The organism is Clostridium sp. Cult3 (assembly GCF_021655115.1).
In the GTDB taxonomy this organism is placed as follows: Bacteria; Bacillota; Clostridia; order Tissierellales; family Tepidimicrobiaceae; genus PPXY01.
Genome location: NZ_PPXY01000018.1, coordinates 1 through 52,023, shown reverse-complemented (window position 1 = coordinate 52,023; position 52,023 = coordinate 1). Strand labels below are relative to the sequence as shown.

Sequence of the window (52,023 nt, the reverse complement as noted above, 5' to 3'; positions counted from 1 at the left end):
AGCCCCTAATGAATCTAGCTTGTCTGCATCAAATAGTATTTTAGCTTCTATTGTCCTTGGCTCATTTCCACTTCTAAATCGATGTGATGCAATACAATGCTTTATTTCTTCAATTTTGTCCTCTGCGTATTCTAAATCTCTTAAAATCTTTTCTGCAATTTCACTGCCTAAAATAGCATGATCAGTCTTTCCAGTATTATCATTGTTTTCTTTTACTCTAGCAATATCGTGTAACAGCGCTGCAGGAATAAGAACATGTAAATCAACATTTTCCTCATGTTCTGCTAATAGTAAACATAAATTATACACTCTCATTACATGGTCTAAATTATGTGCTGAACATGATAACTCTTTTTGAACAATTTCTTTTATCTTCCCATGTTTTTTATCTATTATCATGCTTACTTCCTTTCTAATGGTTATTATGGACAGAATGTTAATATAGTTCGCTTCAGTAATTTCTTGTTTCTTGCACCTTCAATAATTTCACCAACAAGCCTATTAAAACATATGGAATTTGTTTGCTATTTATATATTTAATACTTCTTCCAATTTCCTAGAAACATCCTTCTTGATCTCTTCATTGAACATAACAGGATTTCTTTTTGTTCCAAAATAACTTTCTTCTATTACTACTTCTATTCCATGATCAATCATTACTCTTTTTATTGAATCAATTGTAAATCCCATGCTGAATGTATCCGGACCTGCACATACACCAATTATAATTGCTTTTATTCCTCTTGAATCCAGTTCACTACTGAAAGTACCATTTTTATAAGTGAATAAAGGATATAGTCTGTCAAGGAACACCTTCATATATGGTGTTACATTGTAATTATAAGATGGTGAACCTAAAATCACTCCTTCTGCAACTTTTATCTTATTAATTGTTCGAGAGATTTCATCATCATAACAACACATCTTGTCTTCAGCACAATGTCCACAACCATCACAAGCATTTAATTCAATTTCACTTCATATTACTTTTTCAACCTTTCTTCCATGTCTTTCTAACTCATCCATGTAATAATTCATTAATGTTTCAGTATTTTTATGCCGTCTTGGACTACCTGATATGGCAATCCAGTTTTTGGTCATATTAGTCATAATATCCCCCCATTTAATATAAGTTCATATGAAACAGATAGATTGTCGCAAATTCATTATTGTCTACCATGACTATTAGCTCATCTGTGGATTTCTTCAACTAAAGTCTCATACTTCCGGATATTGTTCTGACTTTTACGGACATTTTTTATTGCATTTTCATTCAAGCTTTCAAACCCAATAAATAAACTTTCACATCCTAAAATAGCCATTTCATCTAATAAATCAGACATATCGACTTCTTTGCCATGAAGACAAAAGAATATATCTACTATTCTACATTGCCTTGTGGATCCCTTCTTTTATATTAAATATTTTCAAAATAAAATAGATAGGTAAATTAATTACCTAATGCCACATCCCATTTAAAAACGCCTTTTTAGTTTTCATATTCTATACCCTCCTTTACAAGTTTTTCAGTTTTTTTCTTGATCTATATATGGGAATTTTTGTTTATGGCAAATATCTATCCATAATTTCGCCAATTTCCCTATAACTAAATCAATCTACTTCATATAGATAAAAAGCAGTACGATAGTCTTCATTTCCCCTCAATAAGCTTACACGAAAAAACCTTGAAAAGGTTACACTTTTCAAGGTTAATTTTTATTTCGTACTTATATTATATGGTTCTATTATCTTGTTTTTTATAAATACTTACTTCCCTCCTTAACACTCAAGGGTTGTAATGGGTTTTGCTGTATAAAGTTTTTAACCCATTCCCTATTTGTTTTAGAATATTGTCTTAATGCCCAGCCAATTGCCTTATTGATGAAAAATTCCTCAGTTTGTGAATTATGTAAAATTGCCTTACTTAGAAATTCAGTATCCGTTTTTTCCTTGTATTTTAGTTGGAATATTATGGATACCCTATTGAGCCAAATATTCTCCGACTCAATCCATTCCAATAGGACATCTTCCTTTACCTCTGGATATTTCATAGCAATATAGCCCACTGTTTTATTTATAGCATCTACACTATCCCACCAGGATTTTGTAATCAATAGTTTCTCAATGTTTTTCATATCATCTGGTGTAAATAATTTTTTAACTTTATCCATATAATCTATAGCTAAATATTGAAACTCCCTTTCTGGCATATCATAACATTTAAAAATAAAATCCCAATCTATTTCAGTGTCCTTTCTTTTTGCCTTTAAAAACTCCTTTGATAATGCTGCCCTTTCTGGCTTTTTAAGACCAAGGAAAGGAAACTTGTTTCTCATATATTTTGCCATGGGCTTTGCTTGTTCTTCATTTTTATTATTATAAAATATAGCAAAAATATCCACCTTATCTCTCCTTCTATTTTGATAACCATCTAAACTAGATGTTACCATATTATCTTTTCTGAATTTCATCTTATACCTTTATTCTATAGCAATTGTAATCATCAATTTGCTTAAAACCAATCTGATAAGCTGCTTCTAATTCATCCTTTGCACTTTTGTCAATGAAATAAAGAACCCTTTCTACACCCTTGTCAAATATATTCCTAAGGGATTCAGATAACAAAGCTAATTCCAATCCTCCATGTTGAAATTTATTATCTACAGTTACTGCAAAAATTTCAGCTTCCTTTTTGCCTAATATTTCATAAGAACTTATTACTATAGAACCTACAATCTTGTTCTCCTTTATTATAACAAAGATATCAAATAAATTAATTTTTTCCAATAGCCTTTGACTATTCCAATACATGTCTGGGTTATAAAGGTCATGGAATTTTGAAAATTCTTGATAATAATCTGGTATTAACTTAACTACTAAATTATCCTTCAATTGATTTGTATAGATAAAGTATGTATTCTTCAATTCCATTGTATAACTAGCTTCAACTAATTCTGCCTTAATTTTTTCCATATAGTTAATCCCTTCATCATTATCTGATGAGTAACCAAAAAATAACTCATAGTCAGTATAGTTGTTTTTAATATAATCAATAAATTGTGTAGCTACATTAGAAAAATTATCTTTGGCATAAATTCCTCCATTTCCCTGCATATAAGCATCTTCTGGTTTAATGAGTAAGTTCAATACCCCACACAGATTCCCATTTTCATAGAAAGCCAAAACTTTATCATTTTCATCATTTACAGACTTTTTAAATACATCGTACATATCCTCATAGCTTTCAAATTTAGGAAAGCTGTTCTTAGCTTTATTCTTAGATAGTTCCCATGCAAATTTTACCACATCTTGTAAATTCTCTTCTCCAATTTCCTTTATCACAAACATATCCCCCTCAACTATTTGTTTTTTGAATTATGATGTGTTTTCTAAGTCCCTTAATTTACTTGAACGTAAAGCCTAATTCTAGAAAACCATATATTATTTCTCGGCAACAAATAACAAATGATTATTTAGTGCTATAAAAGATGCAAAAAGATCCGTCCCTCTTGCATATGTTATATCTCATCAGGAAATTCACCCATTCTTGATGCAATAATAATCTGCAAATAATCCTGTATCATTTCTCTAGTTACACCCATTTCCATAAGGTATGAATCTGCTAATGCTTTTCTAAGTTTTAAAAGCTTTTCTTTTTCTTTCACTTCTGCTGGTATAGGGGTATATTCAACTAGAAATACGGCTCTAGCTATATCATATAAAAAGTGTCCATGACATATATTCATAAAATCTATGATAATTGCTTGTCCGTTATGAATAAATATATTACCAGGATGAAAATCCCCATGACAAAGGGTGTTTCCATTTGGTAGTTTATCAAGCATATATAACATTTCTTCTTTTTCTTTTAAGCTTTGGACCTTTTGTATATTATTCCTTAAAAAGTCCTTGTAATTTGGTACACCATTAATTTTATTTTGGAGTATTTGTTTATGCAGTTTTGACATATATACTGCACATTCCTCTATATTGCCTGTCCTTACAAACCAATCCAACAAGGATTCACCCTTTAATTTATCGTATATTATACCTGTTTGTCTATTATACGTAATAATTTTGTAGGCTTTAGGCTTTGGAAAGTCCATATTCCATATTAATCTTGCACTTTTGAATTCTTTTTCTATGGATTCTATTGGATAATCCCGATGAAAAAGCTTAAGTACTTTATTATCTTTCCACTCATATACAGTGGCAGTATTACCTATGCCAACTATTTTCCCAAGTTTCATATGCTAACCTCCAATATATAATATCCTCATCTTCAGCTCAATTAATTCTCCGAGCAGAGTAAATATATCCCATACTCATCCTTCTACCAAATTTAGTATAATAAACACTATTTGGTTTTCCCACTTAAGTACCTCCTTATAGATTATTTTAATTATTCTAAACATATATTCCACAATTCCTGTAAAACTCCTTCTTTTTTACCAAATCTTTTAAATACTAAAAGAACATCTAATTAGATGTTCTTTTTATCAATAATCTTCTTATATATTTTAGGCTTAACTTTTCCAATTGGTTTTACATCTAGTTCAACTTCTAGATCCTCATCCCCTGTCACCAATATCCAGAACTTATTGTTTGATAACTTTATAGCTTGGATTCTATCATCGATAATATCAATATCTTTACTAGATATTTCACTGATTTGGGAAGTTCTAATATCTATCTTATCACAACCTTCTATAAAGATAATATATGCCTTTTCTATCTTTTCTTCTTGGACATGGCTTACTATTGGCTTTTCTAGAATAGAAGATAAATAATCCTTGGACCTATATAGTATATCCGTATGATTTCCCTCTAACACAATATTTTCTCCACCTAAATGTCCTAAAGTACTAAAGGTAGTTACTGTCCCATCTCCATAATTGGTCCTATAGGCTTTTATAGGTTTTCCATCTTTCCATTTGATCTTTCCTCTATTCTTTATATCCACTAAATACTCCTTATTGGTAAAAACCCCTTTTCCACCTATGATATACAACTTACCTGGATGGATGGTTTTCCTATCTAGTTCATTTAAAAATTCATTTTTCATGGACATATTTCCTATAGAAATCTCCTTTCTTATTCCAGCTTCTTCATAGAATAGATAATTACCATATCCATAACTAGGCAATAAATCTTTCACTATGGGAAAGATACCCCTTAAAGCCTCTATATGATTTATGTCTTTAAATAGATGATAATAAAGCATAAACCCCAGCTTTAGTCCATTATAGAGAATATTGTCCTCTATTTTTGAGTAGGGAAGTTTCCCTCCACTCCAGAAATAGTAGGCATTTACTGCACCTAAATTTGGGGTACCTATCATTATCAACTTATCTACTGAAGATGGGCTAAAATAGCTGATATAAGCTCTTCCTAGTAATCCACCTAAACTATGACCTATAAGTATTATCCTATCTCTTTTGGTTTTTTCTTTAATCTTTTCTATATATGGAAACAGATATTTATCTACGGCTTCTAATACTGGTTTTTTCCAATCGTAATAGGATATGAATAGATCTACATCTTCCTCATATCCCATAGCGTTTAGTATTTCAATAAAAGGTCTATAGATTCTTTCGGCAAATCCAAAGGAAAAATCTCCAGTTCCCTTTATCACATCATCACCTAGTGAACCAAAAAGTCCTGGTATAAAAACAATAGGATAATCCATCGTATATTCCTCCTTATTGCTTTTATACCAGGATATTCGATTACTTATGAATTGCCCATATCAACATCACTTTCTAGTTTGTTTTCACGGGTGGTAAGGAAGGCTACGATTATTAGTGAAAACAGGTTTCCTGTAAATATATTGATTACACCAGCTATTACCCCAATTATAATATACAAAAATGAGTTCATACCTTTTTTAATATAAACGGTAAAATACAATATTAAGGCGTATATTGTTCCAGCAATTGAGCCAGCTCTTACCGATGCCTCAAAAGCATTTGTAGGATTAATTACTCCTACTAGACCTCCTACTAAAAAGCCAATTAATAGTCCTAACAATAAATAGGCTATATAAAAAGCAATTGCTTCCTTCCAGTTTCTTTTCATACCAAAATTACTTAGATTTTTAAACATTTCATCCTCCTTTAATAATTAATATTTTCCAGTTTTGATAATTATTACCCTTATACTTATATAACTAATCACATATTTCCTTAATTTTTAAATAAACATCTCCCCCTTTTATTAAAAATCCCTCCTCTACTAGTCTATGATAGGATTTGAAAATATGTACTTTGGATTCAGAATCAAGTTAAAAAAGCACCTGACTTAGTACTGTCAGATGCTTTTTATGGTTGGCTATTCCATTATGAGTTTTTGATTGCGGCCTGGGCTGCGGCAAGTCGAGCTACTGGGACTAGATAAGGGGAACAGGATACATAGTCAATGCCTATCTTATCGCAGAATACTATAGAGTCTGGATCTCCTGCGTGCTCTCCACATATGCCAATATGGAGTTTAGGGTTCGTCTTTCTTCCTAGTTTCACTGCCATATCCATTAACTTCCCTACTCCCTTAGTATCTATACTTTCAAAGGGGCTTACATTGAAAACACCTTGTTTGATATAGCTCTTTAAATACATATCTGCATCATCCCTGGAAAATCCAAAGGTCATCTGGGTTAAATCGTTAGTCCCAAAGGAAAAGAAATCTGCATATTTGGCAATGTCATCTGCTAGAAGTGCAGCCCTAGGTATTTCTATCATAGTGCCTACTTCATAATGTAGATTACTTCTTTCTTCTTGGATAATCCTATCTGCTACTTGGGTAATATTTTCCCTTATGGTTTTTATCTCTTCTTCTATTCCTACTAAGGGAAGCATTATTTGAGGGGTTATGGAAATATTTAGTTCTCTTTCTACTTCTATGGCAGCGGTGATTATAGCTCTAGTCTGCATTTGATATATTTCTGGATTTGTCATACCCAATCTACAACCTCTATGGCCAAGCATTGGATTATATTCTTTAAGGCTATTTACTATATATTTTATATCTTTAAATTCCATGTCCATCTTTTCAGCTAGGGCTTTTATATCCTTTTCATTGCTAGGTAGGAATTCATGGAGAGGTAAATCCAATAGTCGAATTATTATGGATCTATCATCCATGTCTTTAAATAGATGATAAAAATCTTCCTTCTGGAACTCAAACAGGATATCTAAAACCTGTTGGATTTTTTCTTCATCTCCTTCTATAACCAATCTTCTAACGTAATCTATCCTATCTTCCCCAAAGAACATATGCTCAGTTCTACAAAGGCCTATGCCTTCTGCACCAAATTTTAGGGCTTTGGTTAAATCTTCTGATTTATCTACATTTGTCCAAATCTCCAATCTTCTAAATTCATCTGCCCACTTTAATAATTCCTTAAAATTCCCTATTATCTCTGCTTCTTTAGTTTTTACCTTACCTTCATATACTTTTCCCGTATTTCCATCTAGAGAGATATAATCTCCTTCCCTATACTCTTTTCCATCTATAGTAAATATCTTTTCTTTTTCATCCACATCTATATCCTTGCAGCCAGATACACAGCTTTTTCCCATCTGCCTTGCTACCACTGCTGCATGGGAGGTCATGCCCCCTTTAGCTGTTAAAAAGCCTTTGGCTTTAAACATACCGTTTATATCTTCAGCAGAGGTTTCACTTCTCACCAGTATAGCTTCTTCGCCCTTTTCTGCAGCTTCCACTACGTCTTCAGAAGTAAAATATATCTTTCCAAATACTGCCCCTGGGGAAGCAGCTAAACCTTCTGCTATTTCCTTTGCCTTCTTTAATTCATCTTCGTCAAAGGTAGGATGTAATAACTGTTTCACACTTAAAGGCTCCACTCTCATTAAAGCTGTCTTTTTGTCTATTAATCCTTCTTCTACCATATCTACTGCAATATTTACAGCAGCCATGCCTGTCCTTTTACCATCCCTAGTTTGGAGCATATATAGTTTTCCCTTTTCTATGGTAAACTCTACATCTTGCATTTCCTTGTAGTGTTCTTCAAGCTTTTCTGCTATCTTTTTCAACTCATCATAGTTTTCTGGAAATACATCTTGTAATTCATCAATATTTTGAGGAGTTCTTATTCCTGCTACCACATCTTCTCCTTGGGCATTTACCAAAAATTCACCATACATATGGTTGTCCCCTGTAGCTGGATTTCTAGTAAACATTACCCCTGTAGCAGAGTCCTGTCCCATATTGCCAAATACCATAGTTTGAACATTTACTGCAGTTCCCATATCATGGGGTATATTATTTATGTTCCTATAGGCTATGGCTCTATCATTGTGCCATGATTTAAATACTGCACTTATAGACATTAGCAACTGTATTTTTGGATCCTGGGGAAATGGTTCACCAATTATTTCTTGGTATAGCTTTTTGTATTCTTCTACCACTGCTTTTAGATCATCAGAATCCAGCTCTAAATCGTTTTCATAACCCTTTTTATCCTTTATTTCATCTAAAATTTCTTCAAACTTCCCTATTGGTATACCCATGACCACATCTCCAAACATCTGTATAAGTCGCCTATAGCTATCATAGGCTGTTCGTTCGTTGGATATGGTTTTAGCAAATGTTTTTACCGTTTCATCATTTAATCCTATATTCAATACGGTATCCATCATGCCTGGCATGGATATTGGTGCTCCTGATCTTACCGATAGCAATAATGGGTTTTTATCATCTCCTAATCTTTTACCTACCTTTTTTTCAAGTTTTGATAGATTATCTAGTATTTCCTCCTCTAGATCTTTGTCTATTTTTTCACCTTTTTCATAAAATCTTTCACATACCTGTGTTGTAACGGTAAAGCCTAGGGGTACTGGCAATCCAATATTGGTCATCTCCGCCAAATTAGCCCCTTTACCTCCTAATAGATTTTTCATATTCTTGTTGCCTTCATGGAATTGATAAACATACCTGGTCATAAAATGTCCCTCCTAGGATATAATTAACCCGGGCATATTGATTGTTAAATAAAAATTATCAGTTGGCAATAGTGGGATTGGTACTGAATTCCTTGTTTGTGGTACTATTTGAAAGGATAATTAGATTTGACAGGTTTGTATTGTTGAAGGATTTCTATAAGATATATTATTATATTTTGTAAGTTTAATATCTTTTAAAATGGATTAATATATATATTATATCACAGATTTAACAAAGTTGAACTCCATTGAGTAAACTTTAAGATAGTTCCTTTATCTTTCCCATATTACAGATAATAACTCCATAGATGGACAAGATTAATAGAGATAAGTATAAAAGAAAAAACTTGGGTATATAAGTATTAGGAAAGGAGTGTGTATATGACTAAATTATTTTCAAACATAAAGATTAAAAATTTAGAGCTAAAAAACCGTATTGTAATGGCACCTATGTGTATGGTTACCTCTGATGATGAGGGATATGCTAAGGATTGGCATGTGATCCACTATGGTTCTCGGGCTATTGGAGGTACTGGGCTTATCATCTTAGAGGCAACGGCTGTGGAAAGCAGGGGTAGAATTAAAAATGGAGATTTAGGGATTTGGAATGACTCCCATATAGAGGGATTAGCCAAGATAGTGGAAACTTCTAAGTCTCTAGGGGCTAAAGTTGGAATCCAACTGGCCCATGCAGGAAGAAAATGTGAGGTAAAATCGGAAAAAATAATTGCACCATCTCCCCTAGCCTTTGATAGCAGCTATCCTACTCCAGCGGAGATGACCGAAGAAGATATTAGAGTTGTCATAAATACCTTCAAAGATGGAGCACGAAGGGCTGATGAGGCTGGATTCGATGTTATCGAAATCCATGGCGCTCACGGCTATTTAATCAATGAATTCTTATCTCCCCTAACCAATAAAAGGGAAGATAAATATGGTGGCAATTTAGAAAATAGAACTAGGTTCTTAAAGGATATAATAAGGGAGATAAAAACAGTATGGCCTGATAACAAACCTATAATCCTAAGGGTTTCTGCTGAAGAATATGTAGAGAATGGGAATCATCCAGAGGATTTAGTAGATATTATAAATCTAGTAAAGGATGAAGGTATAGATATAATAAATGTAAGTTCTGGCGGAGTAGTTCCTGCTAATATAGATGCGTACCCTGGGTATCAAATTCCCTTTGCAGAAGTAATTAAAGAAGGAACTGGCTTGCCTGTAATTGCTGGAGGATTGATTACTGAACCAGATATGGCTGAAGAAATTCTTAAAAATAATAGGGCTGATTTTATATTCTTAGGAAGGGAACTGTTAAGAAATCCTTATTGGCCACTAGAAGCTGCTAATAAATTGAATGAAGATGTAGATTGGCCTTATCCCTATAGAAGAGCCAAGATTTAATATCAATTAAACCCCCAGCCTTCTGGGGGTTATCTTCTATCCTAAATCCTATATTTCCTTACCACAGGATTTGCAGAACTTAGCATCTTCATCATTAAGAGTGCCACATTCCTTACATCTTATCTTTATTACTTCTTTAGATTGATTTTCTTCTTTCCTATTAGCTATGTCCTTAACCATATCGATATTTTCTAAAGTATCGTTTATCATTCCACCTCTAGCAGAACTGTATGGTTTTAGATCTTCTCTAGCTTTTTCCGGATCCAATATCAATCCTGAACCTGCTGCTCCTTTAGACCCAATGCTCATCAATACATTACCAACAGTCATACAAATCATTCCAATTACTGGTCTTACTATGAAACTTGAATGTCCTCCAAAAAAATCAGGTGTCATCATATCTATGAAAAAAACAGACATAAATAATATAACTCCAAAAATCGTTAAGACTAATCCTATATAATAAATAGCTTTTCTTTCCTTGGAAATCTTATTGGACATTTCTACCCTCCTATGATTAATTTTTTGCTGCTCTATTATATTATCATTATATAACATCTCCATTGAATATTGAACCTTTAATAAACATGTGAAATTTTTATAACAATTTTTCTGAAAAATAATCAATCCCCATAGCTCCTATAGGCGCTGTTATAAGTATGGATAATACTGAAATAGCTAAAATAGTCTCTCCTGACTCTACCCCTAAGGATAATGGAACTGCACCCATAGCAGCCTGTACTGTAGCCTTGGGTATATAGGAGATAACACAAAAAAACCTTTCTTTCCAATTCAAATCTGTTCCCCAAAGAGAAATCAATACCCCTAAACTTCTACCTAAAAGACCAATTAATATAATTATGACTCCAACTTTTCCTGCATCAAAAGCTACATGGATATTAACCTGGGCTCCTACTAATATAAATAGCAGTAATTCTGCAAACACCCACACTTTGTTGAGTTTTGTCGATAATCTTTCCCCTACATCAGGTAGCTTATCCATTATTATAAACCCTATGGTCATTACTCCTAATAGAGAAGCTATTTGAATCTTTAATTCTAATAGACTTTCTATTTCAGTTAATAAAATTGCAAAACCTAAGATTAATAGTAGTTTTTTAGTATCCCTTATATGATAATTATCGAATATCTTAATTAATATTAATCCGATAATAATACCTGCTACAACACCTAACAATATGGAAATAGGAATGCTTAATAGCTTTATTCCAATATTAATATGTGTACCACTATAAAAACCTAGAAAAACACTAAATATAGTTATAGCGAAAACATCATCAATGGAAGCCCCTGCTAATATTAAAGTAGGTATGCCTTTATCCTCTCCTATGTTTTTTTCAATCAATTTTAACATAGAAGGAACTACTACAGCAGGAGAAACTGCTGCAATGATAAATCCTAATATTCCCCCTTCTATAAAGGAGAAGTTTAAAAGTTTCACAGCTGTTAAAGAAATGAAAAATCCTTCAATTAAACCTGGTATACAACTTAATTTTAATGCACTACTTCCATTTTTTATTAAATCATCCTTATGGATCCCAAGGCCTGCTCTTAATAAAATAATGATTAGAGCAATCTTCCTTAGGTCATTAGACACATTAATAATATCCTGTTGAAGTAAATTAAGGCCATAAGGTCCTATAATAATTCCTAATATGAGTATTCCCAATAATCCAGGCATCTTTAACTTTTCAAATAGTTTATTTGCTGGTAATCCTAGTAAAATAATTATAGCTAAACTTGCCGCCACACCATCATCTCCTTTTTAAGTTTAAAAAATAAAACTCCTACAGGCATAACTATAGTATTCCTGTAGGAGTCATTAGCATTAAGCAGTTAAGGTGAACTCCATCACCGTTTTTTAATTTTTCAATAAAAATTATATCATCTTTCAATAACCATGTCAAAATTCATGTTTCCAATCTATGTAATTAATTATACTATATCCTTTTAATATCACCAAACTATTTCATCCTATTCTTTTATTAAATGAACAAATTCCTTTACTGTAGTATTTAATTCTTCAATAAATCCTTCATTTTTTCATACAGGTTTAAGCCTTGTATTATTAGAATATATTGTTTCTCATGTCTCTTAATATCTAAACTCGTGTTTATCTACTTTTATCTTTTGATTATTTATTTCACCTTTCCAAGGTTTGCGTACTTCAATTAGGTTTAAAACATTGTATCCTCTTTTGTCCAAAAACTTAATCATCCTATCATTATTTGGGTGAACCCAATTATATACCGTATCGGCTCCAAGTTTTTCCGCTAATTTTTCTGCTTCATTAAATAATAATGAAGCTATCCCCCTTCTTCTATGCTCTGGTAATACATAAAGGGACTCTGCCCAAACAATATCTCCTTCCACCTTACAAACCAAATATCCTACTATCATGTTTCCTTTATCTTCTGCAATAAATATAGGATATTTATTATCTATGTAATCTCTCAATTCTTCCTTTGCCATATCTATATTTGGCTCTTTTTTAATCCCTTTTAATCCCGCTAAATCTACTCTAAAGTTTGCAATTAATTCTATAATAGCTTCTTTATCTTTCTCTTGGAAAGTGCGTATATTTGTTTTAATTTTAGACATTAATATTCGCTCCTTTTGACTTTACAAAAATTACACAATTTATATTATCCTTTTGTTTTTTTAGCCATATTGAGATTTAAACTTTCTCTTTCATATAATTTGTATAGACCCCATGTATCCTAAATAGGATAGGAATGATGGAAAATCTTCTCAATGTATCTATCTCAAAAGTCCATTCTGGGGTTTTCAATTTTTCTTTATCTTTTAGTGAATACCAAGGACTCATGTTTTCATCATTAGGATTGATAAGTATTTGGGTTTGTTGGGCTGGCATATAGGGCTGTAAAACCTGATACAAAATTGAATTTTATATCATCATAGTCTCCAATTGAATATAGGTACTCTGCCCGTAAAAGCATGATGGCATCAGCACATTGATGAAGATTTCTATCTCCAATATCTACATCTATTACACTATCATATACTCCTCTTGAAGGTTTTTCCCTGCCATTGTAATACAATACCTTTTCTCCATATGGCTTTAACTTTTGATTTCTCAAAAATTCTTCAAAGCTACCTTTGTCTACCTCAACCCTTGTAAACCCTTCTGGAGTTGAATACCTGGTTCCAATTGTACTACCTCTAGGAATGACATGACTAGTATTTTTATTTACCTCATTCTTTTCTGTTAAACTATGGCGAGAAGACGGTTCTGAGTTGTTATCAATTGATCTACAGCTGGTAAACAAAACTAGAATAATAATAATTAAAAAAATTCTAAGCTTCCTCTTCATTAATTCACACCTTCTATACTAATGTAATTTCTTATCATTACAGAGCAAAAATAATCTATTGTATTGTTCATGTTTAGGATAGTAAATATCTTTATACTTTACAATACTAAAATAATTTTCTAATAACTTAGTCCATTCTTCAGTAGTCCGATTCCACAAAAACAGTCCATCGTCTAAAAAATTTTTCTCAATAATCTTAATATCCCATTCCTTAATTTGTTCATCTGTAAGAAAAGGATTTAATTTTATTAACACTTTTCCATCTATTTTAAGAATACGTTTTACCTCTGATAATGCTTTAATAGTATCTGATGGGATTAAATTATCAATTATATTTGAAAGTATTACACCATCAAAGGAATTCTCGGGAATAGATTCTAATGTTTTCACACCGCCTACAGTAAAAGTAAAATTCTCTTTTTCACTCTCTTTTTGAATTTTTCGAGCAATTCTAATACCTTCCTGGGAAATATCAATACCTCTATGAAATTCTGTTCCTCTCAAATGACACTTAAACAACCAGGTTCCATTACCACAGCCAAAATCAAGTATAGAATTTGAATCGTGACAAAACCAATCTAAAGCCTTATCTAAATCATCATGTCCCATGCTTTTAGATGTAATAGGCTTTGTATCTGCCTTGCTAAATACATCATTCCAATAATTTATATTTCTTTCATATGTTAGCATTGAATCCCTCCTTTAGAAAATTTCTACATGCTTTTAAACAATCCTCTATAAATCCATAAAAATTATCTAATCCTTTCCAATTAAAGAAAAATTGCTCTAGAATAATTGGAACATAAATAAAACCATAATCTTTATGTAAATTTGCATTTGTCTGTGCATTATTAATATCATCATGAAAAATAATCCAAATGGAAGCAGCTCTCATAAAATTTTCTTCAAAAACTCTATTCCAGCAATCTTCACTATAATTCCAGGCATACTGATAGCGAATCATTTCATCTAAAATTGGTTTTAGTAGAAATATATTCTCATTTATTAATTCTCTACACTCTTCCAATCTAATATCTAAAATATAATGTAATAATTCATGAACAATTGATTCTTTATCTAATTTGGATGTTATTATATAAATTTCATCTTCTAAATTAACAAAATCTGTAGCCTCAGATGCTTGTAAATAGTTTGGAATAATTATTAGTTCAGGAAGCTCATATTCGGATATATCTAAAACTTCTCTTATTAATAAATAAGATTGATTAGCAATTAAATCATAACTCTCTATACTTTTATTTACCAATGAAATATATTTCAACCATATTTCCTCAATCATAATATTATTTTGAAGTTTAGTAATTTTAACAGGAAGTTCCTTTAGCCAATCAATTAGCTCTTTATTTTTTTCATTTGGGTCAATCTGTTGAAGATTCTCTATATAGTCTAACATTTTCTGACAATCTATATACTCATAGGGCGTTTTTTCAGTTATAAACAAACTTGCTAAAGATAATAAAAAAACCCTTGGCCAGTATGGATTTACTTCACAATTTGAAGTTCTGGCTTTTTTAAAATAATCAATAATATCTCCATCATACTCCACTTCTCTTATTGAATTTATTATATCCCTGTCACAACTACCCTCTGCAAGATTATATCCAGAAGCTGTTAAACCAGCAAAAACAATAAATATATTTTTATTTGGCTCTACTGAATAATGCTTCATATAATTGTCCCCCTGTTTTACTTGATACATTCAATATCATAAACCTGAGATATAGTTTCACTATCAGCTAAATTGAATATATAGCTTCTTCTATAAACATAAAGCTCTTTAAATGATTTAAATAGCTCCATTATTTCATTTTCATCTGTATAATGATGTGGTATACCTGCCTCCCCTTTTCTTCCACCGACAAATGTATTTATTTCAATCATTTCTCCTATACCAAAGGATTCATCCTCTACTGAAAGAAGATCTGTTATTAGTATCCCATTAGGTTTTAGCACCCTATGTATTTCATCAATAATCATCTTTATTTCCCTAAGTGTACCATGGTTTAAGGTAGAGGTACATATTACTGCATCAAATCTATTGTCCTCATAGGGTATATTTTTCATATCAAGCTGTTTATAATTAATATTTTTAAGATTCATTTTACTAGTTTTATCTCTTAATGTATCAATATATTCTTTGCATATATCTCCTGCCCATATATTGAAACCCTCCCTAGCTAAAAATATAGTATTCCACCCAAGACCACAGCCTAAATCTAAAATATCTTTTACATCACGAGATTTAAACAGTTCAACAGCATTTTTGACTTTAGGAAGTATTTCAAATTGAACTTGCCCCAATTCCCCTACTAATCCTATGTGAACATTTTCTTTATTGCTATTTATTTTAATTTTAGTCACTCATACCCGCTCCTTTTTTGCTTCTACCCTTTATAATTACTACCCTAATGGAAATGAAATTATTTCTTAATTTTCTGTATATTTTATAACATTATAACATAAGCAAAACATTTCTCCTATCTTAATTATTAATACTTAAATAAATTTACTCACAAAGATAAGAAAAAACTATGGTTTGCCATAAAATATAGTATAATTATTCAATATTTCAATTTTTTTGCAAAAGCTAATAAGTTAGTGCCAGGCTCAAATATTTACAAATATTTATTAATAAATAGGAAATACTTTTATTAATGGAAAGGGGTTTTTTGATGGTTAATGGAATGGAATATAGGGAATTGTTCAAAAAGCTAGTAAAAGCTTATTATGAAGATGTGTTTGAAGAAACTATTGAAGAAATCTTTTCAAATAGTAAAGTAAGCAAGGAAAGCTTTGCTAAAGTCATATCTGCCCTATGTGGAGTGGAAGTAGATTATTCTAATAAATTCTCTATAGATTTGGTAAGAGCTATAGAAAATTATAGAGAAAGCAATAGAGTTGTAATAAATACCCATTCCTGTGTGAAAAATTGCATACAAATTGATGGCAAGACTATATGCCAAAATGCTTGTCCCTTTGATGCTATTCTCATAGGGAAAGATAAGGCTGATATAGATATAAATATGGATACTTGTGTTAATTGCGGCATTTGTGTAGATACCTGTGATAATAAAAACTTCATTGATAAAATAGAGTTTATGCCTTTAATCGAAGATTTAAGAAAAGAGAAAAGGATTATCGCAGCTGTGGCACCAGCAATAGTAGGACAATTTGGTGAAGATGTATCTATGGGACAGATAAGGGCAGGACTTAAGAGAATAGGCTTTGTCGATATGGTGGAAGTAGCTTTTTTTGCAGATATGCTTACCATTAAAGAAGCAGTAGAGTTTAATAGGCTTATAGTGGAAAAAGAGGATTTTATGTTATCCTCCTGTTGTTGCCCTATATGGGTTGGAATGATCAAAGCTAAATTTCATGAACTAATAAAATACACCTCCCCTTCTATTTCTCCAATGATTGCCTCTGGAAAAGTTATTAAAGCATTAGACCCGGAATGTAAAGTTGTATTTGTAGGTCCTTGTATAGCAAAAAAAGCTGAGGCAAAAATGGAGGATTTAAAAGGGGCTATAGACTATGTTTTAACCTTTGATGAGTTGGAAGATATATTTGATGTTTTTGATATAAAATTAGAAGGCCTTCATGAAGTATTATCTACACAATATTCTTCTAAAAGTGGTAGAATTTATGGAAGGATAGGTGGAGTATCTACAGCTGTAAAAGACGCCCTAAGAGAAATGTTCCCTGATAAATTAAATATATTCTCTAGTGAACAAGCCAGTGGAATAAAAGAATGTAAGGAAATGCTTAAAAACGCCCTCGAAGGTAATACCAAAGCAAAGTTTTTAGAGGGAATGGGCTGTGATGGGGGATGTGTGGGAGGACCAAAAGCTATTATATCAAAGGAAAAAGGTAAAGAAATGGTTGATAGATTTGGAGATGAATCTAAAGTGCATATCTCTACAAACAACAGAATAATGAGTGATTTTCTATTGGCATTGGGAATAAAAGGTCTAGAGGATTTTAAAAACAAGGAAAAAGTAAAAATATTTGAAAGGGATTTTTAGAAACTATAATTAATTTTGCATATATTTTTAAATAAAAAACTTATTAAACCCTTTGATATTTTCTAGGGATTAATAAGTTTTTGTATTGCTCATCTTTAACGTATAGCTTTTAGTTTAGCTATATCATAAGCATTTTTAGTTGTTAACATCTCCATTGTACTTAAGTCATTTCGTAGTTCTACTAATTCATCATATACAGTCTGAATTTCTGCATGGAGCTCATCTGCGAGCATATTTATATCATCCTTAGTGGCAAGATTCTTTATGTCATCCTTGGTTGCAAAGTCCTTTAGGTCATCCTTAGTGGCAAAGTCCTTCAAGTCATCCTTGGTTGCAAAGTCCTTCAAGTCATCCTTAGTTGCAAAGTCCTTCAAGTCATCCTTAGTAGCAAAGTCCTTCAAGTCGTCCTTAGTTGCAAAGTCCTTTAAGTCGTCCTTAGTTGCAAAGTCCTTTAAGTCGTCCTTAGTGGCAAAGTCCTTCAAGTCGTCCTTAGTTGCAAAGTCCTTTAAGTCGTCCTTGGTTGCAAAGTCCTTTAGGTCATCCTTGGTTGTCATAGTTTCTTTTATGTCTCTAACTTCCGTCTGCATACCTTGAACTTCTACATATAGCTTCTCTAGTAGATCATACACCTTCCCATCCATCCTAAGGCCCACCTCCGATATAATCCTATTTAGATTATATCATTTATGTGCCATATAATTCAATAATAGTCTTTTACATAATTTTTCACAAAATCTATTCCAGTAACATCAATAATTCTCCCGTTTTTACATTTTGCCCTTCTTTAACAACTATAGATTTTACAGTACCTGCAACCGATGCAGATACATTGGTTTCCATTTTCATAGCTTCTATTATGGCTATCGATTGGTTTTCTTCTACTTGATCGCCAGGTTTTACTAAAACTTTTGCTACTACTCCTGGAATACTCGCTCCAATCTGAAACTTGTCATCCTTGTCTGCCATCTGGGTATAGACTTCTTCTTTTACTATATTACTTGCCTTATCAAAAACTTTTATGGCTCTTCTACTATCATTGACTTCAAAGTAAAGGGTTCTATATCCTTCATCATCTAATCTGCCAATTTCCAAAAGTTTTATTACTAAAGTTTTCCCTTCTACAAATTCTACCTCCCCAGTTTCACCTTCTCTTAATCCATAGAAGAATATATCGCTACTCATTCTACTGAAATCCCCTTGTTCTTCTATATATTTTAAATAGTCCTCAAACACCTTAGGATATAATGCAAAAGATAATACATCCTTTCTCTCTGGAATCATATTATAGTTTTCTATTAAATACTTCTCTATATTTTCAAAATCTTCTGGTTCAAGTAGTTCTCCTGGTCTACAGGTTATAGGTTCTTCGCCTTTTAATACTAATCTTTGAAGTTTTTTAGGAAAACCTCCCATAGGTTGGCCCATCATTCCCTTAAAATATGATACTACTGAATCTGGAAAAGCCATATCCTTTGCCTTATCGTAGATATTTTCTGGTGTTAGATCGTTTTGGACCATAAATATAGCTAGATCCCCTACTACCTTTGAAGTAGGCGTTACCTTTACAATATCTCCAAGCATTTCGTTTACAGCTTTATACATTTCTTTTACCTCTTCAAACCTATGGCCTAATCCAAAGCTTTCCACCTGTGGCCTAAGATTAGAATATTGGCCTCCTGGAATTTCATACTTATATATTTCTGTAGTTCCTGATTTCAGCTCCGATTCAAATTTACTATATATTGGCCTTATATCACCCCAATAATCTGAAAGTAGCTGTAACTCATCTAAATTAAGCCCCGTACTTCTATCCGTATGTTCTAAAGCTGCAACTACTGAGTTTAATGCTGGTTGACTTGTTAATCCTGCCATACTATTAAAAGCAGTATCCACTATATCTACACCAGCATGAGCTGCCATTAATACAGTTGCTATACCATTCCCACTAGTATCATGAGTATGAAGATGGATTGGTATGCTAATCTCATTCTTCAATGCTTTGATAAGCTTATATGCTGCATGGGGTTTTAGAAGAGAAGACATATCTTTAATTCCCAGTATATGGGCTCCAGTCTTCTCTATTTCCTTTGCAGTCTTTACATAATAGTCTAGGGAATACTTATCCCTACTATCATCTAAAATATCTCCAGTATAACATATGCAAGCTTCGGCTACTTTACCTGCTTTTAGTACTTCATCTATAGCAACTTCCATTCCTTTTAGCCAATTTAATGAATCGAATATCCTAAAAACATCTACTCCCCTATCTGCCGACTCCCTTACAAATTCCCTTATAACATTATCTGGATAATTTCTATATCCAACTCCATTGGAGCCTCTTAACAACATTTGGAACAATATATTAGGTATCTTTTTCCTTAGGAGTTCCAATCTAGTCCATGGGGATTCTTTTAAAAACCTGTAGGATACATCAAAGGTGGCTCCACCCCACATTTCTAATGAAAACAAATCTTTTCCCAATACAGAAGTTGCCTTTGCAATTCTCAACATATCAGTAGTTCTCATTCTAGTAGCCATTAAGGACTGATGAGCATCCCTCATAGTGGTATCCGTCAATAATAGGCCTTCCCTATTATTAATCCATTCAATTAGTCCATCAGGTCCATATTCATCTAATATTTGTTTGGTGCCATAAAGTTCTCCAGGTATTTCTACCTTTGGCACTCTTGGTATATTGAAATCCGGTTTATGTCCTTTTGTTTCATTTATTACTTTTTCTCCTATATAATTAAGTACCTTAAGCTCTATATCAGCCTTAGTACTTATTTCAAATAGCTCTGGATTATAGTTAATAAATCCAGTATCACATTTACCACTTAAAAATTCTTCATGGTTTAATACATTTATTAAAAATGGGATATTTGTTTTTACCCCTCTAATCTTTACTTCTCTTAATGTCCTATTAACTTTTCTTACCGCATCTTCAAAAGTTCTAGACCAGGCAGTAACTTTTACTAATAGACTATCATAATAGGGGCTTATAGTTGCACCAGTAAATCCAGTACCTCCATCAAGCCTTATTCCAAATCCAGAGCCAGTCCTGTATATATCAATAGTACCTGTATCTGGAGAAAAGTTGTTTAATGGATCTTCTGTAGTTACCCTACATTGGATAGCATATCCCCTAGGTTCCACATCCTCCTGCCCTTTAATTCCTATCTCCTTAGAATCAAGAGGGTATCCTTCAGCTATTAAAATCTGTGATTGTACTATATCTATTCCAGTAACCATTTCAGAAACGGTATGTTCCACCTGTATCCTAGGATTAACTTCGATGAAATAATGGTTGCCATACTTATCCAATAGGAATTCCACAGTTCCTGCTCCTCTATAGTTAACAGCCTTTGCAATTTTCACCGCATCATCACATATTTTCTGTCTCTGCTCTTCTGTAATAGAGAATGCCGGAGTATATTCAATAACTTTTTGGTGTCTCCTTTGTATGGAACAATCCCTTTCATATAGGTGAACTATATTCCCATATTTATCTCCTAAAATTTGAACTTCTATATGTTTGGGTTTCTCAAGATATTTTTCAATAAATATATCGTCAATGCCAAAAGCCTTCTTAGCTTCATTTTTGGCGCTATAATACTCTCTTATTAAATCCTTCTCATCCTTTACTACCCTCATACCTCTTCCGCCACCACCAGCCGCAGCCTTTAGCATAACTGGGTAGCCACAATAATCTGCAAATTGTATAGCATCCTCCTCTGAAAGCACCGCCTTCTCTATTCCTGGAATAGTTGGCACTCCCACGCTATTTGCTACCTTTTTAGATTTTATCTTATCACCTAGATTCACCATCATATCATAAGTAGGACCTATAAATTCAATACCTACTTCTTCACATTTTCTTGCAAGCTCTGGGCTTTCAGACAAAAATCCATAGCCTGGATGGATAGCATCTACTCCTTTTTTCAATGAAAGATTTATTATTTCATCGATATTTAAATAGGCTTCTATTGGACCTTTATTTTCCCCTATTAGATAGGATTCATCTGCTTTTGTTCTAAATAGGGAGTTTTTGTCTTCATCAGAATATATACCTACAGTTCTTATACCTAGTTCACTACAAGCCCTAAATATCCTAATGGCAATTTCCCCTCTATTAGCCACCAATACCTTTTTAAATTTTTTCTTCATCTCCAACACCTCCATATATAAATTCGTAGATAATAGCATACTTATCTGGTTAAAGTGTTATTTCATATTCTCAATAACTTTCATTGTAAATTCTCTAGTTCCAAGATTCCCTCCTAGATCTAGGGTCCTACTACTCTTCTCTCTAAATGTATTAGTTAAAGCTTTCTCAATCTCTGTTGCAGCATGAACCTCACCAATATATTTTAGCATCATTACTCCTGATAGTATAGCCGAGGTAGGATTTGCCAAATTTTTGCCTGCAATATCTGGCGCTGAACCATGGACAGGTTCAAAAACAGCAATGTCTTTACCAATATTAGCACCAGGTGCTAAGCCTAATCCTCCTACAAGTCCTGCTGATAAATCAGATAATATATCTCCATATAGATTAGGAGCTACTATTACATCAAAATTTTGGGGAAACTGGACAAGTTTCATTGCCATTGCATCTACTATTATGTCTTCAAACCCTATATCTTTATACTCTCTAGCAATTTCTCTTCCACATTCTAAAAACAAACCATCAGATAATTTCATTATATTTGCTTTATGGACTAGTGTAACTTTTTTTCTGTGTTGAGTTTTGCAGAGTTGGAAGGCATATCTACATATTCTTTCACTGGCTTTTCGGGTAATGATCTTTATACTTTCCGCTGCATCTTCTCCTACCTTATGCTCTATACCTGAATATAGATCCTCTGTATTCTCCCTGACTATTATAAAATCCACATCCTCATGAATACAATCGATTCCATCATAGGATTTTATTGGCCTTATATTAGCAAACAAATTTAATTCTTGTCTTATTTTTACATTGACGGATCTAAATCCTACACCGATGGGAGTAGCTATAGGTCCCTTTAACGCTACTTTGTTATTCCTTATACTTGTTAAAACCGATTCTGGAAGAGGAGTACCTTGGGCCTCTACAGTAGTAGCCCCTGCTTCAACTATTTCCCAATTAATGTCCACGCCAGTAGCATCGATGATTTTTCGTGTAGAGGACATCACTTCTGGACCTATGCCATCCCCCAAAATCAATGTTATATTGTATGCCATGTATTTATTCTCCTTTCAAATTAGGTCTAAAAAATACCTAGTGTTTTATCAAATTTAAAAGGCCTCCTACTTTAAGTATTTTCCTCTGCCTTTCTGTTATATCTAAAAATAATTCATATTCTTCATTTTTAGTCTTGTTCTCTATTAAAATCCTATCTTCTTCTATCTGCTTTGAAACATCTTCAATAGCTAATTCATCTAATATATCTATTCTATTAAAGTCATCCTCATTATAAAATATCAAAGGAAGTATTCCATTATTAATCAAATTTTGTTTGTGTATTCTTGCAAAGGATTTAGCTATAACGGCCTTAATTCCTAGATATAGTGGTACTAATGCTGCATGTTCCCGACTTGAACCCTGTCCATAATTATCCCCACTAATAATGATACCTCCGTTATTTTCCTTTGCCCTTTTAGGGAATTCCGGATCACAAGGTGTCAAACAATAATCCGACAGATAAGGAATATTAGATCTATAGGGTAGAAGTTTAGCATTAGAAGGCATAATGTGATCAGTGGTAATATCATCTCCTACTTTTATTAAGACTTTTCCCCTTATATCCTGCCCTAATCTATCAGTTTTCGGGAAGGGTTTTATATTTGGTCCTCGAATTATTTCAATATCCTCATTTTTTACAGCCGGACTAACTATCAAATTGTCATTTATTAAAAACTTTTCCGGTACGTCTATATGGATGTTTTTAGTACATTCTAATGGATTGGTAATATATCCTGTCAAAGCTGAAGCTGCGGCCACCTCTGGACTTACCAAATATACATTAGCTGAAGTAGTTCCAGATCTCCCCTTAAAGTTTCTATTAAAGGTCCTCAATGAAACTCCATAGGTACTAGGAGCTTGTCCCATCCCAATACAAGGGCCGCATCCGCATTCCAATATTCTTGCACCTGATGAGATCAGTTTAGACAATGCTCCATTTTTCGCTAACATATTTAATACCTGTTTTGAACCTGGAGAAATAACTAAAGAAACATCTTCAGCTATGGTTTTTCCTTCTAAAATATTGGCCACCTTCATTAAATCCATATAGGAAGAGTTGGTACAGCTACCTATTGCTACTTGATTTACCTTTATACCTTTTAATTCAGATACACCTACCACATTGTCAGGACTATGGGGGCAAGCTACTAGGGGCTCCAACTGTTCAAGATCAATTATTATTTCATCATCATAACTGGCTCCTTCATCAGCTACTAATTCCCTATAATCCTTTTCCCTCCCTTGCATTTTTAAAAATCTATAGGTTATCTCATCTGAAGGAAATATGGAAGTAGTTGCACCTAATTCTGCTCCCATATTGGTAATGGTAGCTCTTTCAGGTACAGATAGATATTTGATTCCATTGCCACAGTATTCAAATATCTTATTTAGCCCGCCTTTTACTTTACATATCCTTAATACTTCAAGTATTATATCCTTAGCCGATACTCCAGGGTTTAACTTGCCTTTCAATTCTACTTTGACGATTTGGGGCATGGTCAAAAAATACTCTCCCCCTGCCATTGCCACTGCCACATCAAGACCTCCAGCACCTATAGCTAACATTCCTAATCCACCACAAGTTGGAGTATGACTATCCGAACCTAGTAGGGTTTCACCAGGTACTCCAAATCTTTCAAGATGAACTTGATGGCATATTCCATTTCCTGGCTTTGAAAAATATATTCCATATTTTTTGGCTACTCTTTGTATATATAGGTGATCATCTGCATTTTCTGGTCCCGTTTGTAACATATTGTGATCAATATAAGCTACAGATTTTTTCGTTTTTACTCTGTTCACACCCATAGCTTCAAACTGAAGGTAAGCCATGGTTCCTGTAGAATCTTGAGTAAGGGTTTGATCTATTCTCAAACCTATTTCCCTACCTTTTGTTAGTTCTCCAGTTACTAGATGCTCCTTTATTATCTTTTCTGCTACTGTTAATTTCATATCCTTCCCTCCAATATTAGTCCTAAATAGCTTCGACTTTTTCATTATCTAAAATATCTGGAATACATTTTAAGGTCATATCACGCAATTCATCGTTTCTAATATTTGAAGTCCTCCCGTTGGCATATTCTCTATCGATCCACTTCTTTATGGGTAATATCCTTTGATCATTTTTATTTATCTTATTCCTATTATCTAATCTAAAGTAACCATTTATCCAGGCTGCAATGCCAGCTAGTCCAGAGTATGCATTTACTGCAACTATTGGAGGCTTACCTAATATCTTTTCAGTATCAAAACTGTTATATATTTCTTTATTTTTTAACATTCCATCGGCATGGATTCCAGCCCTTGTCACATTAAACTCACTACCTACAAAAGGCGTACGTGGTGGCACTGTATAATTTAACTCTTTTTCAAAATAATCTACTATATCGGAAATAACTTTAAGATTCATGTTTTTAGTGTTTCCTTTTATTTGTCCATATTCAAATATCATGGCTTCTAGAGGGCAATTTCCTGTTCTTTCACCAATGCCAAACAATGTAGCATTCACAGAAGATCCTCCATATAGCCAAGATGTAGTGGAATTAACAACTACTCCATTAAAATCATTATGTCCATGCCATTCAATGGATTCTGAAGGGACATGACAATAATATCTTAGTCCATGAATAATCCCAGGTACCGATCTAGGTAATTCTACTCCCATATGTGATACTCCTACTCCCAATGTATCGCAAGCCCTTATCTTAACAGGCATTCCATATTTTTCTGATAACTCCATTAAGTTTTTTGCTAATGGGGCAACAAATCCAAAGAAATCAGCTCTAGTTATATCCTCAAAGTGACATCTAGGAACAATACCATTTTCTAAAGCAGATTCTGCGATAGATAGATAAGCATGCATTGCTTCTCTTCTAGTCATATTTAGTTTATGAAATATATGATAATCTGAACAGGACATCAATATGCCAGTTTCTTTAATCCCCATATCTTTTACCAACTTAAAATCCTCTTTGTTAGCTCTAATCCACGATGTTATCTGGGGAAAATCATATCCTCTATCCATACACTCTTTTACAGCCTTTCTATCCTTATGAGAATATAAGAAAAACTCTGTTTGCCTTATAACCCCCGATCCATTATCTAATAGATGAAGATAATCATATATTTTAACCATCTGTTCTGCTGTCATAGATGCCATGGATTGTTGTCCGTCCCTAAAAGTAGTATCTGTAATCCATATATCCTCGGGAATTTCCATTGGTAATTGAATATTGTTAAATTTAATCTTTGGAATTTCTGAGTAAGGAAATACTTCCTTAAATAGATTTGGTCTAATAGTATCAACTCCACTGTAGTTCATCGTTCTTCCTCCCTATTCGTTAAATATTGCAAGTTTCTTATTTGGCTATTGCATTTTTAAAACTACTTGCATTCTTATGTTTTTTTGCCCTTAATAAAATTAATATTCTTTCTTTATATATATTTTGAGGGTATTAAGCATATCATTGGCATTTATCCTGATCTATTTAAATCTAAAAAATAATATTGTAAACAATTCTAACATAAACTTTTAATAATGACAAGCATTTTTTGCAAGTTTTTTATTTATTCTTGCATTCCGTTAAATATATATCAATCTAAAAGGCTCCATGACTATTTCCACCAAAAGACCAAATAAAACATAAAAAATAGGAGACTTTTTTTATAATAAGTCTCCTATTTTTTAATAATGATTTTTAAATTTATTTATTCTACATTATATTTCCATCTATAATTACCATCTTAGGTGATGTATAGTAATCTAAAGGTTCCCCATCCCAAATCACTATATCTGCATCTTTTCCTACTTCTATGCTACCAATTCTATCTCCTAAACCTACCATATTGGCTGCATTAATGGTCATAGCTTCTAGAGCAATTTTTCTAGATAATCCTTTTTTATGCATCATTATAGTCTGAACCATAGTCATACTTATATCCACCGTAGGATGTCCTGTAGATATACAGAAATCTAAACCACTCTTTTCCATTACCGATCCTATTATAGTATCCCTGTTTCTTATTTCATGATCCCGTTTCCCTCCATAGGCAGGTCCTATAACAAGCTTTGGATTGAATTCTTTCAATTCATCTGCTATTAAGTAAGCTTCGCTACATTTATCTACTGTATAGTTCAGATTAAATTCCTCACCTAATCTTATAGCTGTAACTATATCATAGGCTTGATGGGCTGTAAACTTCACTAGCATTCCATCATATATTCTCATTAGGGAATGCATCTTCATATCAAATTTAGGAGGATTATCTGAATGGTATCGTCTATGGTACTCTTTAGCCTTTATGAAGGCCTCTCTAATCATAGCGGCAGATGCCATCCTGGTTTTGGGCATCATATCCCTATTGCCATAAGCTTTTTTGGGAGTGTTTCCTAAGGATACTTTAAATGCTATTTCATCTTCTATTACCATCTGGTCAATGGTACTCCCATAGGTTTTAAATGCTGCGAAGGTACCTCCTATTAGATTGGAATCCCCTGGACCAGCTACCACTGTAGTTACTCCAGATTCCCTTGCCACTCTAATCCCTTCGTCTGTAGGGTTTATAGCATCTATTGCTCTTAATTGGGGCAATATGGGATCTGTTACTTCGTTAGAGTCATTTCCTTCATGTCTATATATCTGCTCTCTTACTCCCATTTCCGAATGGGGTTCTACGATTCCAGGGGTTACAAGGTTATTATTAGCATCTATTATTTTAGCATCCTTATATCTTTCTGGGTCTATATCCTTAGCAATTTCAACTATCTTTCCCTCCTCTACTCTTATATCCCTAATCTCTTCATATATACCAGCCATATCTATTAGATTACATCTTTTAATAATCAACACGAGCCTCATCTCCCTTGTTCTCATAAACTACTTTTCCATCTATAATAGTAATACCTACTTGACTCATGGTGTCAAGGGGATCCACATTCCAGATTACTATGTCCCCATCTTTTCCTACTTCTATACTGCCAACCCTATTATCAATATCTGTCAATCTAGCTGCATTTATAGTAACCCCTTTTAAGGCTGCTTCTCGTGATAGTCCATGTTTTACAAACAAAGCTAACTGCATAGTTTGACCTTCTACCGGGATTACTGGATGGTCGGTCATTATAGCAAAATCTATACCTTTCCTCTCCAATATAGCTGCACTTTCTAAGGATTTGTTACGGGATTCAAATTTCCCTCTACCTCCTACAGTAGGCCCAATTATACATTGAACATTCTTCTCCTTTAATTCATCTACTATTAAATATCCTTCTGAACAATGATCTATAGTATATCTTAGACCAAATTCCTCTGCTATTCTTATAGCTGTTAAGATATCATCTGCCTGATGAGCATGGATTTTTACCCTCATTCCATCAAACACCCTCATTAGGCTATGTAGCCCTAGATCATAATCAAAACCTTTAGATTTGTCTTGGCTTTTTTCGAATCTTTTATATTTTTCATAGTATTCCTTAGCTTTAAATAATTGTTCCCTCATGATGGCAGCACTCATCATTCGAGTAGATGGTGCCTTGCCTCTTTTGCCATAATTGAACTTTGGATTTTCTCCTAAAGCCATCTTCATACATACTTCTTTTTTTATTAAAGACTTGTCCAATATATTTCCATAAGTTTTCATTGCAGCAAAGGTGCCTCCAATAATATTGGCACTTCCTGGACCAGCTACTACTGTTGTAACACCATGTCTTATGGCTACATCATAGGCTGCATCCATAGGGTCAATTGCATCTATGGCCCTTAGTTCTGGTGTAGCAGGTTTTGTGGATTCATTGCCATCCATACCTTCCCTTATGGCAGTTTCATAAACTCCCATATGACAATGAGGCTCTATAAGGCCTGGAGTTACCAGTCTTTCCTTAGCATCGATTATCTCTGCATTGGGATAGTCTTTAACATCTATTTCCTCCTCTATAGCCTTTATCTTTCCCTCCCCATCAATATGGATATCCCTCATCTCTTCATCCATACTTACCATATCCATTAGTCTACAATTTTTGATAATTAACATATGTCTACCTCCTTAGTAGCTTTTGGGACAGCGGGGACGGTTCTCCATGTCCCATTCCCATCACTGTGCCACTATCCTTCTAATAAAATGTCTACTCTTTTTAGCATCTCCCTAATAGGTAAATTATAAGGACATTTTTCCTCACAACTTCCACATTCTATACAATCCTTTGCCCTAAATTCCATAGAATGATACCTATCCAATGCCCATCCCTGTAAATTATATCTTTTATAATATCCTTCCATTAAGAATTGTGAAGGTATGTCTATTCCTTGGGGGCAAGGCATACAATAGCCACATCTTCTACAAAACTCTGTTCCCAATTCTTTTGCCTCTTGAAATAATAAAGCCTTTTCTTCTTCGTTTAAAGGTATAATTTTTTCACCAATTTTAGCATTTTCTATTACTTGTTCTACACTGTCCATACCAGGTATAGCTACTGTAACATTAGGATTATTTGTAATAAATCTCAAAGATAAGTCCGCATTTTGAATTGCCCCTCCTGCTAATGGCTTCATAACTATTACTCCTATTCCCAATTTATTGGCCTTTCTAAACACTTCTTCTGCCTGTCTCTCCACTGGATTATACGGACATTGTATTGTAGCAAACTCTCCTGTATCCATAGCCTTATCCAGTACTTCTGGCATATGGCTAGTTATTCCTATTTCTTTTATTATTCCTTTGGATTTAGCTTCTTTTAGAGCTTTCAAACCACCCCCATGACCCATTACAAAATCTAACTCTTCTAAAGACTTAATATTATGAAATTGAAAAAGATCAATATAATCTGTATTTAAGTTTTTTAGACTAATATTTAGCTCTTCTAATATCCCATCGCAATCCCTTTTACCAGATTTGGTAGCTAATATAAAATTTTCTCTACCATGCTCCTTTAATCCACAACCTATTAATGATTCGCTAACAGTATAACCCCTAGCCGTATCTATAAAATTAATGCCAGCTTCTTTAACAGCTCCAATTATTTTTATAGCTTCTTCTCTACTTACCCTTTGAATAGGAATGCCTCCAAATCCTATTATTGATACTAATAAATTAGTTTTCCCTAATCTTCTCTTTTCCATGGCTGACCTCCCTATATTATTGATTTCTTCTACAAAATCCCTGATCCAAAAACGATTAAATCATAATCTTTTAAATCCTTTGGAGTTATTTTAGACACTTTATCCATATAAGCATTTATCACTCCATATTATAAATACCTTAAATATCTTTCCGGATTGTTTAAAAAATCTCTTGTCAAATTTACATGCTCCAAATCATTATAATTCACTTCTCTAATTGGGGATTCATCAAAAGATATAATCGTTGCTTCTGGTATAGCCATTAGTATTGGAGAATGGGTAGCTATAATAAATTGGGCATTTTCTTTTACCATTCCCTTTATCATAGATATTAGAGCAAGTTGTTTCATAGGGGATAAAGGAGTCTCAGGTTCATCTAATATGTATAATCCATTGGAGACAAACCTGGATTTAAATAGTTCTAAAAAGCTTTCACCATGAGATTTTGTATCTAGACCTTCCCCGTACTTTGCTTTCAATTCATATAATGAATTATTGTATGGCATTTTTGCCAAATTCTTTGCATAATCAGACCTATTATCATACCTATCCTCTATTTCCATTAATTCTTCTTCCAAATCATTCCTTAGATTTGCTATTTTATTAGTATAAGATATAAAGTCCTCAGCTCTTAAAAAAAAGCCCCTTCGCGTTTTAATATGCCAAGTTAGCTTTAAATTTCTAGACAACCGTCGAGCTGCTTCCATAGAACTATCATAATCAACAGCATCGGCGCCAATAGTTATAGAGCCAACCCCTGCTGCAATCCCCTCTAATAAAGTAGACTTGCCTGTCCCATTCTCTCCGACAAAAATTGTCACAGGGGTTTTGAATTCCAAAATGTCTAAGTTGTCAAATAACTGAATATTAAAAGGATATTTATTTAGATTCTTTGGTTTTACATATCTTAGAGACTTTAGGTACATCATCACTCAACCTTTCTAAAGCTTAATTGTATACAACTTCATAAAATTTAGGGCCGATTATTTACACCATCTATTTTCTCCTTTATTTTATTGCCCAATATATAGTTATTCAACATTATACCTTAAAATCCTTTAATCCATTGACAATAGTTATAAATTATGAAAAAATATTTACAATGAATAAGCATTTGGTGATAATATTGAGTATACCTAAATATCTAAAAAACAAAATTGAATCCATACCTGAAAAACCTGGAATATATAAGATGATAGATTCCCAGGGAAATATCATATATATTGGTAAAAGCAAATGTCTAAAAAAAAGAGTAAAATCATACTTCTATACTAATCATGATTTCAATAAAATAAATCAACTGGTTTTTAATATCCATGATATTGATTTTATAGTAACAGATACCCATTTAGAAGCACAACTATTGGAGTGTAAATTGATTAAAAAGTATAGACCTATCTATAATAGTCAGTATAAAAATGATAAAAAATATGTGTACTTAAAAATAGAAGACTATAATAGATTTAATTCTCTATCCCTTACTATTGAAAAGGAAAACGAATATAGCTTTGGTCCTTATAGAAGTAAAAACATCCTTTTAAATTTAATTGAACTACTAAAAAAACTATATCCTATAAAAAAACATTTGAATTCATATAAGTTTGCTTATAATCCTTTGCCATCAGCTATGGAAAAAGATGACTTTGAGAAAAATAGGCAATGTTTAATAGAGATATTTTCCCAGGAAGAATGTATGAAAAATTTTATGTCAACAATAGAGACTAATATGAAAGAAGCTTCCTCATCGTTGCACTTTGAGAGAGCTTCTTATTATAGAGATACTTTATCATCAATAGAGTATCTATACAACCTTAACAAGATCCATTCCCCCAAAAATGATAGGATTTTAATGGGAGAAAAATTAGACGACGGTTATAAACTTTTTTACATATTAGATGGAAATTTGATTTTAAAAAAGAAATTCCCTAGGATTACCGTTAAAAATATTGAAGATTTTCTGTCTCAAGCTAAAGCATTGGAAAGCCATGACAATTTTCATATAGATGAAAAAAGCAATTTGGATTTTAGGGCAATTGTTAGTAGAGAGCTGCAGGTAAACCTCTCAAAGACTATTCAAATTACAGAGGAAAATACCGATTTAGAGCTCTTTATAAATCACCTTCTATCTTAAGTTTCATACTTTGCCCCAAAATCCTAGTAAATCTTCTACTATGCACTTTCTTCCTCATTATAATATTGGGCTTGGGAATGCCACAGTTCATAGTATTTTCCCTCTTCATCTTTCAGTAATTCCTCATGAGTACCCTTCTGGACTATCCTTCCTTCATGGAATACCCCTATCTCATCACAGAATCTACAAGAAGAAAGTCTATGGGATATATAAAAGGCTGTTTTGGTACCTACTATTGCATTAAACTTCGAATATATCTCAAACTCAGCTATAGGATCTAAAGCTGCTGTAGGTTCATCTAATATAATAATAGGTGCATCTCGATACAATGCCCTAGCTAAAGCTATCTTTTGAGCCTCTCCTCCAGAAATCTCCACTCCATCTTCATCAAAATCCTTATATAAAGGAGTATATACACCTTTTGGCATGGTCTCTAATCTCTCCTCAAAACCTGCCTTTTCTAGAACATCTACTACTTCTTCCTCTTCATAATCCACCGCTGCTGCTACATTTTGCCCTAGGGAAAAGGAAAATAGCTTGAAATCCTGAAACACTATGGAAAATAGATTCATATATTCTTCATAATCATATTTTTTAATATCTATTCCATTTAGAAGTATCTCCCCTTCATCGGGATCATATAATCTACATAGAAGTTTAATAAAGGTAGTCTTTCCTGAACCATTCATACCTACTATAGCCAAGCGCTCTCCAATATTTAGCTTAATAGAAACATCTTTTAGCACGTATTCATCTGTATCTGGGTATTTAAAGGATACATTTCTAAACTCTATTTCATACTCATCATCATCTCTTTTTTCCACAGGTAAGGTCCCTTTGTACTTTTCCCCTTCTATATTTAGGAAATCTATATACAATTGAAGATATTGATTGTTGTTTATAATATTGTTTATAGAAGTTAAAATCTCTGTACTGCCAGATATGAATTGTGTTATACTTCCTGTATACTGGACTATACTCCCTATGGATATACTTCCTACTATAGCCTTTAGCCCAACAAATATATATACTAAACCTCCAATTGATGAGGATATCAAGGCACTTATTCCTCCATATTTGGCATTTGTGTCCTCCATACCTTTTAGCGTTTTATTTGATCCTGCAATAAAGGATTTTATTTCTTTATCATATATATGCTTTTGATCATATAATCTTATTTCCTTTCCCGCATTGTAGTCTAAAACTTGATCGTAATAAAAACCATAAATCCTATTTAAATCCATTACTCCACTGAAATATTTAAAAATCTTTTTATCTTCTAAGGTCTTTAAATATAAATTAAAAATAGTTCCTGCTAAAATCAATATCAAAAATCCATAAGAAAATAATTTGCTATTAATAAAATATAGATTTCCCTCTGCTACCATATTAGGTTTAAATAATTCTATAACTAATACCATAGAAGTGATAACCGTTGCTAAACCTTTTGCAAATGCCCCTAAATGATTTAAAAGATTAATAATTCCCCCACCATTGAAGTTTTCCGCTTCAGCTATCTTGGTACGAAGCTTATGGGTCTCTGGATTTTCCACATGCTCATAATCCATATTTATTATCTTTTCATTCATCTTCATATCCTGATTTTGCATCATTATACTTCTAAGCATAGTCCTTAAATGATCCAAACCGGTGGATATTAAGTGAACTATTAAATTCAGCCCAATGGTCAATCCTACTAAAAATATGAGTCTATCTATATCTTTTACTCCTAGCAATTCATCAATAATCCTTGCAGTCATATATATATTTATGAAAGGGGCTAGGGATTTAAAAAGGGAATCAAATATAGTCACAGTCAATACCCAAGGCTGCAATTCATGAATTTCCTTTAGACCAGTATTCAATGTTTTAATATTTTCCCTAAATCTATTTTTCTGCATACTTTTCACCACCTATATCATCCTTATAATAATGGGATTGCATATCGTATATCTCCCTATATTTTCCACCCTTCTCCATAAGGGTGTAATGATCCCCTTCTTCCACTATCCTCCCATCTTCCATAAATACTATCCTGTCACAAAATCTAGTAGAGGATAACCTATGGGATATGAATATACTAGTATGGTCTTGGGTCAATTCATTGTATCTTTGATATATTTCATTTTCTGCTATAGGGTCCAATGCTGCTGTTGGTTCATCTAGTATGATAATAGGTCCATCCCTATATAATGCTCTAGCTAGCATTAGCTTTTGAGTCTCCCCTCCTGATAGCTCTATAGCCTCACTATATACGGATTTAACTAATAAAGTCTTTTTGCCATTAGGTAGAGAGCGAATTTTAGGCATAAGTCCTGACATGTTTAGGACGCTATCCATCTTTTCATCATCTATTTCCTCCTCTAGCTGTAAGGCAATATTCTTTTCTATAGATACAGGCAGTAGATAGGTGTCTTGAAATACTATGGAAAATAAACTATAGTATTCATCCCTATTATAAAGGCTAGATTTCTTGCCATTTATATATATTTCCCCTTTGGTAGGTGTATATAGTCCACATATAAGCTTTACTAGGGTGGTCTTTCCTGCTCCATTAGGTCCTACTAAAGCTAGTTTTTCTCCCTTTTTAATATGAAAATTTATATCTTTAATAGTGTAATCCTCAGCTCCAGGATATTTATAGTAGAGATTTTTAAGTTCTATATCGCAAGGTAATTCATAGGATTTTGGTAGAGCTATTCCCTTATCCCTATTCATATTGTCCTCCATCTCAAGAAACTCTCTTAAATCGTTGGTATCAAGGGCAATAGCGTTTAGTTCATTTATATTTTTTACAATTCCTGATAGCCATGTAGAAAGGCCAGCTACTGCACCAAAGTATAATACAAAATCTCCTACAGGCATATCCCTATATAGGACTGAGTATATAAGAAATCCATAGGTCATTCCATCCCTTATAAGTAATAGTATTCCATCTATAATATTGGAAAAGTATCTTCGATATACATTCTTCTTTTGAAAATATATTCTCTCCTTTAGAAGCTTACGGTACATTCCTTGAAACCAAGAGGACATATTGTAAAGTCTAATATCCTTTGCCGATTTGAAATCCCCAGTTTTATTTCTTATATACCTAAGCTTCCTTTCTATAGGAGATAGATTATCCTTATTTTTATATTCATAATTATTCACATATTTCCCCATAAAATAATTTATAATTGTTGATAAAATAATGAATCCAACTATTACAGGATGAATCGTAAATATTATCCCAGAATATAATATAAACCCTAATATATTGGAGAAAAACTCTACACTAATATTTGTTACAGCTTCAGTAGCTGCAGAGTTTTGATTTGTGGCCATATTTGCTTTCATTACCTTATCTTGCCCTTCTGCCCCATCTATATTTTCAAAATCTGTATCCATTTGCTTATACATAAGTAATCTTACATATTTCATCCTATGATAAATTTTTTTAGCAACTGTAGCTGATGATGAAGCCTCTAGTATGATTTTTAATATGATTATGGCTAAAATAGGTATGCCGATGTTTATCATCAATTGGGAAATGGATACACCTTCTACAATGGAATCTATCAATACTTTAGGCAAATATATTCCTAATAGAGGGATAATTACTATAGCAGGAATTTGTATTGCAGATAATAAGAACAATGGTTTATCCCATTTCCAAATGTTTTTTAATAGATAAAGAATGTTCGCCCAAGTGGAATATTTAGGTTTTTCTTTCTTCATGTTTACATCTACCATTTATATCACCTCAATAATATAATAGCAGCAAATGCTATTTTTTATATAAAAATAGCACCAATGGTATCTTTTACGACACCAATGGTGCTGTAGTTATGCAAAAAGATCCGTCCCTGGTGCATTAATTTTATTTATATCTTTAGTCATTCCATTCCCTCCAACAGGTATGTTTTTTTAGCTGATACCATGTTTCAATAAAATATTTAAATGTTGATGATTTCTAATTAAAAAAGTTTGGTACTCTAAATTCTTTAGCAATTTCCTTTAAACCTTCTCTAATTTCTTCCCTAGAAAAATTATTTTCTTCTAAAAAGCCGTCCTCAAAATTATTTAATCTTTCGTAAAAATCTAAAGCTAATTCCATATACCTTTTATCGTCAGTTTGTAAATTTTCAAATAACAGATTTTCAGCCTCGTTTATTTTCCCTTGTTCCAATAGAATAATTAACTCCTCATGAATATAATCAGTTTTTGTATACTCTTCTACGATTGGCAATTCATAAGTTACCACATCCTTGTTCAAAAACGTCCTGGCCAAAAATCTTACTAAATCTTTTATCTTACGCATTATATAATCTTGTTCAAACATAGTGCATATCTCCAATCTTTCCTAAATTAGTTTTGTTAAATTGTACAAGTTTATTCTATTATATTTAATGCCAAAAACCTAATTTTGATTATTCTTCAAATGTTTAGTATAGACTTTAAGATATTAAACATTTGAAGAAGTGACGCAATATACGCCACTTCCTCTAATGTTAAAATTGAATAACTTCATCCAGCTGAGCTAATTTATCTTTACTAAACTGATGGGAAATAATGATTACAGTTCTATCTGTTATAGACAATAATTCAGATTCAATAGATATAGCATTTTCTTCATCCAAATTAGCTAGTGGTTCATCCAAAATTAATATAGGCGTCTCTCTCAGTAGAGATCTGGCTAAAGTTACACGTCTCCGTTCCCCACCTGAAATATTAGTCCCACCTTCATGTATTATCATATCTAGACTTTCGGGGTTTGCGTACTGATCTAATCCTACCTTAGATAATTTTGTCAGCACTTTATCGTCGGGTATATTCTGATACATAGTTATATTGTTTCGTAGAGTATCTTTAAACAGCATGGCATCTTGCCTCATAATAGTAATCAGTTCATTTAAATTGCTAATTTCTTTTACTGGAACATTGTTTATTTTTACTGTTCCTTCATTTGGCTCATAGTAATTTAATAATAGATTCATGCTAGTGGTCTTTCCAGCCCCACTAGATCCTTGTAGCAAGCATTGATTACCTTTTTCCAATTCCAAATTAAAATGTTTGAGAATAGGCTTTTGCTCTTTATAAGCAAAGGAAACATTGTCAAATTCTATTATTTGAAAATCTTTGCTATCTATTTTTATAGACCCATGCTTTTTTGATTTCGTTTGAATAAAATCCAATATGCCTTCATTAACTGGCCCTACAGAAACAAAATCCTGTATCAATTGAGACAAAGATATGATGGGATAAGATAGTTGATCAATCATACCCACAGCAACAAAAAAGTTTCCAGCTGAAAAATCTCCTTTCAATACCAAATATGCAGCAAATGTTAAGATAACAAAGTGAGAAAAATAGGATAGTATAGCAGAAATAGTTCGTGTTAAATAACTCATCTGCTTCCTTCTAAGATTCCTATCCATAGTAGCAACATTGGACTTAAAAAACTTTTCCCCTATAATATTTTCAATAGAGTAGTTTTTAATAATCTCAAATCCTCGAAGCCAATCTGTTATTAATTTCAAGTGACTTTCAAATTGATTAATAAATTCTTCTTGTGCTTGTTGTAATTTCTTTTCAACAAGTTTGGGGACATATAAAGGTGTGGTCAGCAACACAAGAGTAATAATTGCTATCCGATAGTCCAATATAAACAAGAAAACACTCACCATGATAATCTTAATTAAAATCTCTGTCAATAATGGAATCGTTGCAAAATAGTGACTTTCAATCAAATCCATTTCACTGGTGTATTGAGCAATGTATTTTCCTTGTTCTTGGCTTAAAAAATCTGGATAGGTTCTATTCAATATGCTTTCAAAATAATCCAGTCGAACTTCCTTTATACAATCAACAGTAAATCTTCCCCTGCTCCTATCATATAGGTAAAAAAAACCTAATTCCAGAATGATAAATATCCCCAAATATATACCATACCTTAGAGTGTTATCCGTATTTTGGGATAAAGCATAGTCCAGTACATCTCCCTTTAAAAACTGTATCCTTACTGCAAAAATAGCTGCCAATGTAGAACACACAAAGGCAAAAATTAGAGATTTCCAATTCTTTTTGATATATTTTTTCATTTTAATCCTCCTAATAGTTATTTATATTAGAATAACAATAGAAGGATCTGAATTTTCCCTCTATTGTCTAGAAGGATTTTCTCAATCTAACCACATTAACCACCTCGTTTTTGCTCTGTTATCATACTATATAATTATATTTTCCATATCATCGTCCTTTCTTAAAATATTATAGATGAATATAAAAAATTCGTCCCTAATGCATTAAATAGTGAAACAGCGAGAACCGTCCCTGCTGTCCCAATGTCCTACTGTTCCACTAAATAGGTAATGTTACTTCCGTTGCAAACACCCCCTCTTCCGATTGCCTATTAATAAATCCATCATATTTATTTACTATACTGTCTACCCTTTTTAAACCAAAGCCATGATTTTCTCCTATTTTAGTAGATATATACTCTAGACCAGATTTTTTCGCTTCCCCCTTCATGGAGTTGGTTATAGAAATATATAATTGCCCCTTCATCTCCCTTATGTATACCCTTATAAACCTATCCTTTGGATTTTCAATTTCCATAGCTGCTTCCATAGCATTGTCCATTAGATTCCCAATGGTGATACATAGATCTATGTCTGCTACCTGTAGCTTTTCAGGCACCGTGGCCTTTGCATTTATATTTATATCTTGGCTCATAGCTAGGGATAATTTGCTATTTAAAATTGCATCTACCATCACATTTCCCGTTTTTAATACTCTATCTATATCAGTTAAATCCCTGTCTAAATCATTTAGATAACTATCCATTTCTTCATATTTTTCCAATTCCAAATAGGCTTTCATCAACTGTATATGATTATGATAATCGTGTTTCCAGCCTCGCATCTCCTTATATATATTTTCAACTTCATTGTAATGTTTGGTCATAAGGTCGCCTTGGTAATTGGCAATACGATTATCCACAAGTTTATATAGTATGTATCTAATGATGAAAAATAGGGAAACGCCTAAAACTATAACAATCCCAATGATACTAAATACCTTTCCCTTGTCCATCCATTTCACCTCTACAATATATTATGGTGCAAAAAGATCCGTCCCTGGTGCACTATAGTATCTTATAAATGCCTTATTCGTATTGGCATACTGTCTTCTGCTTACAGGGATTGTTTCACCCTTGTCCAACTTCAGCTCATCTTTTCCTATTTTATTTATATGTTTTAGGTTGACAATATAGGATCTATGACATCGTACAAAGCTATTTTCATCTAATTCCTTCTCTATAGCGCCAATATTCTTTCGAATAAAATATTTATCATCTGTGGTATTTATCTCTACATTGTGTCCAAAGGATTCAATATATAGTATATCATCCTGTACTATGCGATGAATCCCTCCTTGTTCCTCTATAAGAATTATCTTTTCTTCCTTGGGTGTTTTTTGTAAAGCCCTGTCTAGGCATTCATATAACTTATTCTCGTCTATAGGTTTGATTAAATAATTAATAGCTTCTACATCGTAGCCTTCTCCAATATAATCGGGAATAGCGGTGATGAATATTATATTTATTAAATTATCTTCCTTTCTTATTTTTTTAGCTAATTCAACTCCATTTATGCCAGGCATTTCGATATCCAATAATAATACATCATATCTCTTGTCTACACTCCAACTAAATTCAAAGCTCTCTCCATTATAAAAAGCTTCTGTTATAGTCTTTATATCCCTTTTATCAGCCCAATTCTCCACATACTTTTTTAAAAGCTCTACTTGCATCTTTTCATCATCTACTATGGCTATATTGATTGTATTAGGCATATTTTTCACCTCTATAATTTATACCTTAATACGATATATATTCTATACTTATGATCAAAATCCTTCTTATTCAAAAATAATAAAAGCAGCCACTTCACACAACAAGGTGTGAAATAGCTGCTCTTCCTATTCTTATTCCAAATAGGAATCTATTTCCGTATTTTCATTGATGGCCTTTCTTAACTTGCCCATGTCTTTTATATCTCCAAATAATATTCCCCCGGTAATTTTACCATCAGTTGTAAATATTTTGTGATGTATGGTCCCATCACCATTTTTATATTCATGAACCTTATCAAATCTATCTATATCTCCCATTGAAAATATCTTTATATCATCTAATCGCAATGTGGTAAATGGTCTAGCCTCAGTGTATTCTTTATATTTGCCTGCCATATTGCTACCTGCAATTTTACCTTGTTCATTACTAGATGTCCAAAGACCTATTATTTTACCATCTACCTCTACAACATCTCCTGCAGCATAAACATTGTCAATATTTGTCCTAAGGGTATTGTCTACTATTATTCCTCTATTAAATTTAATTGGCGTATCCCTTACTAAATCGATATTGGGAACTATACCTGTAGAAAATAGTATTTCATCTGCTTTTATCTCCTTCCCATTATCCAATCTAATACCATTTGCTTTAGATTCGCCTAAAATCTCTTCCGTATTGGAATCTAAGTAAATATTAATACCTTTTTCAATCAATTTTCCCTCCAACTCTCTGCTAATATCCTCATCTATTTGTTTAGTCATTAGATAGGGACTTCGTGCAATTAAAGTTATGTTCTTCTCTAAAGTATTTAAGTACCAAGCAGCCTCTAAAGATAATAGCCCTCCTCCTATAATAGCTATATCCTCGCATCTGTCAAAGTATGTTTGAATATACTTTACATCATCAATGGTTCTTAAGGCTAATACTCCCTGTTTATACTTGCCTTTAATTGGCGGTATAAAGGGTCTGCTTCCCGTTGCTAATAATAATTTTTCATATTTTATTTTACTGCCATCATCTAATCTAACTTGGTTTTCTTCTACATTCAAATCTTCAACAATTTTACTTACCAATACATTTATGTTTTTTTCTTTGTACCAATCTTCATCATTTACTAAAAGCTCTTCACTCTCAAAATCTTTACTTAAAGATTCCGTTAATTTAACTCGATAATAGGTTAAATAGGGTTCACTAGTAACCATCGTTATACTGCCTTCAGTATCTAATTTCCTTATTTCTCTTGCTGCAGATAGTCCAGCAATTCCATTTCCAATTATTAAATATTTTACCTTATCCATTATGTCACTCCTTTATGTAAATTACTGTGTTCTTATTATGGATTGTTAAATGTTTCACTAGATATATGTTACTATATCTATAGTTTATCACAATTTTCTTTGAAAATCTGGATATAGTAGTATCCTTATATTAATATACCACAATATTGAAAACCAAAATTGTGATAGGTTTTAAACTTTTAGGGTATAAAATATGTGAGCAAAACTTTTCTATTAAGAAAAGGTGGTGAATATATGAGTGATCTATTATCTAAGAAATGTATCCCTTGTAGTGTAGGTGCACCTACTTTAGATGAAGAAGAGATTAAAGAACTACTCCCCTCTTTAAAGGAAGGCTGGCAAGTCATAGATAACCAATATATAGTGAAGACCTACAAGTTTAAAGATTTCAAAGAAGGATTAGATTTCGTCAATAGAATAGGTCAATTAGCAGAAGATGAAGGTCATCATCCTGATATATATCTATCTTGGGGAAAGGTTGTTATAAAACTTTGGACCCACAAGATCCAAGGGCTTCATGAAAATGACTTTATATTAGCTGCTAAAATAGATGAATTGATTAATATTTGATACTCCCCCTCATGAAAAAAAGGCATCTAGCCAAATGTTTGGTTAGATGCCTTTTAATTTATATATCCGCTAGGATTATGTTGTTTTTCTCTAAGGATCTTTTTACATCTATTATTCTCTGATTTTCTGAACCTTTAAATTTTAATAGCAAATTTCTTTTATCTATATTAAATGGTCCATCTATTAAAATATCCGTTGCACGTAATAATTGTTCCCAGCTATGGTTTATCTCCATCTCTTTGATTATCTCATCGAAGGTGTATCCGGTATAGGTAACTACATTTAATCCCAGTTTTTGTACTTTATTTGCTAAATTAGCACAAGCTTTTGCCTGAACAAAGGGGTCGCCTCCGCTCAATGTTATACCATCTAATAGGGGGTTTTTCTTAATCATTTCCATTATTTCATCGATTTCCATATAATAACCTCCGCTAAAGGAATGAGTTTCTGGATTATGGCAACCTATACAGTTATGAACACAGCCCTGGGTAAATATTACTAATCTAATTCCCGGACCATCTACTATGGATTCCTTTATTATCCCTGCAATTTTGATTTGTTCCTCCATATAGCCACCCCTTATCTATAGGAACAGGAAAAATGTTTGACTCTATCTCTTTCTTCTGCCCTTTTTGCATCATTAAATCTATCTAAAGTTCCCACCAAATAACCAGTGATCCTCCTTATCCTTTGGAATTTAATATCTCCTTCTTCCCTACCACATTTAGGACAGGTATTCCCTATTATTCCCGTATAGCCACATACCGGGTCCCTATCTACAGGATGGTTTATAGAACCATATCCAACACCTGCTTCCTTCATTGCCCTAACCACTTTTTCAAAAGCGTCTAGATTTTGTGTTGGATCTCCATCTAATTCGATATAAGTAATATGTCCAGCATTGGTAAACTCATGGTAAGGAGCTTCAATATTTATTTTTTCAAAGGCTGTAATTTCATAATAAACAGGTACATGGAAACTATTGGTATAGTATTCTCTATTCGTAACCCCATCGATTTCTCCAAATATCTCTCTGTCCATCTTTACAAATCTACCAGCAGTTCCTTCAGCTGGAGTAGCAAGTAAAGTGAAATTCATATTAAACTGTCTACTAGTCTCATCCATTCTGTCCCTCATATGGCTGATAATTTCTAAACCTAATTTTTGTGACTCTGTACTTTCTCCGTGATGGGCTCCTGTTAAAGCCTTTAAACACTCTGCTAATCCAATAAACCCAATGGATAAAGTTCCATGTTTTAGTATTTCCCTTATCTCATCGTTTCTATCTAGTTTGTCAGAATCGATCCATATGCCCTGCCCCATTAAAAATGGGAAATTGTGTACCTTTTTACTCGCCTGTATTTCAAACCTTTCTAGTAATTGTTCTATTATTAAATCTATGGTCCTGTCCAATTCTTCATAAAAGCCCTTTATATCTCCTCTATGTTTTAAACCCAATCTAGGTAAATTAATGGTAGTAAAGCTTAAGTTTCCCCTGCCATTTACTATTTCCCTTGATGGATCATAGACATTTCCAATAACCCTAGTTCTGCAACCCATGTAGGCAATTTCCGTCTCTGGATGCCCTTCCTTATAGTATTTAATATTATAAGGTGCATCTATAAAGGAAAAGTTAGGGAACAATCTCTTAGCACTTACCCTACAGGCCAATCTAAATAGATCATAATTAGGATCTCCTAGTTCGTAATTAACTCCTTCCTTTACCTTGAATATCTGTATTGGAAATATAGGGGTCTCGCCATTTCCTAATCCAGCTTCCGTAGATAGAAGTAAATTTTTCATAACCATCCTTCCCTCAGGAGAAGTGTCTGTACCGTAGTTAATAGAACTAAAGGGTATCTGGGCTCCTGCCCTGGAATGCATGGTGTTTAAATTATGAATCAACGCCTCCATAGCTTGATATGTTCTTCTATCCGTATCCTTGTACGCATTCCTTTTAGCAAAGCTCTGTATCCTCTCAACTATTTCATCATCATTTAGCAGTTCCTTTAAGTATTCTGCTTCCTTTTGTTCATATTCCCCACTATCATTTAATGTAGGCACTAAATCATATTCTTTTTCCAATACATTAAATATATTGTTTACATTATCCTTTAGATCCACATCTTCAATCAATAGTTCAATACTCTTGAGCAAATTTTGCCTGTAGGCTTTTATATAGGTCTTTCTTACCCCTAAGGCCATTCCATAGTCAAAGTTAGGTATACTTTGGCCACCATGTTGATCGTTTTGATTAGATTGGATTGCAATACAGGCTAAAGCTGAATAGGATTGGATGTCCTTAGGTTCCCTTAGATACCCATGGCCTGTATTAAATCCACCTTTAAACAATTCCACAATATCTATTTGACAACAGGTAGTAGTCAAGGTCAAAAAATCCAAATCATGAATATGTATATCCCCATTTTTGTGGGCTTTAGAATGGGCAGGATTTAATACGAACAGATCATAAAATTGCTTGGCTCCTTCTGAACCATATTTAAGCATGGTACCCATGGCTGTGTTTCCATCTATATTTGCATTTTCCCTTTTGATATCTACATCTTCCGCTTCCTTAAAGGTCAAATCTTCGTATACTCTCATTAACCTTGTGTCCATCTCTCTAATTCTAGTTCTCTCGGCCCTGTATAGTATATATTCCTTAGCAGTTTTAGCATGTCCATTTTCTATGAGGATCTTCTCCACCATATCCTGAATGTCTTCAACATCAGGGATTTGGTCTTTATACTTTTCATTTAATAGAAGGGCTACTTCCTCAGCTAATCTTAAGGCTGTGTCATAGTCATGACCACCTGCCGCTTGAGCCGCCTTAAATATTGCATTTGCAATTTTTTCTATATTAAAAGGCACTTCTCTTCCATCTCTTTTTCTGATTTTAGTAATCATTTTGTTCCCCCCAAATTTTAGATATGTTACAATATATTGTATCTATATATTACCAAAGCTCTATATGTTGTGTCAATAGTTCGCCATAATGATCTGATATTATTTTTTGAACCTTAGGCTCTTTGACTTATCTTATAATATAGTGTATATTCATTTTCAGAAATACTTTTATTAGACAACATTTAGTATTATATTAGATATTTATTTTAAAATCAATCGATAAGGAGGGCTATTTTGAAAGCTGTAATATTTGATATGGATGGTGTGATAATAGATAGCGAACCTTTGCATATAAAATTGGAAATGGAGTTACTTGAAGAATTAGGGGGTAAGATTACCAAAGAAGAACATAGTGCTTTTGTAGGCACTACCGATTATCACATGTGGAGTACTTTAAAGAATAGATTTCATATTGAAGAACCCTTGGAGGAAATCATCGATATGAAGAGGAGACGGTTCATTGAAAATATCCATTTAGTTTGCCTAGTAGATAATTTTGAACAATTTGTTAACATCCTGTATGGTGAAGGGTATAGGATGGGATTGGCCTCATCAAACAATAGGAAGATTGTCGATATAGTAATGGATAGATTTAAATTAGACAAATACTTAGAAGTATCCATAAGTGGCGAAGATGTAAGTCAGGGAAAGCCTCACCCAGAGATATTTTTAAAAGCTGCAAAAAAGATGAATGTTGAACCCTCTAGTTGTTTAGTAATAGAAGATGCTGAAAATGGAGTTATCGCAGCCAAAGCTGCTGGAATGAAATGTATAGGCCTGAAAAGTCCATATGCAATTGGGCAGGACTTGTCTCAAGCTGATCTGATAGTTTCAAACTTCAATGAGTTATACTTGGATAAAATAAAGGGATTGTTTGATTGATTTCTTATAAATATTACAATTATATTACAAATAACTATCTTTTTTGGTGCCTGGCACCAAAAAAGATAGTTATTATTAGTCGTTTAGGTTTATGTGGCAATAGCCTCCTGGGTTTTTCTTTAAGTATTTTTGATGATGTTCTTCGGCGTCATAAAATACCTTCAACTGCTCCACTTCTGTAACTATTGGTTTTTCATATTTTTTCTTTTGTTCATCAAAGGTATTCATTATAATAGGTAAATCTTCTTCATCCATATAGTAGATTCCCGTTCTATACTGGCTGCCGATGTCAGGACCTTGTCTATTTAGTAAAGTTGGATCGATTATATTCCAAAATCTATTTAATAGATCCTCTAAAGATATGATGTTTTCATCAAACTGGATATAACAGGCTTCAGCATGGCCAGTAGTGTTGGTACATACTTCTTCGTAGGTAGGGTTTTCCACGATACCATTGGCATAGCCTACTTTAGTAGCCACTACTCCATCTATTCTTGACATATATTCTTCTACTCCCCAAAAGCAACCTCCTGCTAGTACTATTTCCTTCATATTCCCACCTCCTCTAATATCGATTATTTTAATGACCCAAATTTAGAAAAGGGGTATAGGCGAAATACTGCCTTACCTAAAACATCCTCTTCATCTACCAGTCCAATCCTTCCATCTCGGCTATCCAAGCTATTGCCTCTATTATCTCCCATGATAAATATCTTTCCCTTAGGAATTTTTTCTATAATTAAATCCCCAAAAGTTTTATTACCGTTAATATAATTTTCCCTTAGCTCTTCCCCATTTAAAAACACCTTTCCATCTTTTATTATCAAGCTATCTCCTTCTGTAGCTATGACCCTCTTTATTACCTTCTTTGTCTTACCTATTTTCCACTTACTTATAGGATCTAAGCCTTCAAGATCTGCTGGTGTAATCTCTAAGTCCGTTTTTGCTATAATAATATCTCCCCTATCAATACTTTTTTTGCTATTAAAAGTAATCAAAAAATCATCTTCAACTAAGGTTGGATTCATAGAACTACCATGAACCCTAGTGCCACCTACAAAGGAGGTAATGATAAATCCTAATAGTAAAGCTGTTCCTATGGCTTTTATCCATTCAATAATCTCCTTTTTCATAATTTTTCCTCCTTCAATATAATATTTATTATATAGTATCATAATTGAATAATTTTTACATTGGAATTGTTTAAATAGAGTTTTAAAATTCTTTTGTTCTTCTTCACTATATTCACACCCTTAATAAACATTTATATGGATAAAAGTTTCATAAACCAAGGAATCAAAAATACCGATAGGATTCCAGCTACTGTTATAGCTAGAGAACTTAATGCTCCTTCTGTCTCCCCTATTTCCATAGCCTTAGCCGTTCCTAGAGCATGGGATGCAGTGCCGAGGGCTAAGCCTTTGGATATCTTATCCTTTATATTAAACCAATTAAATATATATTCAGCCATAAAATATCCGATATTACCAGTTACCACAGTAAAGGCTACTGCCAATGGAGGAATACCACCAATTTGATCTGCTACTTCCATGGAGATAGCTGCCGTTGTGGATTTAGGAAATAGGGATATCATTACAGTAGAGTCAATTTTAAATAACTTGCTCATTATATATATGGAAAATAGACCTGCCAAGCTTCCTAAGGCAATACCAATAAGTACGGAAAACCATCTACCCTTTAATAGTTTTATATTTTTATAAAGGGGAACTGCCAATACCACCGTAGCAGGAGCTATGAAAAAGCTAATTATACTTCCACCCTTATTATATACTTCATAATCTATATCAAAATATAATAAAAAACTTATTATGATGATATAAGAGACTATTAAAGGATTTAATAGGGCCTTCCCTGTCTTTTTGTTTATATATACGCCAATTAGAAATGCCAATATGGATATGGTTACTCCAAATAGAGGGGTGTCTAAATACATAGTCATGTTTTTAAGCTCCTTTCCTAGATTTGTTTGCTGTGTATTTATTCAATATTTGTATAGTCAATCCAGTTACTATCATAACTACCATAGTAGAAATAAATAGTATGATTAACAATGGAATCCATATATCCTCTATCTTGTCCAACACAGTTATAATCCCTATACCTGCTGGCACAAAAAACAAAATTAAATGTTCTAATAATATTTTAGTTATTTTTTCTACTCTTTCCACCTTGATTATCCTTGCCATAAGTAAAATCAGTAAAATCACCATGCCTAGCACCGTTCCAGGTATAGGTATGTCAGCTTTTTGCTGAATAATCTGTCCCCAAAAAAGAATAATCAATATTAAACTAAATTGTTTCAAAGTTTCCACTATATCACCTCAAAAACTTATAGTATATATTTTCTTCTCTATTATTATATAGGTTTTTTATCTAATATGGATAATAAATATAAAAGAGAATTGCCTAAGCAACTCTCTCCTATGATTACACTAAAATGGCGCAAAACTTTGGTCCGCCCACCATTCATCTTTGTATATATTGTACTGTTCTGTAAATTGCTCTAAATGTACCTTTTCCCATTTTATTAATAGATCGTATAGTTTTTTGGCATCTTCAATTCGAGTCTTGGACTTAGCCTCTTCGTAGAATTGAACAGATGCTTTTTCCATCTGTATTCCAATGCTAAACACGGACATGGCTAGGCTAGTGTATTCCTTATCTACCTTTTCCCAATTGTAAATATCTGGAGAAGGGGGAGCTGCATCAAAGGCTAATTTTATATCGTCACCTTCATCCTTCTTTATCTTGTTAAATAAGGTCTCTAAAAACTCTACATGTTTTAGCTCTTCATTGGCCAGTTCCATAAAGGCATCTTTGCTATCTTCTGTTCCAGCTTGATTAGCTGCCATCCGATAAAATTCATAGCCCTCTACCTCATTTAGTATAGCCTGACTAATGATATCCAGTTCTTCTTGCAACAATCCACTCATCCTTTCGTCTAAATATTCTATATAGTTCTCTTTTACCCTTTTATGCCCTTATTTAACTATTTTATCTTGATTAGTACATAATAATCTATATTGTTAAATATAGTATCCTTCATTTGATTTCGCCTTTCTCCATCTATGCTGTTTATAATAAATTTGACCTTCACCTTATCATTTTCATCTACAAATGTCATATTATCCTGGTCTATTAAATTATTACCTTTTAGATCCATATCCTTAACCTTTTCTAAAACATCTAGTCCATATTCCTTTAAATCCTTTTTATATATTACATTGCCCTTTTCCTCTATTTTAAAATTTAAATCGACTCTATTGAAGTAAACTGCAATATCATCATTGGATTCTATTTTTCCCATTATGCCATAGCCTTCCAATAGATAGTCATATCCTTTTACTTCAAGGGTTTTGCCCCTTGATTCAGAAAAATAGTAAAAATGGCTGTATTCATTCAAGCTCTTCTCCATATAAGGAAAACCAAATACGGATTCCATATTGCTGATTTTAAAATCCTGTGGAAGATATTTTACATCTTTTAGGGAATGGTTATCATTAAAATATTTTAGTATCATTCCCACTTCCAATTTATCGTCCATTGAAATATCGTCTGTGGGCTTAACTAGCCCACCTTCCCCTATCATATTGTTTTTTTCTATAAGGGATTTAAGCCTCCTGTTTTGACTTCTCTTAGATACATCAAAACCACTTAAGGGACCAAATACTGAGTTCAAAGCGATTATTGATAGAGAAATAGGTATGACCATATTGTTCAGCTTCTTTTTGAATATAAAATATATCATAATTCCTATAACCCATAGTCCAAGAACTAAGGCAAAGTATCTATTTTCCGTAATGCCATATTGCTTAATCCTAATACCCATGGATATAAACATCATAATCAGTATAGGGATAATAAGCTTTGGAAACCAGGACCTAAACCTATTAGCCAATTTATTCTCTTTCAATATAGGAGTGATAAAAAATATAACTGCCACACTTAAAACTGAGTACCATAATACCAAATGAGAAACCAATCCTCTAGGCCAATCTTTAGTTATGATTATCTTTCCAAAATAGATATATAGGATTATAGAGTATATGGTAATTAGTGGTATGACTATATACAACAAAAGTACCTTTAAGGATTTAGGGTATTCATATCCTTCAAATTCCTGATCAATTTTGGGAACTCGAGCTAGGAATAAAGATGGAGCAAAAACCCCTGCCACTACTAGAAAGGTATAATAATAGTATTTTCCTGGTATATTTACATCAAATAGTTGATCTACAGTAAAAAATATAGCCGAAACCCCTAGGTATAAAACTAACGAGTATATTATTGTAAGGAAAAAACTAGAAAACACCTTAATAATATAGAATTCAAAACCCTCATCCCTACCTAACCAAGGTATATAACTAAATGCTAAGTATAAAAAAAGGGATACCCCTGTATATCTTACCGTACTTACCATGCTAAAATCCTTCAATAAAAAATAATAATATAATATTAATATGAAGCCTCCAAATATATACATTGATATTCCATGGATTTTATTAAACCTTTGATTTTTCTCATAAACTAGTTTGATGCACAAAGACAATGGTATACCTAATGCGATTATCATATTAATCCTTTGAAAAACAATTCTTGAATCCTGGGTTAAATATGATCCTCTTTCAAGTAATATAATCAACATAATGACTAAAGCTGTAGATATTCCAATAGTTATAGGAAATCTCTTAAAACTATTTTTGATACTCTTTAATATATTTTTGGTTCGATGAGTAAAGTTCACCCTCCCATCTCCTTTCATGATAATAACATTCTTCCCTTATATTATACCCTAGTTCACTAAGTACAGTTATTTATATTTTACATAATCTAATTCAAATTTTGAATATATTTTTGTCAAATGGGGTTACTATTATTGTATATCTTAAAAGAAAAAAGTTAGGAGGAGTTTGATCATGTCAAGATTCACATTACCAAGGGATATATATTTTGGAGAAGGAGCATTAGAGGAGTTAAAAAATCTCAAAGGCCATAGGAAGGCTATTGTACTTTCTGGAGGCTCATCAATGGAACGATTTGGTTTTTTGGATAGGGTTCACGATATATTAAAAAAAACGGGATTGGAAGTAAGTTTTATTAAAGGTATCGAACCTGATCCTTCAGTAGAAACTGTAATGAAAGGCGCAGAAACTATGAGAGAATTTGAACCTGATGTTATAGTAGCTATAGGTGGAGGTTCAACTATAGATGCTGGTAAAGCCATGTGGATATTCTATGAGCATCCAGAATTATCTTTTGATGATGTTAAGGATCCATTTACCATACCAAAGCTTAGACAAAAAGCCATCTTTGTTGCTATTCCATCGACTAGCGGTACTGCCACAGAGGTAACGGCCTTTTCGGTAATTACCGATTACTCACAAAAAATAAAATACCCTCTAGCGGATTTTGAAATAACACCGGATATAGCCATTTTAGATAGTGATATCCCTCAGACTATGACACCTAAATTAGTTGCCTATACGGGGATGGATGCCTTAACCCATGCCATAGAAGCTTATGTTGCATCTAATAGATCTAAATTTTCCGATCCATTGGCTAAGGAGGCAATTTCCATGATATACGATAATATCGTAGCTTCATATAATGGGGATACAGAAGCAAGGGGAGAGATGCATATTGCCCAATGTTTAGCCGGAATGGCCTTTAGTAATGCTCTTTTAGGAATTACTCACAGTCTAGCCCACAAAATAGGTGCCCAATACCATATACCCCACGGTTGTTGTAATGCTGTGCTATTGCCCTATGTAATTCAATTTAATTCAAAAACCTCATCAAAAGATTTTGCAGAATTATCTAGAATGTTAGGATTATCGGGAAATACCGAAAAACAATTGACCAATTCCTTAGTAAAATCTGTTCAAGTATTAAATGCTCAATTAAATATTGCATCCACATTAAAAGAATATGGAGTTGAAGAAGAACAGTTTACTTCTACAGTAGACTATATAGCTAAAAATGCAGTATTGGATCCATGTACGGCTTCAAATCCCAGGGAAACTTCCGTAGATGAAATGAAGAAGATATTAGAATGTGCCTATGAAGGAAAACCAGTAACCTTTTAAAGAATCTTCTATATTGTACAGTGCATATTTCAAAAAGTTCCTTCTACCCATATACTAACGAAGGAACTTTTTTGTTAAATACTATGTCAATAGTCAATGAAAATGTCACATAAGAACATAGAAATTTATTCAGTGAAAATGTCACTTTTAATGATAAAAAAAATATATAACCGCATTTAT

At 32.9% G+C, this 52,023-nt stretch carries 48 protein-coding genes and 1 riboswitch; of the genes, 6 read left to right on the top strand and 42 right to left on the bottom strand.

Annotated features, from left to right (window positions below):
- From C3E88_RS04135 to ppdK, 10 genes are all read right to left on the bottom strand, one after another.
- Positions 1-399 (bottom strand): HD domain-containing protein (locus C3E88_RS04135; RefSeq protein WP_236908898.1); only part of this gene is annotated, 399 nt, incomplete at its 3' end.
- 129 nt (positions 400-528) lie between these two features.
- A complete protein-coding gene (locus C3E88_RS04130; RefSeq protein ID WP_336513059.1) occupies positions 529-972 on the bottom strand; it encodes a flavodoxin family protein in 444 nt (147 codons plus the stop codon).
- A gap of 6 nt (positions 973-978) precedes the next feature.
- The gene (locus C3E88_RS04125) at positions 979-1,110 is read right to left on the bottom strand and encodes an NAD(P)H-dependent oxidoreductase (RefSeq protein ID WP_236908896.1); all 132 of its coding nucleotides are present in this window, start codon (positions 1,108-1,110) and stop codon (positions 979-981) included.
- A gap of 80 nt (positions 1,111-1,190) precedes the next feature.
- Positions 1,191-1,343 carry a hypothetical protein gene (locus tag C3E88_RS04120; protein ID WP_236908895.1) on the bottom strand — a complete coding sequence of 51 codons (153 nt, stop codon included), beginning with the start codon at positions 1,341-1,343 and terminating at the stop codon, positions 1,191-1,193.
- A 414-nt stretch (positions 1,344-1,757) separates the two neighbouring features.
- Positions 1,758-2,471, bottom strand: a complete 714-nt coding sequence (locus C3E88_RS04115) for a DNA alkylation repair protein (protein ID WP_236908894.1) — start codon at positions 2,469-2,471, stop codon at positions 1,758-1,760.
- 1 nt (position 2,472) lies between these two features.
- Positions 2,473-3,342: a GNAT family N-acetyltransferase gene (locus tag C3E88_RS04110; protein ID WP_236908893.1), complete on the bottom strand. Its 870-nt coding sequence runs from the start codon at positions 3,340-3,342 to the stop codon at positions 2,473-2,475.
- Positions 3,343-3,518: 176 nt separating this feature from the next.
- The gene (locus C3E88_RS04105) at positions 3,519-4,250 is read right to left on the bottom strand and encodes a phosphotransferase (protein ID WP_236908892.1); all 732 of its coding nucleotides are present in this window, start codon (positions 4,248-4,250) and stop codon (positions 3,519-3,521) included.
- A gap of 233 nt (positions 4,251-4,483) precedes the next feature.
- Positions 4,484-5,689 carry an esterase/lipase family protein gene (locus tag C3E88_RS04100; protein WP_236908891.1) on the bottom strand — a complete coding sequence of 402 codons (1,206 nt, stop codon included), beginning with the start codon at positions 5,687-5,689 and terminating at the stop codon, positions 4,484-4,486.
- Positions 5,690-5,733: 44 nt separating this feature from the next.
- Complete coding sequence (locus C3E88_RS04095) at positions 5,734-6,105, bottom strand: hypothetical protein (protein WP_236908890.1); 372 nt, start codon at positions 6,103-6,105, stop codon at positions 5,734-5,736.
- Between the two features lie 233 nt (positions 6,106-6,338).
- Positions 6,339-8,960, bottom strand: coding sequence for a pyruvate, phosphate dikinase (gene ppdK / locus C3E88_RS04090; protein WP_236908889.1), 2,622 nt, complete (start codon positions 8,958-8,960; stop codon positions 6,339-6,341).
- A gap of 381 nt (positions 8,961-9,341) precedes the next feature.
- Here ppdK and namA point away from each other — a divergent pair, with 381 nt between their 5' ends.
- The gene (gene namA, locus C3E88_RS04085) at positions 9,342-10,364 is read left to right on the top strand and encodes an NADPH dehydrogenase NamA (protein ID WP_236908888.1); all 1,023 of its coding nucleotides are present in this window, start codon (positions 9,342-9,344) and stop codon (positions 10,362-10,364) included.
- 48 nt (positions 10,365-10,412) lie between these two features.
- Here the strand turns inward: namA and C3E88_RS04080 are convergent, their stop codons facing one another.
- The 8 genes from C3E88_RS04080 to C3E88_RS04045 all read right to left on the bottom strand — a co-directional run bounded on the left by C3E88_RS04080 (position 10,413) and on the right by C3E88_RS04045 (position 16,102).
- Positions 10,413-10,865: a zinc ribbon domain-containing protein gene (locus C3E88_RS04080; protein ID WP_236908887.1), complete on the bottom strand. Its 453-nt coding sequence runs from the start codon at positions 10,863-10,865 to the stop codon at positions 10,413-10,415.
- Positions 10,866-10,962: 97 nt separating this feature from the next.
- Positions 10,963-12,135, bottom strand: coding sequence for a cation:proton antiporter domain-containing protein (locus tag C3E88_RS04075; RefSeq protein WP_236908886.1), 1,173 nt, complete (start codon positions 12,133-12,135; stop codon positions 10,963-10,965).
- A 56-nt stretch (positions 12,136-12,191) separates the two neighbouring features.
- Positions 12,192-12,250, bottom strand: a riboswitch (Fluoride riboswitch).
- Between the two features lie 229 nt (positions 12,251-12,479).
- Entirely contained in the window at positions 12,480-12,986 is a 507-nt protein-coding gene (locus tag C3E88_RS04070) for a GNAT family N-acetyltransferase (protein ID WP_236908885.1), read from the bottom strand.
- Between the two features lie 76 nt (positions 12,987-13,062).
- Positions 13,063-13,212, bottom strand: coding sequence for a DUF4846 domain-containing protein (locus C3E88_RS12485; RefSeq protein ID WP_236908899.1), 150 nt, complete (start codon positions 13,210-13,212; stop codon positions 13,063-13,065).
- Positions 13,213-13,222: 10 nt separating this feature from the next.
- Positions 13,223-13,720, bottom strand: a complete 498-nt coding sequence (locus tag C3E88_RS04060) for a DUF4846 domain-containing protein (RefSeq protein WP_236908884.1) — start codon at positions 13,718-13,720, stop codon at positions 13,223-13,225.
- 18 nt (positions 13,721-13,738) lie between these two features.
- Entirely contained in the window at positions 13,739-14,410 is a 672-nt protein-coding gene (locus C3E88_RS04055; protein WP_236908883.1) for a class I SAM-dependent methyltransferase, read from the bottom strand.
- A complete protein-coding gene (locus C3E88_RS04050) occupies positions 14,397-15,410 on the bottom strand; it encodes a hypothetical protein (protein ID WP_236908882.1) in 1,014 nt (337 codons plus the stop codon). The genes C3E88_RS04055 and C3E88_RS04050 overlap by 14 nt, the downstream gene beginning before the upstream one ends.
- Before the next feature lie 17 nt (positions 15,411-15,427).
- Positions 15,428-16,102: a class I SAM-dependent methyltransferase gene (locus C3E88_RS04045; RefSeq protein ID WP_236908881.1), complete on the bottom strand. Its 675-nt coding sequence runs from the start codon at positions 16,100-16,102 to the stop codon at positions 15,428-15,430.
- Positions 16,103-16,413: 311 nt separating this feature from the next.
- Between C3E88_RS04045 and C3E88_RS04040 the strand changes: the two genes are divergently transcribed.
- On the top strand, positions 16,414-17,766 hold the full coding sequence (locus tag C3E88_RS04040) for a [Fe-Fe] hydrogenase large subunit C-terminal domain-containing protein (protein WP_236908880.1): 1,353 nt from the start codon (positions 16,414-16,416) through the stop codon (positions 17,764-17,766).
- Positions 17,767-17,861: 95 nt separating this feature from the next.
- Here the strand turns inward: C3E88_RS04040 and C3E88_RS04035 are convergent, their stop codons facing one another.
- From C3E88_RS04035 to C3E88_RS03995, 9 genes are all read right to left on the bottom strand, one after another.
- Entirely contained in the window at positions 17,862-18,407 is a 546-nt protein-coding gene (locus C3E88_RS04035) for a hypothetical protein (RefSeq protein ID WP_236908879.1), read from the bottom strand.
- 94 nt (positions 18,408-18,501) lie between these two features.
- Positions 18,502-21,933, bottom strand: a complete 3,432-nt coding sequence (locus C3E88_RS04030) for a pyruvate carboxylase (RefSeq protein ID WP_236908878.1) — start codon at positions 21,931-21,933, stop codon at positions 18,502-18,504.
- A gap of 57 nt (positions 21,934-21,990) precedes the next feature.
- Positions 21,991-22,992, bottom strand: coding sequence for an isocitrate/isopropylmalate dehydrogenase family protein (locus tag C3E88_RS04025; RefSeq protein WP_236908877.1), 1,002 nt, complete (start codon positions 22,990-22,992; stop codon positions 21,991-21,993).
- Positions 22,993-23,029: 37 nt separating this feature from the next.
- Positions 23,030-24,946, bottom strand: a complete 1,917-nt coding sequence (locus C3E88_RS04020; protein ID WP_236908876.1) for an aconitate hydratase — start codon at positions 24,944-24,946, stop codon at positions 23,030-23,032.
- Between the two features lie 22 nt (positions 24,947-24,968).
- On the bottom strand, positions 24,969-26,315 hold the full coding sequence (locus C3E88_RS04015) for a 2-isopropylmalate synthase (RefSeq protein WP_236908875.1): 1,347 nt from the start codon (positions 26,313-26,315) through the stop codon (positions 24,969-24,971).
- A 391-nt stretch (positions 26,316-26,706) separates the two neighbouring features.
- Positions 26,707-27,843, bottom strand: a complete 1,137-nt coding sequence (locus C3E88_RS04010; RefSeq protein ID WP_236908874.1) for an amidohydrolase — start codon at positions 27,841-27,843, stop codon at positions 26,707-26,709.
- The gene (locus C3E88_RS04005; protein WP_236908873.1) at positions 27,830-29,023 is read right to left on the bottom strand and encodes an amidohydrolase; all 1,194 of its coding nucleotides are present in this window, start codon (positions 29,021-29,023) and stop codon (positions 27,830-27,832) included. Before C3E88_RS04005 ends, C3E88_RS04010 begins: the two co-directional genes overlap by 14 nt.
- 71 nt (positions 29,024-29,094) lie before the next feature.
- Entirely contained in the window at positions 29,095-30,108 is a 1,014-nt protein-coding gene (locus tag C3E88_RS04000; protein ID WP_236908872.1) for an aldo/keto reductase, read from the bottom strand.
- 128 nt (positions 30,109-30,236) lie between these two features.
- On the bottom strand, positions 30,237-31,037 hold the full coding sequence (locus C3E88_RS03995; RefSeq protein ID WP_236908871.1) for an AAA family ATPase: 801 nt from the start codon (positions 31,035-31,037) through the stop codon (positions 30,237-30,239).
- 173 nt (positions 31,038-31,210) lie between these two features.
- Here C3E88_RS03995 and C3E88_RS03990 point away from each other — a divergent pair, with 173 nt between their 5' ends.
- Entirely contained in the window at positions 31,211-32,239 is a 1,029-nt protein-coding gene (locus tag C3E88_RS03990) for a UvrB/UvrC motif-containing protein (protein WP_236908870.1), read from the top strand.
- 38 nt (positions 32,240-32,277) lie between these two features.
- On the opposite strand, the gene C3E88_RS03985 is transcribed toward C3E88_RS03990, so the two are convergent.
- From C3E88_RS03985 to C3E88_RS03955, 7 genes are all read right to left on the bottom strand, one after another.
- The gene (locus C3E88_RS03985; RefSeq protein WP_236908869.1) at positions 32,278-34,140 is read right to left on the bottom strand and encodes an ABC transporter ATP-binding protein; all 1,863 of its coding nucleotides are present in this window, start codon (positions 34,138-34,140) and stop codon (positions 32,278-32,280) included.
- The gene (locus tag C3E88_RS03980) at positions 34,127-35,974 is read right to left on the bottom strand and encodes an ABC transporter ATP-binding protein (protein ID WP_236908868.1); all 1,848 of its coding nucleotides are present in this window, start codon (positions 35,972-35,974) and stop codon (positions 34,127-34,129) included. Before C3E88_RS03980 ends, C3E88_RS03985 begins: the two co-directional genes overlap by 14 nt.
- A gap of 220 nt (positions 35,975-36,194) precedes the next feature.
- On the bottom strand, positions 36,195-36,563 hold the full coding sequence (locus tag C3E88_RS03975; RefSeq protein ID WP_236908867.1) for a DUF6483 family protein: 369 nt from the start codon (positions 36,561-36,563) through the stop codon (positions 36,195-36,197).
- 169 nt (positions 36,564-36,732) lie between these two features.
- Positions 36,733-38,322: an ABC transporter ATP-binding protein gene (locus C3E88_RS03970; protein ID WP_236908866.1), complete on the bottom strand. Its 1,590-nt coding sequence runs from the start codon at positions 38,320-38,322 to the stop codon at positions 36,733-36,735.
- A gap of 259 nt (positions 38,323-38,581) precedes the next feature.
- Positions 38,582-39,316 carry a sensor histidine kinase gene (locus tag C3E88_RS03965; RefSeq protein ID WP_236908865.1) on the bottom strand — a complete coding sequence of 245 codons (735 nt, stop codon included), beginning with the start codon at positions 39,314-39,316 and terminating at the stop codon, positions 38,582-38,584.
- 21 nt (positions 39,317-39,337) lie between these two features.
- Complete coding sequence (locus C3E88_RS03960) at positions 39,338-40,078, bottom strand: LytR/AlgR family response regulator transcription factor (protein ID WP_236908864.1); 741 nt, start codon at positions 40,076-40,078, stop codon at positions 39,338-39,340.
- A 132-nt stretch (positions 40,079-40,210) separates the two neighbouring features.
- Positions 40,211-41,377: an NAD(P)/FAD-dependent oxidoreductase gene (locus C3E88_RS03955; RefSeq protein ID WP_236908863.1), complete on the bottom strand. Its 1,167-nt coding sequence runs from the start codon at positions 41,375-41,377 to the stop codon at positions 40,211-40,213.
- Positions 41,378-41,611: 234 nt separating this feature from the next.
- On the opposite strand from C3E88_RS03955, the gene C3E88_RS03950 reads away from it, so the two are divergent.
- Positions 41,612-41,947 carry a 4a-hydroxytetrahydrobiopterin dehydratase gene (locus C3E88_RS03950; protein ID WP_236908862.1) on the top strand — a complete coding sequence of 112 codons (336 nt, stop codon included), beginning with the start codon at positions 41,612-41,614 and terminating at the stop codon, positions 41,945-41,947.
- Positions 41,948-42,005: 58 nt separating this feature from the next.
- Here the strand turns inward: C3E88_RS03950 and nrdG are convergent, their stop codons facing one another.
- Together nrdG and C3E88_RS03940 are read right to left on the bottom strand one after the other, a co-directional pair.
- Positions 42,006-42,515, bottom strand: a complete 510-nt coding sequence (gene nrdG, locus C3E88_RS03945) for an anaerobic ribonucleoside-triphosphate reductase activating protein (protein WP_236908861.1) — start codon at positions 42,513-42,515, stop codon at positions 42,006-42,008.
- Positions 42,516-42,526: 11 nt separating this feature from the next.
- Positions 42,527-44,854 (bottom strand): anaerobic ribonucleoside triphosphate reductase, encoded by a 2,328-nt coding sequence (locus tag C3E88_RS03940; RefSeq protein ID WP_236908860.1) that lies wholly within the window; start codon positions 44,852-44,854, stop codon positions 42,527-42,529.
- A gap of 234 nt (positions 44,855-45,088) precedes the next feature.
- Between C3E88_RS03940 and C3E88_RS03935 the strand changes: the two genes are divergently transcribed.
- On the top strand, positions 45,089-45,736 hold the full coding sequence (locus C3E88_RS03935; protein ID WP_236908859.1) for an HAD family hydrolase: 648 nt from the start codon (positions 45,089-45,091) through the stop codon (positions 45,734-45,736).
- 75 nt (positions 45,737-45,811) lie between these two features.
- On the opposite strand, the gene msrA is transcribed toward C3E88_RS03935, so the two are convergent.
- The 6 genes from msrA to C3E88_RS03905 form a co-directional block, all read right to left on the bottom strand.
- The gene (gene msrA, locus C3E88_RS03930) at positions 45,812-46,288 is read right to left on the bottom strand and encodes a peptide-methionine (S)-S-oxide reductase MsrA (RefSeq protein ID WP_236908858.1); all 477 of its coding nucleotides are present in this window, start codon (positions 46,286-46,288) and stop codon (positions 45,812-45,814) included.
- Positions 46,289-46,311: 23 nt separating this feature from the next.
- Entirely contained in the window at positions 46,312-46,869 is a 558-nt protein-coding gene (gene lepB / locus C3E88_RS03925; RefSeq protein WP_236908857.1) for a signal peptidase I, read from the bottom strand.
- A gap of 131 nt (positions 46,870-47,000) precedes the next feature.
- Positions 47,001-47,696, bottom strand: a complete 696-nt coding sequence (locus C3E88_RS03920) for an LrgB family protein (RefSeq protein WP_236908856.1) — start codon at positions 47,694-47,696, stop codon at positions 47,001-47,003.
- 4 nt (positions 47,697-47,700) lie between these two features.
- A complete protein-coding gene (locus C3E88_RS03915; protein ID WP_236908855.1) occupies positions 47,701-48,069 on the bottom strand; it encodes a CidA/LrgA family protein in 369 nt (122 codons plus the stop codon).
- Between the two features lie 120 nt (positions 48,070-48,189).
- Positions 48,190-48,690, bottom strand: a complete 501-nt coding sequence (locus tag C3E88_RS03910; protein ID WP_236908854.1) for a ferritin-like domain-containing protein — start codon at positions 48,688-48,690, stop codon at positions 48,190-48,192.
- Positions 48,691-48,746: 56 nt separating this feature from the next.
- Positions 48,747-50,501 (bottom strand): DUF4153 domain-containing protein, encoded by a 1,755-nt coding sequence (locus C3E88_RS03905; RefSeq protein ID WP_236908853.1) that lies wholly within the window; start codon positions 50,499-50,501, stop codon positions 48,747-48,749.
- A gap of 172 nt (positions 50,502-50,673) precedes the next feature.
- Here C3E88_RS03905 and C3E88_RS03900 point away from each other — a divergent pair, with 172 nt between their 5' ends.
- The gene (locus C3E88_RS03900; protein WP_236908852.1) at positions 50,674-51,843 is read left to right on the top strand and encodes an iron-containing alcohol dehydrogenase; all 1,170 of its coding nucleotides are present in this window, start codon (positions 50,674-50,676) and stop codon (positions 51,841-51,843) included.
- The last annotated feature ends 180 nt before the right edge of the window (positions 51,844-52,023 follow it).

What these genes read in the sequence shown, in the direction of transcription:
- C3E88_RS03950 (WP_236908862.1), top strand. Translation starts at nt 41,612, where the DNA reads ATGAGTGATCTATTATCTAAGAAATGTATCCCTTGTAGTGTAGGTGCA.
- C3E88_RS03965 (WP_236908865.1), bottom strand. Translation starts at nt 39,316, where the DNA reads ATGGACAAGGGAAAGGTATTTAGTATCATTGGGATTGTTATAGTTTTA.
- C3E88_RS03920 (WP_236908856.1), bottom strand. Translation starts at nt 47,696, where the DNA reads ATGACTATGTATTTAGACACCCCTCTATTTGGAGTAACCATATCCATA.
- C3E88_RS04055 (WP_236908883.1), bottom strand. Translation starts at nt 14,410, where the DNA reads ATGCTAACATATGAAAGAAATATAAATTATTGGAATGATGTATTTAGC.
- C3E88_RS04095 (WP_236908890.1), bottom strand. Translation starts at nt 6,105, where the DNA reads ATGTTTAAAAATCTAAGTAATTTTGGTATGAAAAGAAACTGGAAGGAA.
- C3E88_RS04005 (WP_236908873.1), bottom strand. Translation starts at nt 29,023, where the DNA reads ATGTTAATTATCAAAAATTGTAGACTAATGGATATGGTAAGTATGGAT.
- C3E88_RS03980 (WP_236908868.1), bottom strand. Translation starts at nt 35,974, where the DNA reads ATGGTAGATGTAAACATGAAGAAAGAAAAACCTAAATATTCCACTTGG.
- nrdG (WP_236908861.1), bottom strand. Translation starts at nt 42,515, where the DNA reads ATGGAGGAACAAATCAAAATTGCAGGGATAATAAAGGAATCCATAGTA.
- C3E88_RS04030 (WP_236908878.1), bottom strand. Translation starts at nt 21,933, where the DNA reads ATGAAGAAAAAATTTAAAAAGGTATTGGTGGCTAATAGAGGGGAAATT.
- C3E88_RS04000 (WP_236908872.1), bottom strand. Translation starts at nt 30,108, where the DNA reads ATGGAAAAGAGAAGATTAGGGAAAACTAATTTATTAGTATCAATAATA.
- C3E88_RS04100 (WP_236908891.1), bottom strand. Translation starts at nt 5,689, where the DNA reads ATGGATTATCCTATTGTTTTTATACCAGGACTTTTTGGTTCACTAGGT.
- C3E88_RS04060 (WP_236908884.1), bottom strand. Translation starts at nt 13,720, where the DNA reads ATGAAGAGGAAGCTTAGAATTTTTTTAATTATTATTATTCTAGTTTTG.
- C3E88_RS03955 (WP_236908863.1), bottom strand. Translation starts at nt 41,377, where the DNA reads ATGGATAAGGTAAAATATTTAATAATTGGAAATGGAATTGCTGGACTA.
- C3E88_RS03910 (WP_236908854.1), bottom strand. Translation starts at nt 48,690, where the DNA reads ATGAGTGGATTGTTGCAAGAAGAACTGGATATCATTAGTCAGGCTATA.
- C3E88_RS03990 (WP_236908870.1), top strand. Translation starts at nt 31,211, where the DNA reads ATGAATAAGCATTTGGTGATAATATTGAGTATACCTAAATATCTAAAA.
- ppdK (WP_236908889.1), bottom strand. Translation starts at nt 8,960, where the DNA reads ATGACCAGGTATGTTTATCAATTCCATGAAGGCAACAAGAATATGAAA.
- C3E88_RS12485 (WP_236908899.1), bottom strand. Translation starts at nt 13,212, where the DNA reads ATGAGTCCTTGGTATTCACTAAAAGATAAAGAAAAATTGAAAACCCCA.
- C3E88_RS03900 (WP_236908852.1), top strand. Translation starts at nt 50,674, where the DNA reads ATGTCAAGATTCACATTACCAAGGGATATATATTTTGGAGAAGGAGCA.
- C3E88_RS03975 (WP_236908867.1), bottom strand. Translation starts at nt 36,563, where the DNA reads ATGTTTGAACAAGATTATATAATGCGTAAGATAAAAGATTTAGTAAGA.
- C3E88_RS03985 (WP_236908869.1), bottom strand. Translation starts at nt 34,140, where the DNA reads ATGCAGAAAAATAGATTTAGGGAAAATATTAAAACATTGAATACTGGT.
- C3E88_RS03960 (WP_236908864.1), bottom strand. Translation starts at nt 40,078, where the DNA reads ATGCCTAATACAATCAATATAGCCATAGTAGATGATGAAAAGATGCAA.
- C3E88_RS04020 (WP_236908876.1), bottom strand. Translation starts at nt 24,946, where the DNA reads ATGAAATTAACAGTAGCAGAAAAGATAATAAAGGAGCATCTAGTAACT.
- C3E88_RS04105 (WP_236908892.1), bottom strand. Translation starts at nt 4,250, where the DNA reads ATGAAACTTGGGAAAATAGTTGGCATAGGTAATACTGCCACTGTATAT.
- lepB (WP_236908857.1), bottom strand. Translation starts at nt 46,869, where the DNA reads ATGAAAAAGGAGATTATTGAATGGATAAAAGCCATAGGAACAGCTTTA.
- C3E88_RS03940 (WP_236908860.1), bottom strand. Translation starts at nt 44,854, where the DNA reads ATGATTACTAAAATCAGAAAAAGAGATGGAAGAGAAGTGCCTTTTAAT.
- msrA (WP_236908858.1), bottom strand. Translation starts at nt 46,288, where the DNA reads ATGAAGGAAATAGTACTAGCAGGAGGTTGCTTTTGGGGAGTAGAAGAA.
- C3E88_RS04015 (WP_236908875.1), bottom strand. Translation starts at nt 26,315, where the DNA reads ATGAACTACAGTGGAGTTGATACTATTAGACCAAATCTATTTAAGGAA.
- C3E88_RS04050 (WP_236908882.1), bottom strand. Translation starts at nt 15,410, where the DNA reads ATGAAGCATTATTCAGTAGAGCCAAATAAAAATATATTTATTGTTTTT.
- C3E88_RS04070 (WP_236908885.1), bottom strand. Translation starts at nt 12,986, where the DNA reads ATGTCTAAAATTAAAACAAATATACGCACTTTCCAAGAGAAAGATAAA.
- C3E88_RS04025 (WP_236908877.1), bottom strand. Translation starts at nt 22,992, where the DNA reads ATGGCATACAATATAACATTGATTTTGGGGGATGGCATAGGTCCAGAA.
- C3E88_RS03995 (WP_236908871.1), bottom strand. Translation starts at nt 31,037, where the DNA reads ATGATGTACCTAAAGTCTCTAAGATATGTAAAACCAAAGAATCTAAAT.
- C3E88_RS03970 (WP_236908866.1), bottom strand. Translation starts at nt 38,322, where the DNA reads ATGAAAAAATATATCAAAAAGAATTGGAAATCTCTAATTTTTGCCTTT.
- C3E88_RS04125 (WP_236908896.1), bottom strand. Translation starts at nt 1,110, where the DNA reads ATGACTAATATGACCAAAAACTGGATTGCCATATCAGGTAGTCCAAGA.
- C3E88_RS04080 (WP_236908887.1), bottom strand. Translation starts at nt 10,865, where the DNA reads ATGTCCAATAAGATTTCCAAGGAAAGAAAAGCTATTTATTATATAGGA.
- C3E88_RS04115 (WP_236908894.1), bottom strand. Translation starts at nt 2,471, where the DNA reads ATGAAATTCAGAAAAGATAATATGGTAACATCTAGTTTAGATGGTTAT.
- C3E88_RS04035 (WP_236908879.1), bottom strand. Translation starts at nt 18,407, where the DNA reads ATGGATGGGAAGGTGTATGATCTACTAGAGAAGCTATATGTAGAAGTT.
- namA (WP_236908888.1), top strand. Translation starts at nt 9,342, where the DNA reads ATGACTAAATTATTTTCAAACATAAAGATTAAAAATTTAGAGCTAAAA.
- C3E88_RS04040 (WP_236908880.1), top strand. Translation starts at nt 16,414, where the DNA reads ATGGTTAATGGAATGGAATATAGGGAATTGTTCAAAAAGCTAGTAAAA.
- C3E88_RS04120 (WP_236908895.1), bottom strand. Translation starts at nt 1,343, where the DNA reads ATGTCTGATTTATTAGATGAAATGGCTATTTTAGGATGTGAAAGTTTA.